At 45.5% G+C, this 57,671-nt stretch carries 58 protein-coding genes and 1 tRNA gene (2 of these 59 cut by a window edge); 45 read left to right on the top strand and 14 right to left on the bottom strand.

The features are described from left to right. Together AC4E8D_RS21330 and AC4E8D_RS21325 are read left to right on the top strand one after the other, a co-directional pair. Positions 1-349, top strand: the 3' portion of a protein-coding gene (locus tag AC4E8D_RS21330; protein WP_339177898.1) for an LOG family protein. The gene continues 236 nt to the left of window position 1, outside the view; only the last 349 of its 585 coding nucleotides appear in the window; its start codon lies off the left edge, out of view; its stop codon occupies positions 347-349. A gap of 120 nt (positions 350-469) precedes the next feature. After that, complete coding sequence (locus tag AC4E8D_RS21325; protein ID WP_255319930.1) at positions 470-598, top strand: hypothetical protein; 129 nt, start codon at positions 470-472, stop codon at positions 596-598. Between the two features lie 219 nt (positions 599-817). On the opposite strand, the gene AC4E8D_RS21320 is transcribed toward AC4E8D_RS21325, so the two are convergent. After that, on the bottom strand, positions 818-1,084 hold the full coding sequence (locus AC4E8D_RS21320) for a hypothetical protein (RefSeq protein ID WP_076211469.1): 267 nt from the start codon (positions 1,082-1,084) through the stop codon (positions 818-820). Positions 1,085-1,314: 230 nt separating this feature from the next. On the opposite strand from AC4E8D_RS21320, the gene AC4E8D_RS21315 reads away from it, so the two are divergent. From AC4E8D_RS21315 to AC4E8D_RS21275, 9 genes are all read left to right on the top strand, one after another. Next, positions 1,315-2,052, top strand: coding sequence for a glycerophosphodiester phosphodiesterase (locus AC4E8D_RS21315; RefSeq protein WP_405118000.1), 738 nt, complete (start codon positions 1,315-1,317; stop codon positions 2,050-2,052). A 278-nt stretch (positions 2,053-2,330) separates the two neighbouring features. Next, on the top strand, positions 2,331-3,386 hold the full coding sequence (locus AC4E8D_RS21310; RefSeq protein ID WP_036614761.1) for a FecCD family ABC transporter permease: 1,056 nt from the start codon (positions 2,331-2,333) through the stop codon (positions 3,384-3,386). 2 nt (positions 3,387-3,388) lie between these two features. Continuing rightward, positions 3,389-4,420 carry a FecCD family ABC transporter permease gene (locus AC4E8D_RS21305; protein WP_074095819.1) on the top strand — a complete coding sequence of 344 codons (1,032 nt, stop codon included), beginning with the start codon at positions 3,389-3,391 and terminating at the stop codon, positions 4,418-4,420. A gap of 44 nt (positions 4,421-4,464) precedes the next feature. Further along, a complete protein-coding gene (locus AC4E8D_RS21300) occupies positions 4,465-6,180 on the top strand; it encodes an ABC transporter ATP-binding protein (RefSeq protein WP_076250814.1) in 1,716 nt (571 codons plus the stop codon). A gap of 235 nt (positions 6,181-6,415) precedes the next feature. Further along, positions 6,416-6,745, top strand: a complete 330-nt coding sequence (locus AC4E8D_RS21295) for a hypothetical protein (RefSeq protein WP_449004867.1) — start codon at positions 6,416-6,418, stop codon at positions 6,743-6,745. A 125-nt stretch (positions 6,746-6,870) separates the two neighbouring features. Beyond that, entirely contained in the window at positions 6,871-7,452 is a 582-nt protein-coding gene (locus AC4E8D_RS21290; protein WP_221825394.1) for a DUF3221 domain-containing protein, read from the top strand. A 178-nt stretch (positions 7,453-7,630) separates the two neighbouring features. Beyond that, positions 7,631-8,716 (top strand): DUF3626 domain-containing protein, encoded by a 1,086-nt coding sequence (locus tag AC4E8D_RS21285; protein WP_221825393.1) that lies wholly within the window; start codon positions 7,631-7,633, stop codon positions 8,714-8,716. A 187-nt stretch (positions 8,717-8,903) separates the two neighbouring features. Beyond that, positions 8,904-9,083: a ribbon-helix-helix protein, CopG family gene (locus AC4E8D_RS21280; RefSeq protein WP_221825390.1), complete on the top strand. Its 180-nt coding sequence runs from the start codon at positions 8,904-8,906 to the stop codon at positions 9,081-9,083. Positions 9,084-9,224: 141 nt separating this feature from the next. Beyond that, positions 9,225-9,527 carry a DUF6809 family protein gene (locus AC4E8D_RS21275; RefSeq protein ID WP_221825388.1) on the top strand — a complete coding sequence of 101 codons (303 nt, stop codon included), beginning with the start codon at positions 9,225-9,227 and terminating at the stop codon, positions 9,525-9,527. Positions 9,528-9,751: 224 nt separating this feature from the next. Here AC4E8D_RS21275 and AC4E8D_RS21270 read toward each other — a convergent pair whose 3' ends face one another. After that, a complete protein-coding gene (locus AC4E8D_RS21270; RefSeq protein WP_036614750.1) occupies positions 9,752-10,654 on the bottom strand; it encodes a manganese catalase family protein in 903 nt (300 codons plus the stop codon). A gap of 260 nt (positions 10,655-10,914) precedes the next feature. On the opposite strand from AC4E8D_RS21270, the gene AC4E8D_RS21265 reads away from it, so the two are divergent. From AC4E8D_RS21265 to AC4E8D_RS21250, 4 genes are all read left to right on the top strand, one after another. Further along, the gene (locus tag AC4E8D_RS21265; protein WP_221825385.1) at positions 10,915-11,223 is read left to right on the top strand and encodes a hypothetical protein; all 309 of its coding nucleotides are present in this window, start codon (positions 10,915-10,917) and stop codon (positions 11,221-11,223) included. Positions 11,224-11,279: 56 nt separating this feature from the next. Beyond that, complete coding sequence (locus AC4E8D_RS21260) at positions 11,280-11,600, top strand: DUF3889 domain-containing protein (RefSeq protein WP_221825383.1); 321 nt, start codon at positions 11,280-11,282, stop codon at positions 11,598-11,600. Between the two features lie 146 nt (positions 11,601-11,746). Further along, complete coding sequence (locus tag AC4E8D_RS21255; protein WP_017687387.1) at positions 11,747-11,968, top strand: hypothetical protein; 222 nt, start codon at positions 11,747-11,749, stop codon at positions 11,966-11,968. Then, positions 11,952-12,233: a hypothetical protein gene (locus AC4E8D_RS21250; RefSeq protein WP_221825380.1), complete on the top strand. Its 282-nt coding sequence runs from the start codon at positions 11,952-11,954 to the stop codon at positions 12,231-12,233. Before AC4E8D_RS21255 ends, AC4E8D_RS21250 begins: the two co-directional genes overlap by 17 nt. Before the next feature lie 419 nt (positions 12,234-12,652). Here the strand turns inward: AC4E8D_RS21250 and AC4E8D_RS21245 are convergent, their stop codons facing one another. The 3 genes from AC4E8D_RS21245 to AC4E8D_RS21235 all read right to left on the bottom strand — a co-directional run bounded on the left by AC4E8D_RS21245 (position 12,653) and on the right by AC4E8D_RS21235 (position 13,942). After that, positions 12,653-12,889 (bottom strand): DUF3892 domain-containing protein, encoded by a 237-nt coding sequence (locus AC4E8D_RS21245; RefSeq protein ID WP_105410271.1) that lies wholly within the window; start codon positions 12,887-12,889, stop codon positions 12,653-12,655. A gap of 113 nt (positions 12,890-13,002) precedes the next feature. Further along, entirely contained in the window at positions 13,003-13,446 is a 444-nt protein-coding gene (locus tag AC4E8D_RS21240) for a GNAT family N-acetyltransferase (protein ID WP_036614958.1), read from the bottom strand. A 238-nt stretch (positions 13,447-13,684) separates the two neighbouring features. Beyond that, positions 13,685-13,942 (bottom strand): hypothetical protein, encoded by a 258-nt coding sequence (locus AC4E8D_RS21235; RefSeq protein ID WP_221825377.1) that lies wholly within the window; start codon positions 13,940-13,942, stop codon positions 13,685-13,687. Between the two features lie 204 nt (positions 13,943-14,146). Here AC4E8D_RS21235 and AC4E8D_RS21230 point away from each other — a divergent pair. The 7 genes from AC4E8D_RS21230 to AC4E8D_RS21200 all read left to right on the top strand — a co-directional run bounded on the left by AC4E8D_RS21230 (position 14,147) and on the right by AC4E8D_RS21200 (position 20,790). Then, positions 14,147-14,218: transfer RNA gene (locus AC4E8D_RS21230), tRNA-Val, on the top strand. 1 nt (position 14,219) lies between these two features. Then, positions 14,220-14,426 (top strand): hypothetical protein, encoded by a 207-nt coding sequence (locus tag AC4E8D_RS21225; RefSeq protein WP_221825375.1) that lies wholly within the window; start codon positions 14,220-14,222, stop codon positions 14,424-14,426. A 4-nt stretch (positions 14,427-14,430) separates the two neighbouring features. Beyond that, positions 14,431-16,065 carry a recombinase family protein gene (locus AC4E8D_RS21220; protein WP_221825372.1) on the top strand — a complete coding sequence of 545 codons (1,635 nt, stop codon included), beginning with the start codon at positions 14,431-14,433 and terminating at the stop codon, positions 16,063-16,065. A gap of 226 nt (positions 16,066-16,291) precedes the next feature. Then, positions 16,292-18,505 (top strand): M1 family metallopeptidase, encoded by a 2,214-nt coding sequence (locus AC4E8D_RS21215; RefSeq protein WP_490205195.1) that lies wholly within the window; start codon positions 16,292-16,294, stop codon positions 18,503-18,505. Positions 18,506-18,843: 338 nt separating this feature from the next. Then, positions 18,844-19,101 (top strand): hypothetical protein, encoded by a 258-nt coding sequence (locus tag AC4E8D_RS21210; protein WP_221825368.1) that lies wholly within the window; start codon positions 18,844-18,846, stop codon positions 19,099-19,101. Position 19,102: 1 nt separating this feature from the next. After that, complete coding sequence (locus AC4E8D_RS21205) at positions 19,103-20,101, top strand: glycoside hydrolase family protein (RefSeq protein WP_237174427.1); 999 nt, start codon at positions 19,103-19,105, stop codon at positions 20,099-20,101. A 2-nt stretch (positions 20,102-20,103) separates the two neighbouring features. Then, positions 20,104-20,790: a hypothetical protein gene (locus AC4E8D_RS21200; protein ID WP_221825365.1), complete on the top strand. Its 687-nt coding sequence runs from the start codon at positions 20,104-20,106 to the stop codon at positions 20,788-20,790. 126 nt (positions 20,791-20,916) lie between these two features. Here AC4E8D_RS21200 and AC4E8D_RS21195 read toward each other — a convergent pair whose 3' ends face one another. Then, positions 20,917-22,128, bottom strand: a complete 1,212-nt coding sequence (locus AC4E8D_RS21195) for a chromate transporter (RefSeq protein ID WP_490205194.1) — start codon at positions 22,126-22,128, stop codon at positions 20,917-20,919. Positions 22,129-22,348: 220 nt separating this feature from the next. On the opposite strand from AC4E8D_RS21195, the gene AC4E8D_RS21190 reads away from it, so the two are divergent. The 4 genes from AC4E8D_RS21190 to AC4E8D_RS21175 all read left to right on the top strand — a co-directional run bounded on the left by AC4E8D_RS21190 (position 22,349) and on the right by AC4E8D_RS21175 (position 24,534). Then, positions 22,349-22,768: an organic hydroperoxide resistance protein gene (locus AC4E8D_RS21190; RefSeq protein ID WP_221825363.1), complete on the top strand. Its 420-nt coding sequence runs from the start codon at positions 22,349-22,351 to the stop codon at positions 22,766-22,768. 142 nt (positions 22,769-22,910) lie between these two features. Further along, complete coding sequence (locus AC4E8D_RS21185) at positions 22,911-23,090, top strand: hypothetical protein (RefSeq protein ID WP_017687398.1); 180 nt, start codon at positions 22,911-22,913, stop codon at positions 23,088-23,090. Between the two features lie 474 nt (positions 23,091-23,564). Further along, a complete protein-coding gene (locus AC4E8D_RS21180; protein ID WP_036614723.1) occupies positions 23,565-24,119 on the top strand; it encodes a stalk domain-containing protein in 555 nt (184 codons plus the stop codon). Between the two features lie 97 nt (positions 24,120-24,216). Further along, complete coding sequence (locus AC4E8D_RS21175; protein WP_036614722.1) at positions 24,217-24,534, top strand: DUF1292 domain-containing protein; 318 nt, start codon at positions 24,217-24,219, stop codon at positions 24,532-24,534. A 208-nt stretch (positions 24,535-24,742) separates the two neighbouring features. Here the strand turns inward: AC4E8D_RS21175 and AC4E8D_RS21170 are convergent, their stop codons facing one another. Further along, a complete protein-coding gene (locus AC4E8D_RS21170) occupies positions 24,743-26,218 on the bottom strand; it encodes an aminotransferase class I/II-fold pyridoxal phosphate-dependent enzyme (RefSeq protein ID WP_047844430.1) in 1,476 nt (491 codons plus the stop codon). A gap of 176 nt (positions 26,219-26,394) precedes the next feature. On the opposite strand from AC4E8D_RS21170, the gene AC4E8D_RS21165 reads away from it, so the two are divergent. The 4 genes from AC4E8D_RS21165 (at position 26,395) to AC4E8D_RS21150 (ending at position 31,223) form a co-directional block, all read left to right on the top strand. After that, a complete protein-coding gene (locus AC4E8D_RS21165; RefSeq protein ID WP_221825362.1) occupies positions 26,395-27,687 on the top strand; it encodes an MFS transporter in 1,293 nt (430 codons plus the stop codon). A 253-nt stretch (positions 27,688-27,940) separates the two neighbouring features. Next, a complete protein-coding gene (locus AC4E8D_RS21160) occupies positions 27,941-28,540 on the top strand; it encodes a hypothetical protein (RefSeq protein ID WP_076211433.1) in 600 nt (199 codons plus the stop codon). Between the two features lie 172 nt (positions 28,541-28,712). Next, positions 28,713-30,122: an NADP-dependent phosphogluconate dehydrogenase gene (gene gndA, locus AC4E8D_RS21155; RefSeq protein WP_221825361.1), complete on the top strand. Its 1,410-nt coding sequence runs from the start codon at positions 28,713-28,715 to the stop codon at positions 30,120-30,122. Between the two features lie 591 nt (positions 30,123-30,713). After that, entirely contained in the window at positions 30,714-31,223 is a 510-nt protein-coding gene (locus tag AC4E8D_RS21150) for a shikimate kinase (protein ID WP_223868845.1), read from the top strand. A gap of 136 nt (positions 31,224-31,359) precedes the next feature. Here AC4E8D_RS21150 and AC4E8D_RS21145 read toward each other — a convergent pair whose 3' ends face one another. Further along, the gene (locus AC4E8D_RS21145) at positions 31,360-31,665 is read right to left on the bottom strand and encodes a rhodanese-like domain-containing protein (RefSeq protein ID WP_017687407.1); all 306 of its coding nucleotides are present in this window, start codon (positions 31,663-31,665) and stop codon (positions 31,360-31,362) included. A 105-nt stretch (positions 31,666-31,770) separates the two neighbouring features. Between AC4E8D_RS21145 and aroA the strand changes: the two genes are divergently transcribed. The 4 genes from aroA (at position 31,771) to ptsP (ending at position 37,395) form a co-directional block, all read left to right on the top strand. Next, positions 31,771-33,066: a 3-phosphoshikimate 1-carboxyvinyltransferase gene (gene aroA / locus AC4E8D_RS21140; protein ID WP_490205193.1), complete on the top strand. Its 1,296-nt coding sequence runs from the start codon at positions 31,771-31,773 to the stop codon at positions 33,064-33,066. Between the two features lie 59 nt (positions 33,067-33,125). Beyond that, positions 33,126-33,560, top strand: coding sequence for a CoA-binding protein (locus tag AC4E8D_RS21135; RefSeq protein WP_221825360.1), 435 nt, complete (start codon positions 33,126-33,128; stop codon positions 33,558-33,560). 197 nt (positions 33,561-33,757) lie between these two features. Further along, on the top strand, positions 33,758-35,638 hold the full coding sequence (locus AC4E8D_RS21130; protein ID WP_221825358.1) for a glucose PTS transporter subunit IIA: 1,881 nt from the start codon (positions 33,758-33,760) through the stop codon (positions 35,636-35,638). Continuing rightward, on the top strand, positions 35,635-37,395 hold the full coding sequence (gene ptsP, locus AC4E8D_RS21125; protein ID WP_490205192.1) for a phosphoenolpyruvate--protein phosphotransferase: 1,761 nt from the start codon (positions 35,635-35,637) through the stop codon (positions 37,393-37,395). Before AC4E8D_RS21130 ends, ptsP begins: the two co-directional genes overlap by 4 nt. Before the next feature lie 120 nt (positions 37,396-37,515). Here the strand turns inward: ptsP and AC4E8D_RS21120 are convergent, their stop codons facing one another. Continuing rightward, positions 37,516-38,040 carry a type 1 glutamine amidotransferase domain-containing protein gene (locus AC4E8D_RS21120; RefSeq protein ID WP_036674874.1) on the bottom strand — a complete coding sequence of 175 codons (525 nt, stop codon included), beginning with the start codon at positions 38,038-38,040 and terminating at the stop codon, positions 37,516-37,518. Positions 38,041-38,316: 276 nt separating this feature from the next. Here AC4E8D_RS21120 and AC4E8D_RS21115 point away from each other — a divergent pair, with 276 nt between their 5' ends. The 4 genes from AC4E8D_RS21115 to AC4E8D_RS21100 all read left to right on the top strand — a co-directional run bounded on the left by AC4E8D_RS21115 (position 38,317) and on the right by AC4E8D_RS21100 (position 41,130). Then, positions 38,317-38,730 carry a hypothetical protein gene (locus AC4E8D_RS21115; protein WP_490205191.1) on the top strand — a complete coding sequence of 138 codons (414 nt, stop codon included), beginning with the start codon at positions 38,317-38,319 and terminating at the stop codon, positions 38,728-38,730. 122 nt (positions 38,731-38,852) lie between these two features. Further along, positions 38,853-39,200 (top strand): bacillithiol system redox-active protein YtxJ, encoded by a 348-nt coding sequence (gene ytxJ, locus AC4E8D_RS21110; protein WP_215078203.1) that lies wholly within the window; start codon positions 38,853-38,855, stop codon positions 39,198-39,200. 92 nt (positions 39,201-39,292) lie between these two features. Further along, positions 39,293-40,306 (top strand): catabolite control protein A, encoded by a 1,014-nt coding sequence (ccpA, locus tag AC4E8D_RS21105; protein ID WP_169481547.1) that lies wholly within the window; start codon positions 39,293-39,295, stop codon positions 40,304-40,306. A gap of 128 nt (positions 40,307-40,434) precedes the next feature. Further along, positions 40,435-41,130 (top strand): 5'-methylthioadenosine/adenosylhomocysteine nucleosidase, encoded by a 696-nt coding sequence (locus AC4E8D_RS21100; RefSeq protein WP_490205190.1) that lies wholly within the window; start codon positions 40,435-40,437, stop codon positions 41,128-41,130. A gap of 137 nt (positions 41,131-41,267) precedes the next feature. Here the strand turns inward: AC4E8D_RS21100 and AC4E8D_RS21095 are convergent, their stop codons facing one another. After that, a complete protein-coding gene (locus AC4E8D_RS21095) occupies positions 41,268-41,900 on the bottom strand; it encodes a GNAT family N-acetyltransferase (protein WP_237174438.1) in 633 nt (210 codons plus the stop codon). Between the two features lie 494 nt (positions 41,901-42,394). Here AC4E8D_RS21095 and acsA point away from each other — a divergent pair, with 494 nt between their 5' ends. Then, positions 42,395-44,119 carry an acetate--CoA ligase gene (acsA, locus tag AC4E8D_RS21090; protein ID WP_237174439.1) on the top strand — a complete coding sequence of 575 codons (1,725 nt, stop codon included), beginning with the start codon at positions 42,395-42,397 and terminating at the stop codon, positions 44,117-44,119. Positions 44,120-44,359: 240 nt separating this feature from the next. Here the strand turns inward: acsA and AC4E8D_RS21085 are convergent, their stop codons facing one another. The 3 genes from AC4E8D_RS21085 to rpsD form a co-directional block, all read right to left on the bottom strand. Next, on the bottom strand, positions 44,360-47,455 hold the full coding sequence (locus AC4E8D_RS21085) for a transglycosylase domain-containing protein (RefSeq protein WP_237174440.1): 3,096 nt from the start codon (positions 47,453-47,455) through the stop codon (positions 44,360-44,362). Positions 47,456-47,684: 229 nt separating this feature from the next. Beyond that, positions 47,685-49,790: a methyl-accepting chemotaxis protein gene (locus AC4E8D_RS21080; protein WP_490205189.1), complete on the bottom strand. Its 2,106-nt coding sequence runs from the start codon at positions 49,788-49,790 to the stop codon at positions 47,685-47,687. A 188-nt stretch (positions 49,791-49,978) separates the two neighbouring features. After that, a complete protein-coding gene (gene rpsD, locus AC4E8D_RS21075) occupies positions 49,979-50,578 on the bottom strand; it encodes a 30S ribosomal protein S4 (RefSeq protein ID WP_062835377.1) in 600 nt (199 codons plus the stop codon). Positions 50,579-51,043: 465 nt separating this feature from the next. On the opposite strand from rpsD, the gene AC4E8D_RS21070 reads away from it, so the two are divergent. The 5 genes from AC4E8D_RS21070 to AC4E8D_RS21050 all read left to right on the top strand — a co-directional run bounded on the left by AC4E8D_RS21070 (position 51,044) and on the right by AC4E8D_RS21050 (position 56,114). Beyond that, complete coding sequence (locus AC4E8D_RS21070) at positions 51,044-53,035, top strand: sensor domain-containing diguanylate cyclase (RefSeq protein ID WP_221825339.1); 1,992 nt, start codon at positions 51,044-51,046, stop codon at positions 53,033-53,035. A gap of 100 nt (positions 53,036-53,135) precedes the next feature. Next, a complete protein-coding gene (locus AC4E8D_RS21065; RefSeq protein ID WP_221825336.1) occupies positions 53,136-54,026 on the top strand; it encodes a hypothetical protein in 891 nt (296 codons plus the stop codon). Between the two features lie 111 nt (positions 54,027-54,137). Continuing rightward, on the top strand, positions 54,138-55,253 hold the full coding sequence (locus tag AC4E8D_RS21060) for an aminopeptidase (protein WP_490205188.1): 1,116 nt from the start codon (positions 54,138-54,140) through the stop codon (positions 55,251-55,253). A gap of 96 nt (positions 55,254-55,349) precedes the next feature. After that, positions 55,350-55,595, top strand: a complete 246-nt coding sequence (locus AC4E8D_RS21055; RefSeq protein WP_036614658.1) for an HPr family phosphocarrier protein — start codon at positions 55,350-55,352, stop codon at positions 55,593-55,595. A gap of 225 nt (positions 55,596-55,820) precedes the next feature. Then, positions 55,821-56,114: an Fpa/YlaN family protein gene (locus AC4E8D_RS21050; protein ID WP_017687426.1), complete on the top strand. Its 294-nt coding sequence runs from the start codon at positions 55,821-55,823 to the stop codon at positions 56,112-56,114. A gap of 234 nt (positions 56,115-56,348) precedes the next feature. Here the strand turns inward: AC4E8D_RS21050 and cax are convergent, their stop codons facing one another. Then, complete coding sequence (cax, locus tag AC4E8D_RS21045) at positions 56,349-57,419, bottom strand: calcium/proton exchanger (RefSeq protein ID WP_036674882.1); 1,071 nt, start codon at positions 57,417-57,419, stop codon at positions 56,349-56,351. 183 nt (positions 57,420-57,602) lie between these two features. On the opposite strand from cax, the gene AC4E8D_RS21040 reads away from it, so the two are divergent. Continuing rightward, positions 57,603-57,671, top strand: the beginning of a protein-coding gene (locus AC4E8D_RS21040) for an Asp23/Gls24 family envelope stress response protein (RefSeq protein WP_017687428.1). It continues 294 nt past the right edge of the window; 69 of the gene's 363 nt are visible here — the first part of the coding sequence; the start codon lies at positions 57,603-57,605; its stop codon lies off the right edge, out of view.

Below are 57,671 nucleotides of genomic sequence, written 5' to 3'. Positions count from 1 at the left end.
ACAACTGATTGAAGTGGGAACCATGCATGAACGGAAGGCTACGATGGCTGAATTATCCGATGGATTCATTGCACTTCCCGGAGGCATGGGTACATTTGAAGAACTATTCGAGGTACTGTGTTGGGCACAGATCGGTATTCATCGTAAGCCTGTTGGCTTATTAAATGTCAATGGATATTATGGACCGCTGATGAAGATGGTAGAACATAGCGTACAGGAAGGGTTCTCCAACAATTCGCATCTCAGTCTGTGGAGTCTGGAATCTGATCCGGCTGAACTGATCAAACAAATGTCATCCTATATTCCTGCAGAGCTGACTCAGAAGTGGTCACAACTCAACGGGAAATGAGTGTATAAGAAGACGGGCCTGTATCCAATCGTTCCTCGGGAGAATTTTCGATCTGCCCAAGCAAGTTGCGCTATTGGACATAGTCTATAGTGTACTTCGATGAAGAGGGGAGTGTCACTGATGAGCGAACTCAAAGGTACAGGTTACGGATATTGCGGAGGCTTCGGTGGTGGAGCATGGACATCAACAGGTGCAATTTTGGTATTGTTCATTCTGTTGGTTATTATCTCTCGCACATTCATTCTGTAATTCGGTCAGTATCCCGGGACGGGGATTAAGCTGCAGAGGCAGCGCCCCAATAACAAATGACCTTTCCAAAGAGACGCCGGTATATGCTGGCGTTTCAGGGGAACGGTTTTTTGACGTTTTCAGCATACGTTGAGTATTTGAAAAAGCAAAAACCTGCCCCTGAATAAGGTCAGAAGCAGGAGAGAGCCTCCTGAGCCATTAGCTGTGCAACAAGCAGCTTTACACCACAACAGCAGTTTGATCCGGATTACTTAACGATTTCCAGGCGATATATAGCCCGATGGCGGCTGCAATTAAGGAGAGTATTGCTGCAACAATAGCCAGCTGATCCAGTGTGTTGGGTGAACTGGAGTTAAGAGAACGCTGATTAGCCGTCTTGCCAGATTTGTTTTTGATATGGACAGATGCTCTAGAATGCCTGGAAGCCGACTGTAACTGGGATGTGTGAGGACGCGTAGGTATCGATTTTTTCTTTGAGGGATTCAATAGTCAACCTCCTTATAACGGAGTTCAGTGCTTCCATCGTTCATACTATGTTATGTCGATTTTCAGATTGAGTTCGCAAAAATGAGTGAATCCCCAGCCCGTTGATGTTCAACCCGGTCGCTAGTATTAGCGAAGCAGGTAACCCATTATACGCTCTGTTAATACAGGTCTAACAAACCGTGTTTATAGTAAGGATCATAGAACGAAGCTTGAACACAGGAGGCGCTGGAATGAGGAACATGGAGATTATTGCCCACCGCGGTGCATCTGCCGTATGCCCGGAGAATACGATGAGCGCTTTTGAACGAAGTCTGGAGCTTGGAGCGACAGGGATCGAAACCGATGTGCAGATGACGAGTGATGGCAGACTGGTACTGATTCATGATGAGACGTTAAGTCGAACTGGTGGCACAGAAGGCTGGGTTAAAGATACGACTTACGATCAATTGCGCACAAGGGATGCCGGCTCCTGGTTCCATGCTGATTTTACCGGGGAACGTATTCCTTCTCTGGAGGAGTTATTCAAGCTGGTACAGGGGAAAGGAACCCTGCTTAATCTGGAATTGAAAAATGGTATTGTGAGCTATAAGGGGATGGAAGAGAAGGTTATACAAGCGATCCGGGACTGGAATCTGGAGCAACAGGTCGTGCTGTCCAGCTTCAATCATACTTCCCTCGTGAGATGTAAACGTCTTGCCCCGGAGATTCGTACAGCACTTCTATATATGGAAAAGTTGTACCGTCCTTATGATTATGCCGCCAAACTCGAAGCTTCCGGCCTTCATCCCTACAAGCTGGCGGTCACACAAGAAGATGTTGCTGCTGCACTGGCACATGGCGTTGTTACCTACCCATTTACGGTGAATGATCCTGCCGAGATGCAGGCCTTGATTGACATGGGTGTGCAAGGGATCATTACTGATGTTCCGGATGTCCTGGCATCCTTACTTACGGTACATGTCCGTTAAACGAGTCTATATTTTACATGTTCTACATATGCAATGATAAGGCTGTGTTCGAGCTTTTTGGCTCCTGCGCAGCCTTTTTGCGTGTAAAATTGTGTGCAAATCTTCATATATGCAATAAACATGTCCTATTTGTCCATTGCCAGAGCCCGTGGATTCACTTACAATGGTCTATGGGAATGAGAATCAATATCAATATCATTAAAGTTCGGTATTTATAGAGAGGTGATTGTTATGTACATAGGTTTGAGCAGCTCCACTCATAACGAGGGTGGGCGCGTATGAGTTCACAAGCTTCACCAGAAAAACATAATCCGGATTCACCCACAGCGAAGATACACACTCGTCCGTGGGCGGCCACACTTATTCTTACAGGGGGAGTTTTGCTACTCGCTCTGGGTATGGCGTTGTCCATTTCTTTTGGCGCTGCTGATATTAAGCTTAGTGTAGTCTGGAAGGCCATCTTTGACTTCAATCCTGAGCTGACTCCACATCAGATCATATGGGAGATTCGGTTGCCACGTATTCTTGGAGGAGCAATGGTAGGTGCATGTTTCGCTGTAGCTGGGGCGATCATGCAGGGCATGACTCGTAACCCGCTGGCCGATTCAGGTCTGCTTGGGTTGAATGCGGGAGCTGGATTTGCACTTGCAGTTTGTTTTGCCTTCTTCCCTGGCTTGCCATTTATGTATATCATCATGTATTCCTTCCTTGGTGCGGGGCTTGGTGTCCTGTTGGTGTATGGTTTTGGTGCAGCTTCCAAATCAGGCCTTACACCACTACGCCTTGTACTTGCAGGTGCGGCTGTATCAGCGATGTTGTCGGCACTCAGTGAAGGGATTGCATTATATTTCAGGATTGGACAAGATCTGGCTTTCTGGACGGCCGGTGGTGTAGCCGGAACGAAGTGGTCTCAACTTGAGGTCATGTTCCCATGGGTACTCGCGGCACTGATCGCAGGTCTTCTCATCTCCCGTTCCATTACTCTGCTTAGTCTCGGAGAAGATATTGCGGTGGGCTTGGGGCAACGTACTGGGCTGATCAAGCTCATAGGCCTAATTGTTGTACTGATTCTCGCGGGTACAGCTGTGTCCGTGGTGGGTGCGGTCGGTTTTGTTGGACTCATTATTCCCCATCTTACGCGTAAGCTGGTTGGGGTCGATTATCGCTGGATTATTCCATGTTCCGCTGTGATGGGCAGTCTGTTGCTTGTATTTGCGGATCTGGCTGCACGTATGATTAACCCGCCGTACGAGACGCCAATTGGCGCATTGGTTGCCCTCATCGGGGTACCATTCTTCCTGTATCTGGCGCGTAAAGAAAGGAGGACTCTGTAACGATGGAATCCTCAACAATAGTTGGAGCAGAGCGCAAGAAGAGAACCAAGAGTACGATTGTCCTCATTGTGCTTGCCCTATTAATTATTACGGCTTTTGTGGTGAGCATGAACACAGGTTTTACCAAGCTTTCGCCGCTTGAGGTGATGCGAACCCTATTTGGTGGAGGCACGGCGAAACAGGAATTGATCCTGTTTGAATTCCGTCTGCCACGTATTGTGATTTCGGTGCTGGTCGGGGCCGGACTTGCGTTATCTGGTTGTATTTTGCAGGGAGTATCTCGGAATGCGTTGGCAGATCCGGGGATCCTCGGGATTAATGCAGGTGCTGGTCTGGTCGTCATGTTATTTGTTTCCTTTTTCCCGACAACGACAGCAGCGCCGGTATTTCTTTTGCCAATTCTGGCCCTGATCGGTTCCGGTTTTGCTGCATTTCTGATCTACATTCTCTCTTACAAAAAAGGAGAGGGCATCCTGCCTACGCGTATGCTGCTTACAGGGATCGGGGTAGCGGCGGGAATCAGTTCTGCCATGATCGTGCTTACGTTACGGCTTAGTCCGGAAAAATATCAATTTGTAGCTACCTGGATGGCAGGCAGCATCTGGGGTTCGAACTGGAAATTTGTAACGGCATTGTTACCGTTTCTTATTATTCTTGTCCCGCTTGTTCTGTATAAGGCACGTGTACTGAACGTGTTGAATCTGGGTGACCAGACAGCAAGTGGACTCGGGACTCCGGTTGAGCGTGAGCGACTGATTTTGCTTGCGGCTGCGGTAGGACTTGCCGGCTCATGTGTATCTGTGAGTGGGGGGATTGGTTTTGTTGGTCTGATCGGACCGCATTTGGCACGTCGTTTGGTGGGTCCAAAACATCAATTCCTGTTACCTGCATCTGCACTGATCGGTTCATTGCTTGTACTGGTTGCAGATACGCTGGGTCGTGTCATCCTGCAGCCTTCGGAGATTCCTGCGGGGATCCTGGTTGCCATTATTGGTGCGCCATACTTCCTGTATCTCTTAAGCAAGACGAAATAGAACGTAATCATCGTTGTGTGATTGCATAAGGAGGACTTCAGTCCATGCTTCGCCGTTTCTTTGCCTATTACAGGCCTTACAAAAAGCTCTTTATTCTTGACTTTAGCTGTGCGATTCTGGTCGCGCTGCTTGAACTGGCTTTTCCACTGGCGGTCAACCGGGTAGTCGATGATCTGCTGCCAGGCGGCCGCTGGGACTGGATTCTATGGGCGTGTCTGGCATTGCTCGGCATCTACCTCCTGAATTCATTCCTGAACTTCGTGGTTACCTATTGGGGACACAAGCTGGGTATTAACATCGAGACGGATATGCGTAAAAGTCTGTTTAATCATGTGCAGAAGTTATCGTTCCGTTTCTTCGATAATACGAAAACAGGACACCTCGTGTCCCGCATGACTAACGATCTGATGGATATCGGTGAGATTGCCCATCATGGTCCAGAGGATGTATTTATCGCGGTCATGACGCTAATTGGTGCATTCAGTATCATGATGAGCATTAATGGAAATCTGGCGGTGTTAACCTTTATCATCGTACCGTTGATTATTTATCTGTCACTCTACTTTGGTAGCAAAATGTCCAAGGCATTCAGCCGAATGTTCGGTGATATTGCGGACTTCAATGCTCGCGTAGAGAACAATATTACAGGTATCCGTGTTGTTCAGGCTTTTGCTAATGAAGAGCATGAAAAAGCACAATTCGCTGTGAACAACGGTCGTTTCCGTCAGACCAAACTAATCGCATACAAAATCATGGCCTGGAACTCTTCTGTCAGTTATATGCTGATGAAGCTGGTATCCCTCTTTGTCTTGGTATGCGGAACATGGTTTGTCATTCAAGGCAGTATGACCTACGGTCAGTTCATTGCATTTATTATGTTATCCAATGTGTTCTTGACACCGATCCAGAAGATCAACTCGGTTATTGAGACGTATCCCAAAGGGATTGCAGGCTTCAAACGTTATACGGAGTTGCTTGATATGGAACCGGATGTGGAAGATCGTCCAGGAGCCGTTACGGTATCCCATTTGCGTGGGGATATCCGTTATGAGCAAGTGACCTTTGGTTATTCCGATCAGGAACCTGTTCTCAAAGGTATCGATCTAAACGTACGTGCAGGTGAAACTGTAGCGCTTGTCGGTCCATCGGGGGCAGGTAAAACAACGCTATGCAGTCTGCTGCCGCGGTTCTATGATGTGCTGGAAGGTCGCATCACGATCGATGGGCAGGAGATACAGGATATGACACTAGACTCGTTGCGTAGTCATATCGGAATTGTACAACAGGACGTGTTCCTCTTCGATGGAAGCATTCGGGAGAACATTGCCTATGGCAAGCTGGATGCATCCGAAGAAGAAATCTGGATGGCCGCCAGACGTGCTCAGATGGAACCTTTGATTCAATCCATGCCGGAAGGATTGGATACGTTAATTGGTGAACGTGGTGTGAAGCTGTCCGGTGGACAGAAACAGCGTTTGTCTATTGCCCGTATGTTCCTGAAAAACCCACCAATTCTGATCCTGGACGAAGCCACATCCGCGCTGGATACAGAAACGGAAGCGGCGATTCAGCAATCCCTTGCTGAGCTGTCCGAGGGTCGGACCACACTGGTTATTGCTCACCGATTGGCTACGATCAAAAATGCAGACCGCATTATTGTCGTTGCTGAACAAGGGATTACGGAGCAGGGACGGCATGAAGAATTACTCGCAGCAGGTGGGGTGTACAGCCGCCTTCACTATGCGCAGTTTGGCGCGTAACCTATTCAATGTGGATGTAACAATGTAAATACGAGAAGTAACGCCATCGTTCTTGACTTGGAAGGAGTCAGGACGGTGGTGTTTTTTCTTTTTCATGATTAGCGTATGGGTTGGTCGGGAGTGCTGCAGCATAGACTGTCTGTGATCATGGATATGGAAACGGGTAATATAGTAAAGAGAACGCTTAACGTGTAAGATATGTTCATCATCTTGCAAGATATAGGAGGTACACGATATGCAGTTGAACGATATGTTGAAAATTCTTATAACCTGTCTATTATTTATTCTGATTTGGTGGCTACTAACTCAAGGGATTCGCAAACTTTCCAGTACTCGTGCGGGGTCCGGTTTCCAACGCTGGGGTGGATGGTCCATTGGACTTTTCATTATTGGTGCTGTGCCACTCGGTTTTTCGCTATACACAGAGATCTTTGATGAGCGCCTGGATGCTAACATCGGGTTGGGGCTTGCCATGCTGTTTGTTTGGGCTTATTGTGTGATCTTGTTGTGTGCGGCGTTGGTGATCTGGGGCAGGTACGTATACAAAAGGGATATGAAGAAGTGAATATTTGGTTTGATCGTGCTGAGCCCGTCAGGAAGTTAAGGGTGAGCTGACAGCTGTATTTGTAACAATAAACTGATATGGAACGTTAAATTTAGAAAGAGGTGTTATTAAAGGGGGATTTACATATGTCCAACCTTCGTCGAGTCCTCATATTGCTCTCAATCCTAATCGTATGCCTTACGGGATGTTCAGGACATATCGAGTGCAACTCTGTGCAGACTCAAGCGAATGCACCAAGTGAAGATGGATTCACTGGTTATGTGGTTGAACGCAAAGACAATTCCATTCTTGTGGTTGATCCCGCATATGAGGATTTCAGTGCAAACGGAGGAGGAAATCGGTATTATCCGGCAAAATGGTTCTCCAATGCGCCTGATCCGCAGATCGGCTCCTATGTTGAAATCTGGACGGATGGAGGCCCGGAAAATCAACCCTATCCTGGGCAGGCCAGAGCAGAAAAGATAGCCGTATCTTGTCCAGTGGCACCGGATGGTGCGCACATGACGGATGCGGATGCGATTCGTAGCGGACTTCTTTCACCTGATGCAGAGAACATCCGTGTTCCAGTCATTGAGGACAAGCGGTTTGATGCAGATTCAGGGACATGGACCCTTCTTATGCGAGATGCGATGACAGCGAATGAAGGGCAAGTAGTTCATGTGACCGTGAAGGATGAGGAGAAAGTTAAGACACAAGGCGGAGAATAAGGGGTTCATAGCTTTATGATGGTGGAGAAGCGCGTGTTGCACAAGATATGATTCAAATTGAAAGAAGTGACACGGATTGATTCATTGTAAGCTATCATGATTTTTGAACCGCCTGTAAGTTCACTTACTGTCCATCATGTATTATGATTCTATAAAAAGGGAAAGGACTCCTCTGCCCATGGAACTATCAAGGTCTCAGCAATTAGCTCAAGAGCATGTAACCCATTATGCAAGAAGCCGCAAAAATGAAGCGGAGCAAACCATTAGGGAAATCCTTCGTATGTCCAACATCGAGCTGAAGACATTTGAAAAAGCTATCAATAAACTAAAATCTCATGCAAGTATTGCGCTACACTTTCACCCAGATCGATTAGATCCGACCATGAAAAGCGTTGCTGAAGCACTACTTGAGCAGGGAGTTTATAAAAGTCAGTTTGAGACTTTCTTATCAAATGGAAGTGTCTCCGCATTTTCAGGCGGTGAACGTGACGTTTGGGAGAATAAAATGTTTGGCGGAGCGTACCAAATAAATGGCTCAACCAATAGCGAACGGCCCAAGTATGGGGCACTCAATGTTATGTTACATCCCGATGGACCTGCTCCGCGTTTTGGATCATGTTACTTCCTTTTATCCACTGAGGTCTCTCAACGTAGCACGTATACATATTTGGATTCTCACCAAGACCCCGAGGAAAAGGGAACGTATGAGGAATTTGACCTCGTTTTGGCTGCTCTTATGAGGGATGTATTTTATAGTGATTTTGCCATTGGTGAAAGAAATCTAACGGTTCAAAAGTTAATCGATCATATGCTCGTCAATCTTGAGAAACCATTCCAAAATCCATCCAACCAAGAGCCAAACCGAAATCTGGACCATTATATCGAAGCTCAGGTTCATGGTGATATTTCCCTTGAAAAAGATGTAAAGATGCTTGTTGCCGACCCATCATTTAAAGGCACCCATACAGGAAGAATCTTAGAGCAGATATGTTTAAAGTATTCAATTGATCTCCACTGGCACATGGGCTTTACACTATTGGTTGATGAAGTTCCTATGGATTTTCGAGGTCCTTCGATGCCTTCACTAGCCAAGAGAATTGCAAAAAGTGATTTGATTGATGCAAATACCATTGGTTCTGCAGCTATGGACTTGAAACGAAACCCAAGCCATTGGAGCGATAGAGAAACCTACAAAGAAGTTCTACAAGAGTTAAAATTACTCTGGCATGTCTTAGTGAGATATGGAAAGCCAATGGAAGAGTGAAATAGTACTCTAACGACCTTAAGCGCCTAGCCGTTCAAGGTTGTTTTTTTATCATTCAAACGGATTACTGACTATAAATTTATCTATGAATCTGCTGTCACAAAAACGAACGTATGTTTTATAATTAAATTGACTTTTTGTCCTGACAATAATATATTATTGTCAGGACAAAAAAAGAGGTGAAGCAATGTCCGTCAAAAAGATGGGGCGGCCTAAATCTGACAAACCCAAAAGCAGAACGATTGAAATACGTGTCGATGAGGAAATTATGAACAAGCTCGATATTTCGGCTGAGAAGCTGAATACGAATCGATCAGACATCGTTCGCAAAGGGATTGAGAAGATTTACGGCGAACTCCAAAAATAAAAAAGGAAGCAGCTTGAGTCCGACGAAGAACACCGCTGCTTCCTATGCCGCAATCACTTAAATGAGCGACTGCATAAATATCCTACCATGTGCAGAACGTTCATTCAAGTGAGGTGCGAATTGATATACAGGAGGATGCACATGAATTCGATATTAGAAGCATTATATAATGGACGACTTCGACCGGATGAGATGATGATGCCGACACATCCTGAATACCAAGCGTTAGGGCGGCAGATTGCAGCTCTGACAGAGCAATGGAAGAATCGATTGAGCGATGAAGAAGATGAAGAATTCCGTGAGCTTGAACAGTTATTTGACTTGTGTGGCAGATGTGAGGGCATGCATACGGAAGCAGCGTTTGCACAAGGTTTTCGTCTGGGTGCCAACATGCTAATTGAAGTCATGAGTCAGCGTGAGGAATCGGTATTGGAGTTTAACTAAGTTTAACGATCTGAGTGGAGATCCGGTTTACTTTTACAGCTAAATTATCAGGAAGTGACGTGCATACAATATACTTATCTTGCACCATAAAATGGTATCATAAATTTAGTAGAACAAAGCCCTCCAATCCTCTCTGCATTCAGCAGCAGGGTTCGAGGGCTTCACTTAAACATAGAGTTAAAAAATCTATATATAGGGAAAGAACCTGTTAAACAAATTGTTCTTTAATCCGCAATATTCCCTGCCATCTTCAGACGGCGTGCAATTTCCTTAAAGTCTTCTTGCGATATGCCCGGTGCAAATTCTTCCTCGACCGCAGGAGCTTCTGGAATCGGGAATCCTTCAGGTATCCCTTGGATGACTTCAAGAGGTTGTCCATCTTCGGGGTGAGTTCCTTTCCAGATCTGTCCAATCGTGTTGAAATCTTTATCACTATAGGTGTACAGTTTGGTGTGTACCCCTTTTTCTTCATATTTGCGAGCCTCGTTGAAGGCTTTGTTGTTCAGTGAAGGGATAGGAACCAGCTTGGTCACATTTACGCCAGTTGCAATCTCAAGTGCTTTCGCATATGCGACAACATGCACGCCGCCACGTACCAGCAGGAAACCAACCACTTCCCGGGCTGCCGGGTGATCCGTCATCTCATATACTTTCATCTTATGGGTACGAGCGCCACATTCTAGGAAGAAGTTATGCAGCAGATCCTCGACTAGGTTGCCACTGTTAAAGACGTTTGCTCCCGTCCATGGATTACCCATAGAGTCAAAAGGCATTGCGCCTTGTGCACCTGCCAGGTAGTGATACGACAGACGAGCATCTTTTACGGAACCTAGTGGTGTATCGTCGGGTTCTTTGTACTCGGTTGAACCTCTGAGGCACTTGTTAATACCATGAGACACGAGCTCAACATGACCCAATTCTTCGGCCGTAATACTCATGACGAGGTCATAGAAGGGCTTCAGCTTTTCTTTGGATCGAAAATTAAACGATTGATAGAGGTAGTTGTTCAACGTTGACATTTCTCCGAATTTGCCGCCGAGTAATTCTTGTATGGCTGCCGCAGCATTCGGATCTGGCTTCTCGACATTGGGAATCTCAATCAGGATTTCATCCAGGCGTTTGAACATTCGGGTGTAACCTCCTCAAATTGGTATTACAGATCGTGTAGGGTTTCAGATCGTGAAGTCACTCTGTCATGGCCTATTACACGTCTATTGGGTTTTTTAAACAAAAAAACAACCAAATGGGACTTAAGCATCGCATAACGCAAGCCGCATATTTTCTACCACTTGTTATTTCCTACTATGGTAAAATTTTTGTATAATAAAACATTCAAACAAGTCTTCGTACAAGAGAAGAGAGCCATTAATCTATAAAGGAGTAAGAGATGAACAAGCGTTGGATACAAATAGTTGGGATTGTGATGTTTCTAATGATTCAGATGTACATAAGCAGCCAGCCTGCCACAGCATATGACGTTACGAACGAGGTTCAGGTGGATGAACAAACGAGGCAAAGGCTTGAAAAGAAATACGGGTTGGATCGTCCTCAGGAGCCGAAGACACAACAACACTTTTTCTCGGGTGACTGGGGAATGAGTTTCCGGACAGAGCCTCCTGATTCGTTTGACCGACTTGTTCATGTGGTTCCTTTTTCCCTGCGGCCACTGGCCTGGATCTTTCGTTTATTCGTGTAAAATGAAACCCGGACGGGCAATATAACAGAAACATATTGTCCCAAGGAGTGAGTGAAATGAGAATGCTCATCGTTACCGTCATGTCGGTAGTCCTGAGTTTGGCTGGAATTACATCAGGATCAGGGACCGCTATCCCTGATTATGCGAAGTGGGGAATTATTGCGGTCAAAGAAACACAGACCAAGTATAATGTGGATATTTTGGACTATAAGCATATCGGTCGCACCTCTCTAACAGCGGATCAATCACGGGAACAGTTCAAGTTATGGGTTCGTGCGAAAGACGGCAAGCAATTCGCAGTTTATGTGAATGTTGATTTTAATCCATCTACACAACAGTTAAAGAAAGTACAATTTTCAGAATCGGATCGACACTGATCCGTTATGAACCAGACTGCCTTAATGATTAAGGTGAAAGTCTGGTTTTTTTATTTTACAAAAACCCTTTTTTTACTATTGAATAAAGAACTTGTGTTCGCATATAATATAAAATACAAACAAACGTTCTTATCGGAGGGATGATTATGCTAGGGAAATATATTGGCCAGATGGTGGAGCTTGTCTACATGGATCGTGCAGGGCAGATTACGCAGCGACAGATTCGAATTAACAGTGTACGTGGCGGGATGATTAGAGCATCAGCGGGAAAAGAAGGCTCACCCCGAACATTTCTGGAGCAAGGTATTCTGGCATGGCGTCCTGTTACCGATCTGAATGGGGAGGTAAAGTATGCTGAACGACTTTGAACGCAAGATTTTGCGTATTATGGTGAACTATGCAGGGCAACGGCGCAGGTTGCCGCGAATAGATGAACTGGAGAACAAGACCGGACGAAGCAAAGCATTCATTCATGAGTCATTGCTGGAGCTTGAACGCACCGGGCATATCGCCTGGGAGAACCGGTCTACTCTGGAAGGGATACAGATATTGCAGGCTTGGGAACAGGTACAACAGCCGATTCGCAAAAGCCAGCCTTCCGGGGACTCCGTAAAATATTTTACGGACTATTAGGGTGTGCTTTCAAACTAAGCAAGCTATACGACGATAATGGATGTCAGCATCTAAACAGCCTGGAAGTCCAAGTTGGCTGATCCTGACGAATGAGCAGATGATTTCTAAGGAACACAGGACGTCTTATTTGGCCTTCCGCTCCTCCTTTTTTAAAATTGTATGGAACATCAGACAAGTTACTTCCCGCAATCCCCTGACAAAAACGCTATAAAAGGCCAAAAATTCTGATATAGCGTGTCTCAGATTCCTTAGATCTCTAAGGTGGCTTCAAATCCTTGAATAAGACGCCTTAGATTCGTCGTGGGTCTGAGTTCGGCTTTCAGTAGGTTTTAAGGCACTTTCTAGGAACATAAGAAAACACCAACCCGGGTAACCGGATCGGTGCTTATTGTGTCACATGTAAGACATGTGCATCTATTTTAGAAATGGGGAAGTTGGTCCAGGTTGTTGGTTGGGTCACCGTCGGCATCGCCGCGAATGTACATTTCGCCATCCTTGCCTTTAAATACATTCACACCGGCAATAGCGCCAGCCTGTACTTCTGTAAGGGCCTGCTGATAATCCAGTACACGTCCTGCTGAAGTCTGAAAGGCTGTCAGGTCACCGTCACCATTTTTTTGCACGGCTGTGAAACTCTCGCGTGTTGTCTGATCCATGATGTCACACTCTCCTTATATGACGAGATAGGAATCTGCTTACCTGATTAGCCTATCCCAATTCATCGGAAGTATGCACCATATGCTAATAAAGACCTGCCAACGCGGAGGTTTTACAGGCTCTTTCTCATACGAACATGCAGAATATCTGCATCATAAAAAGGTTCTTCCGAAATCACTTCATAACCCAGTTTTTCATAGAATTTCTGTGCCTGACACTGCGCATCCAGTACAGAATAGGATAAGCCGAGTTCACGTGCCAGCTCCTCCATCGCGAGCAGAAGCACACGTCCATAACCAAATGAACGATGAGATTCAAGCACCGCGATCCGCTGCATTTTGGCCGTATCCTTGCTGTAATAGATCAGACGTCCTGTGGCTACAGCTTGCCCATCTGTACTTAACAATACATGATGCACATCTGGACTGATGACATCATATTGATCAATCTCAATCTCGGCAGGCACCTGTTGCTCGATCACAAAAACGTGATGGCGAATTCCCAGGGCTTGCTCCAGTTGTTCTTCTGTTGATACATAACTAATCTCAGCTGCCAATTCCATTCCTTCTTTCTGCTCTTGCGCGACATATCAGACTGAATTATACAAAAAAATGTTTTTCCTGTATAGTGAAGTCTGGAACATATTGGGAGAGGAGGGGGTAGTGATGGGCATGACAGGCATCATGGTAATTACATTGCTAATGTCGGCGGGAATGATTACTCTGTTGTATTACGTTACGAAGAAAGCATATTCACGCAAGTGGGATGAAGATGAGTAATTCACCTGTTAACCTTCAGGGCAAGACTTCACTGCTTCCTCGCGGAGAATACACATCTTGAATTACAGATTTGGAGTACACGTCCAGCCAGACGGGCAGAGACTCACCATTTTCATTGGGCTGTTGTAATTGTTGGAATTGTACCGTATGTTCATCCCTCTCCAAGCCGCAACCAGTAACGGTTGTAATGAGAATCACAAGCCCAACGCAGGGGAAGAAGCATTTGGTAAATGTATGTTTATTGGATCTTGACCGTTTTGTTATGTTTCTCATAGGGAATTCACCTCGTTGTAGAAATGGTAATCTTTCCTTTATTGTGCACCATTTTGGGTGAATTATAACCAAATAAATCATTGACAATGAACACGGTTACTTGATATGATACTGTTACTTGATTGGGAAACAATTATATATCATGATCTGTTAGCTCAGTTAAATTTAGTAGTACGACCGCTATTGATACATCTTAATTATTACAGGGCGATAGCTCAGCGGGAGAGCATTATCTTGACAGGGTAAGGGTCGTGGGTTCGATCCCCACTCGTCCTATATGAAAAAATTAAAGGCAACTTCTTTTGAGAATTATATCTCAAGAGGAGTTGTTTTTTTATATAATAATATGGCTACCTCCAATAATAAGTGTAGGTGGTTTTTGTTGATAATATATATACTTAATGGTAAAATTTGGATAAAAATAGCAGTGAAAGTAGTTACAACTATCGATAAAAATAATACAGAAAAAAGATATGGTGGTTGATCGAATGGGACAAATAAAGCGTGTTGCAGCACTATATCGAGTGTCCACAAAAGGACAGATGGACGGGAACGATATTCCAATGCAACAACGAGCATGCAGGAAGATGGTAGAGAAACAAGAGGGATGGAAGCTAGTCAAGGAATATACAGAAAAAGGGGTATCAGGTTTCAAAGTACCTGCCTCGAAGCGTGATGTTATCCAAAAGGCCAAAGAGGATGCAGAGAATGGTTTATTCGATGTCTTATTGGTATTTATGTTTGATAGGCTTGGAAGAAAAGACGATGAGACTCCCTTTGTACTTGAGTGGTTTGTAAACAAAGGTGTTGAAATGTGGTCTGTAATAGAAGGTCAGCAAAAAATTGAAGCATACACCGATCGGATGGTCAACTATTTAAGATTCTGGCAGTCAAGCGATGAAAGTAGGAAGACCTCTGACCGTGTCAACGAAAAACATATACAGATGGTCGAAGATGGTATTTTCAGAGGAGGAGGTATTCCCTACGGGTATAAAAGTGTTGATTCCGGTAATGTAAATAAAAAAGGAAAAGCACTGCAAAAACTGTGCAAGCACGAAGAAGAGTCAAAGATCGTACAAGAAATATTCCGACTAGTGCTTGAAGAAGGTTACGGACAATTAAGAATAGCTAAACTTCTAAACGAAAAAAATGTTCCGACAAGAAAAGCAAAACAATGGGGTGCTCCTACTGTAAACGTTATACTTAAGAATCCAATTTACAAAGGAGTGATGAGATACAGAAAAGAAAAAGGAGACGATATATTTTCAAAACCAATCCCTGAATTAATGATAGTTTCAGAAGAGGATTGGAATAGTGTACAGGATATAAGGGATAAAAAGAACCCTAAGAATCCAAAAAGAAATGAAAATTCCATTCCCATGAGCACTAAAGGAAGTTTACTTTTAACTGGAATAGCCAGATGCGGTTGTTGTAATTCTAGATTGACTACGACTACATTTGTAAATAAATACAAAGCAGCTAATGGAGAAATAGTTAGATACAATCAGAATAAAAGTTATCGTTGTAGTGGAAAATTGCAAGGAAAGACGGATTGTAACGGACAGGCAACATTTTCTTCAAAGAAGGTAGAGAGACAAGTCTTAGAAAGAGTGGATGTATACTTAAGTCAACTCAGAACAATAGATTTCCAATCAGAAATTGAATCAATAAAAAAGAAAGTTTCTAATGAAGAAGAGGAAAAAATTAAAACAATGCAAACTTTACTGGAAGGGCACTATGAGGAGCTTGTGGCATTAAACGCTGAGGTTCCAAAAGCTATAATGGGTAAGAGCGCATTCAAGCCAGAAATGCTCAATGGTCTTATCGAGAAAAAAGAAAACGAAATTGAGAAAACTACTGAAGATATTAAGGGAATAGAGCAATTGTTATCCTCCAAAAAAATGGAGATATCAGAGATGGAGACTCTAAAAGATGATCTCCCAGTTTGGCGGGATGTATTTACAAATGCTTCAACAGAGAAGAAGAAAATGATGTTAAGCACATTGTTAGACGTGGTCTACATTAGCAAAGAAAAAATATTGGTTGAAATCAAGGGTGGAATAAAAGAATTACTCGGTCATCTATACAGAGAGAGTAAGGATAGTAAGAGCTCACTTATTTGACAGGGTAGGGGTCAGTGGTTCGAGCTCACTACAGATCATACAGGAGAAGCCTTACATTGTAAGGCTTCTTTTCTTTTTTTTACATACAAACATGAATGCGATTTGCGATAGCTCCATTTTCTCTCCTCTTTTTAAACAAAACTTAAATAAAACATAAATTCAGCGTAAGGTTCGTCTTCTATACTTGGTTCTGAGGTCAACATAGAACAGGAGAAGGAGAGAACTTATGAATTATTCAAACCCATTTACATCAAAGTTAGCCAGAGTAGGGATCGCGGGTACACTGGCTTTAATACTGGCAACAAGCCCACTTGTCAAAATGGGGGTTGTTGCCGCGGAAGCAGACCTATCGCCTGTATCTACAAAGATACATAACACACAGAAAGACTCTCTTGAGCAGACCCCGATTCAATACCAGATCCAGGCTCGGTTGAATGAGAAGGACATGACAATCCAGGGGAGCGAGATGGTAACGTATCGCAACACAAGCAAGGATGCACTCCAGCAGCTGGTCCTTCATACATATGCTGATGCGAACCTCTCCAAGTCTACACAGGCGAGCATGTACCAACAGCATAATGAGAAGATTAGTGAAGATCATCCGGAGAAGACAGCGGAGGACTTTCTGGGTGGCATCGATATTCAGGCTGTAACCGCAGATAGCCAATCGCTGGGCTTCCATAAGGAAAACCAAGCGTTGACCGTGCAGTTGAAGAAGCCCGTTCAACCAGGCGAATCGGTATCATTCCAACTGGAGTTTCAGTTGAATATACCCTATGGCTCACAGCGAGTGTCCTACTACAAGGACATGATCAATGGTGCACACGGGTTCCCGGTGATGTCTGTATACGACGAGGTTAAGCATCAATGGAACAAGGCACCGTATAGTCGAACATTTGAGAGCGATTATTACACCTCATCGGACTTTGAAGTTCAATTAAATGTTCCTGATGAGTATCAGGTAGCCATGCCGGGCACGATCACCACTCAAGACAGTACAGAACATGATCGTAAGATAGTGTCTGCTGTAGCCGAGAATACGAGGGAGTTTGTTTTCTTTGCAAGTCCTAATCTTCAAGTGGAACGTGCTACCCGTAACGGTCTAACGGTGGAATACTATTATTTTAACGATGATCCATCCAAGAAAAAGATAGTTGACCGGTACATTAATCAGGCATTCAAGGTCATTGATTTTTATAGTGAAAAATATGGCAAGTATCCCTATCCAGAGTTCCGAATTGTCGAAACGTATGTACAAGGCGTTGCCGTGGAGTATGCGAGGCTCATTCAGATGGGACAGATTCAAAATGGTGCTGTTCCAGAAGAAGACACAACATTTGTTCATGAAATAGCGCATCAGTGGTTCCATGCATTGATCGGTAATAACTCGGAGACAGAATCCTTCCTGGATGAAGGCTTTGCTGATTTCTCCATGGTGTATTTTGCCGAGAAACAGGGAGACAAGCTAAATGGGTTCAGATCCATACAGTTTGATACTGCGCCCGTAGATATGGCGATTGCGTCAACAAACGATGAAGCTGGGGATTTGGCAAGTTTGGTATATTATCAGAAGGGGCGACAAGCGATCTATCAGCTTTACCGTTCCGTCGGTGAAGAGAAATTTGACGAGTTCATGAGGACATATTTCAAACGCTACGTGTACCAAAATGCAACGGTAGAGGGGCTGCTCCACACCATTGAAGATGTGCTTGGTAAGGAAGTACGTACAGAAATGCAAATGGCCCTATATCAGCCTAACTTTGTCTTAAAGCCGGAATACCAATTATCACAGGAAGAGACCGCCGCCTATGTACATGACATGTTACAACTACAGTATCAGGCTGTCATGAGAATGATCCCTAATCTGCCTTATGAAGTAATGAATCGATTGATGGACAAAGTCCTTCAAGGCGAGAAATTAACCATTGTGCTTAGCGATCAGGTGAGTAAGCTTGCAACTAAACAGCAGGAAGATATGGTTAATCAGTTGACCGGATTCCTTGATATGACCGGTATGAAATACGACGTTATACGGGATCGCAAGGAACTGAAGCAAAAGATGAAAAAAGAGATCGGCAACAGCAACCTTATTGTCATTGGCAATGCCAAGTCAAACGGTCTGGTGCAGGCTTTAAAATCCGGCATGATCGATCGGGCGAAACAGACAGGTTTTCCTTGGAAAAATACCATGAATGAACCTCTCGCTGCTGGTGCATATGTGATCAAACATCCCTATAACCAGAATCGATTGATGCTTCATTATTTCTGGAATGAGGATCATCTGAGTGATGAGGCATTTGAAGCCTTTAAGCTGAAAATACAAGAGTCTGTCGGATTCACTAACGATTTTTACCAATACTATCTATTGGATCACCAAGGCAAGGAGAAATCCAATAAAAAAATAGCGAATCCCATATCTTCATTTTTTGCGGAGCAATAAGTCATTGGCTTTAGAAAAGTGAAGAAAGCATCCCTTGTAACACCACGAAATAATTGTTTAAGAGAACATCTATATTGCAGTTTCTTCTTCTAATCAGGTTAGCCAATTGTTATTGGTTAGCCTGTTCAGTCATTTTAACAAAAGCAAACCGATGGTTGCACAACTCACTCCCCTCCATAGAAAAAATATAACCTTCAAAAAGTCTAAAAGGAGATAAAATTTTATGTTGTTTTGCAAACCAGTCTTGGAATATTAGGCCTTAAAATGGGCATGATGCTTTAACAGAAAGGTAACTTCATGAATATACTTATCGTGAGAAAACAATAGGAGGGATTAATATGAAGGATCAACATTATCCTGGCATGCCATGGAAAGAGACAGTCACTGATCACAACGGTAAGGAAAGCAAAGGAATTAACAAAATGAAAGCGTATTCATATAATACAGGCATTCGCTCTATCATTCGTGTTATTCAGGGGCCGGCTGCGAATATGGGTAATGTTGTTGATCTCTCAAATCTACTAAAGGGCGCATCGGAATTAGTATACTTCTCTCCATTGGACGTTGTCACCCTGCACGTTAAGGAGGTTGTGTAACATGTCAATGATTGAAAAAAATATCCAGGCAGAACAGACTGCTAATGTCACGGCCAACAGTTTCACTTCACCTTATGATTATTGCGATGCAGAAACCAGACGGATGTACACGCCTCAATTTGATAAAAAAATGGACAATCCTATCTATACCGCTGCAATGGCGGGTCTGCAATCGATCTATTGGTTTCGGGCGATCAAGGTAAAAGGGCTTATCCCTGATGCAAAAGCAGATTATTATGCTACGTATTCTACCAACCATAATCACATCGGAGGAATTGGACTAGCCTATTCGAACAGCCCGACAGGACCATGGACCAAACACGGACAAGTGTATCTCGATACCGTGGTTGGGAATTCGACGGAAACTCCATTTGTGATCTGGAACGATGAAGAACATTTGTTCTTTATGTATTATCAACAAAACGGTCTAGGGATCAATCAATCAACGGCACTTGCGACCTCTGTAGACATGATCAACTGGACAAGAGTGGGTTTGATTTTGGACAAACCTCCCGGGTTCCCTGGTGATGGTCATACCGGTTACTTCTCGTGTTTCAGAAATGGCGGCAAATGGATCGGTTTCTCGGTGATGGGCGGTGGTGACTTTGGTCGTAAATGTATCTGGCATTCACATGACGGACGTAGCTGGTTAGCTGATCCAAGGCCATTAATGGGTGGTAATGATGCCACTTTAAGTGCGGGAGAAAATATTTCGAGACCCAATGCTGGTGTATTTATGTACAAAGGGAGCATGTGGTGGATAGGCATGTTGTCGGCTTATGCTTCCGGTGGGGTTACGACTGTAGCTCGGCCAGCCATTGCCAAGATCAGCGCAGACTTTCGTCAACTGCTGGACAAACCTACGGATATATATTTTCCGGCATTGAATTGGGAAACGACCAACATGCAATCCTTAATGGTGTCCGTTATGGACGGCGTAGTGTACGTGTATTACAATACCGATCATAATATCGGTGTAGCCTATTCGGTGGGGGTGTAGAGATGGTTATACGTGATGCAGCAGGTCAGATCGTGCCCTTTGGAAAGGTTCACAAACAGCTTGTGGCCGATTTTCTTTACGGAACGTTACCGGATTGGGTGGAGGTGGTGGGCACCCCTACGTTTGAGCCTTTGCCCGACAGAGGGACCATAACCGTTACAACACCAACAACGGCAGGAGCCACGGCAGAGTTGAAAATGAAACATCTGATTGACAGCTCGAAAGTAACCGCAATTGCAATCACTTTGGAAGCGCTACAATTAAACGGGAACATTGGAATCTCAGTTCAGGTTGGCATTAAATCGAAGGATAGCAAGGCCGGAATCACCTTTTTTCAAAACGTAAATCAGAAGTATGGTATGGTCCGTGCCTATAAAGCAGATGGAACGTACACGGATTTTAATCAAAACATGGTGTTCTTCACCACACATGGCGTAGCAGGAGATGAAGCACAGAACCGTAAGAATCTCACTGTGCTGCTCTGTACCGGATTACAGTTCTCACCGGGGTTCGAGAGACCGTCCGTATGGCTTGGTGCGGATGATCAGTATGGCGGTGTTGCTGCTGACCTTAGCGGGGGGTTGTTCCAACATGGAGAATTGCAGTGTCTTTTGAAACTGACTACAAGCAAGGCAGAGGCCAAGTATTTCAAATGTGCACAGATGAAAGTGGATATCTGGAGTAACTGAGATTGGAATGACAAAGAGAATAAATAGATTATCTGCATGGATAGGTGAAAGATATACTTGAAGTAATGTGGTACCTAAACACGGACGCTTTGAAAATGAAGTGCAGTGTTTGGGTACCTTTTTTATTTAGAGATGGTTCATGATTGTACCGCCTGCTGCACCAGCAACGACAACGATCCACGGTGGTACTTTCCAAAAAACGAGCATTAGAAACAACATACATACCAGTGCAAAATCAACAGGAGTTAGGATCGCAGTTGTCCAAAGCGGATCGTACAACGATGCCAACAAAATACCTACAACAGCTGCATTAATTCCGATTAATGCTCCTTGGATTTTCGAGCTTTTACATAAAGAATTCCAGAAGGGCAATGCGCCTACGATCAGAAGGAACGCTGGCAAAAAGATAGCAATCGTTGCAACCAAAGCACCGGGAATCCCACGCATCATCGCTCCTAAATAACTGGCAAAGGTGAACAATGGTCCGGGTACAGCTTGTGCTGCTCCATATCCCGCCAAAAAGTCGGACTTGTTCATCAGACCTGTAGGGACAAATTCACGTTCCAGTAACGGAAGTACAACATGCCCTCCACCAAATACAAGTGATCCTGAACGGTAGAAGCTATCAAAGAATAACAGCCATCCCGAACGATCAAATGGTGTGAGTAACGGGAGAAGAATCAGGATTCCAAAGAACGTAGCCAAACAGACTATTGCCAAGTTACGACTCACCGGAACAGACAAGTCTGCTGTCTTAATACCTGTCATTTTTCTAAAATGAATCATGCCTATTATGCCTGCAATAACAATAAAAAGGATTGGAGTGAACGCAGTCGGCCACACAAGAGTCGCCGCTGCAGTAAAGATAGCGATGGTTGCCCTGTAACGGTCAGGAGTTAGTTTTTGCCCCATGCCCAATATCGCCTGAGCGACAATAGCTACAGCAACAATTTTAAGACCATGAATCCAGCCAGTACTGCTGATATCAAATCCTTGAAGAAAGAAAGCGAACAAAACTAACACAATGACAGAAGGAAGTGTGAAACCAAGCCAAGCCATCAGTCCCCCCAACAAACCGCCGCGGATGATGCCAATTCCAATCCCGACTTGACTGCTGGCAGGCCCGGGCAAAAATTGACACAGCGCAACTAAATCTGCATAGTTTCGTTCATCCATCCACTTTCTACGGCGAACATATTCTTCATGAAAGTAGCCGAGATGAGCGATCGGTCCTCCAAATGAAGTCAGGCCAAGTTTGGTTGATACAGCCAACACCTCAGAAAGTGCTCTGACTGTATGTTTGGGCTTGTCCGGGGTTAGAAATGAATTATTCTCCAAAGGTGTTATTCCTCCTTAACGGTTCGATGCAGGCTATCCAATAACTACATTATAATCCTCCTCATCGCTATTCATTTAAACGTAGCATTAAACTATATTATTTTTTTTATATTAGCTATTTACATGCACAATTTAATTGTGTACAATGTAATTGTTAGCGATTGAAGAGAGATCAAAATTTAGTCAAAATAAATCTAATCAACTAAAGGAGTTTTCACAAATGAAAACATTATATGAAACAACAGTAATCAATACAGGCGGACGTCAAGGCATCGTACAATCCCCAGATAACGTGTTTATGCTGGATGTTGCTGCACCGCCTGAACTCGGAGGACAAGTGACGACAGCTACCAATCCGGAGCAGTTGTTTGCAGCAGGGTATAGTGCTTGTTTTAACTCCGCACTGGAGTTTCAATTGAAGAAACACAAAGTTGAGATTGAAAGAAGTACGGTAGCTGCAACCGTAATGTTGGTGACGGACTCTGAGGATAACGGCGTGAAGCTTCAAGTCGATTTGGAAGTTAAAATCCTTGGTCTGGATGAAGAAACAGCACAGAAGTTTGTGAAACTTGCCCATGACTACTGCCCATATTCCAAAGGAATTAAAGGAAACGTGAATGTTAGCGTGGAACTCGCGTAATCACTGATACTATTTGTTGATAAGAAGCCTCCGAGAAATCGGAGGTTTTTTGGTGTTTTATGCATAAAAATCAATTTCGCACTCAATTGTGGGTTATAATGGTAGTAAGTTTACACAAAACTGCTGAAAGGGGAATGTACTTATGATGGATTTTAGCAAACCACCCCATGGCTCTGAGACCGATACTCACCGTCAGCGTCATCAGGAGAATGAACAGAAATACCTGTCCGGAGGCAAGAGCATTTGGTATGAAATCAGCAACTGGCTCATTCTCGGAGGTATCCTCCTTGTCATATTTTTATTATTTAAATACGTTTTCTAAGTAGACACACAACCGGGCGAATCCCCATATGATGGACTACATCAGTAAGCACTTGGGGAAATGGGGAATCCGGGATGGCAAAAGCAAAGGGCAAGAAAGCTCCCGCATTAAAGAGTGATAAAATACGTGTATCCATGAAGTTGGTCACTTCGGATGTATGTGAGAGATGTAAGACACCCTGTACACGAGGAATGGATTATGCTGCACGTATGAGAATTGAAGGGGCTTTAGGCAAGGGCGTTCCCTGTATATTGACCCGCCATACTTCTTCATAACTCTTCGTATAATCCTGTATATATAACAATTATAGATCAGGGGCATCCTTTAATGAGGATCGCCTCTTTTTGTGCATTCCAAGGGGTGGAAAAAATTCTGGATAAAAAATGAAAAATGATGAAAAACAGCGCAACTTTGTGGATGAATCTGCAGTATAAATGTACAACAGCTAGCAGCAGGGGAGGGAATATTGACGGAATGAAATGGAAACGAATATTGCTTTGTGTCACGGTATTCTCCTTGCTCGGCGGGTCTTTATTGTTTGCTGACTCAGTGAACGAGAAGATTCGTGTTCTCATTAACGGCAAGGAAGCAGCTGATGGAGGTTATCTCATTGATGGAACGACCTATGTACCTGTAAGAGAAGCCGGAGGCGTCGTCAAATGGGACAGCAGTAACAAGAGAGTAACGGTGATCAAACCGAATGTACATATTTTTCTCTTCAAGGGAGACACTGTATTTGGCAACGTTAACGTAGGTAAGCTGAAATTCAATGTATTTTCACAAGTGGACAGTCTGACAGCAGATGTAGCTGCGGTGAAAGTAACGATTACCAATCCAAGCGGTCAGGTGAAGGATATCCAGTCACAGGAGCTTACGACACAGAAGGATAACTTCTGGTTCCGCACATATGATTTTACGTATGATTTCAGTCGTGCTGGCAAGTATCAGGTTGGCTTTCATATTAAAGAAAATGCAAACAGCAGCTACGTCCTGGTAGCGGAGAAAATCATTACAGCGCTGAACGATTGAAGCGAAAATAACCCTGTGGGTTAAATTGACCTGGGTCATTGAACATGTTACGATATGCAAGGTTACACAATTTCTATTTATAAAGCGAGGTATTTCAATGAGCGATCACACACATGAACACGGCGATGGCTGCGGATGCGGGCAAGACCACGACCACGACCACGAGCATGAAGAAGTCCTTCTCACATTAACAGACGAGAACGGCCAAGACGTGGAGATGGTTTTGGTGGAGACGTTTGACGTGGAGAAGCATGTTTATGCGCTCCTGCTGGAACGTAACAATCCTGAAGCTGACGGCATCATCCTGCGTATGGAAGAAGAAGACGAGGAAATGGTGCTCTACAATATTGAAGACGAAGAAGAGTGGAACCGCGTTGAAGCGGCTTACAACGAACTCGTTGCATCACAAGAATAGTCATTCTTTTGGAACATAACATGAAGGCTCCTTGATCTCAGGGGGCCTTTTGTTTGTTTTTAAGAGGTATACGAGCATGTACACCACCGGTTTGAACGACGAAATAGACGGGAAAATGCAAACTCGTTTGTCCCATAAAATAAAAAAAGGACCAAGCTTAAGGCTTGGTCCTTCAAGTTTATTCCATTCACAGGGTGATGGAGTTGTTTTAGAAAATGGCATCGGCTTCCACGATCACTTTAACGTTGGTTACGCTGCGATCTTCGGGTCCTTTGACGGGTAATCCAACTTCGACATGATCGATGATGTAGTCGATGTTTTCCTGGGTGATAACCTCACCCGGTAACAGGATTGGAATTCCTGGCGGATAGACATAGATGAATTCCGAGATAATACGTCCCGCGGATTCTTTAAACGGAATCACTTCGGTATCACCGTAGAATGCATCGCGTGGAGTCAGCATCAACTGTGGAATATCCGGTACTTTTACGACCAGTTCATGGGCCGGGTTCACTTGATAATAGGTACGGGAGAGATCCTGCAAAGCGTTCAGCAAGATATCCACACTGTCATCCGTATCTCCTGGCGTGATGAGACACAGAATATTGTACATATCACTAAGTTCGACCTCGATGTTGTAATGTTCACGCAGCCAGTTCTCTGTCTCATATCCTGTAATACCCAGATGGCGAACATGGATCGTTACTTTGGTTGGATCATAGTTGAAGGTCGCTTCTGTACCCAGCAACTCTCTACCGAAGCAATACAGGCCATCCATATCGTTAATTGAACGTCTGGCAAACTCAGCCAGTTCAATCGCCTTCTGTGCAATCTCACGACCGTGGAGTGCCAGGTTACGTCTTGATGTATCGAGTGAAGCAAGCAAAATGTATGAAGTTGATGTTGAGGTGAGCAGACTCAGGATCGTCTGTACACGCTGCGGGTTCACGAACCCATTCTTCGTGTTCAGGTTGAGTACGGAACTCTGTGTCATGGAGCCACCAAGCTTGTGAACACTGGTTGCAGCCATATCGGCACCTGCTGCCATTGCAGACAACGGCAGATCCTCATGGAAATGAATGAGTACGCCATGTGCTTCATCAACAAGTACAGGGACTTGGTAGCTGTGTGCAAGCTCAACAATCTCTTTCAGATCGGTAACCACGCCGTAATAGGTCGGGTTAATTACAAGCAATGCCTTGGCATCTGGATGACGCTCAAGTGCGCGACGGATAGACTGTGTAGTCACTCCATGGTCAATGCCCAGATTGGCATCTTGTGAAGGAGAAACAAATACGGGTTTGGCGCCTGAGAAAATAATCGCGGACAAAACCGATTTATGCACATTACGGGGCACAATAATTTTGTCACCAGGTGAACATACAGACAGAATCATGGTCATAATGGCACTGCTTGTGCCTTGTACACTAAAATAGGTATAATCGGCTCCGAAGGCATCTGCTGCCAAAATCTGTGCTTCCTGAATGACACCGGTTGGCTGATGCAGGTCATCCAACGGTGCGATGTTAATCAAATCTATGGAGAAGGCATTATCGCCAATAAATTCACGGAATTCGGTATCCGCTCCCAATCCTTTTTTATGGCCCGGAATATGAAACTGTACCGGATTGAGTGCCGCATGATTTTTTAAAGCGGTAAACAGCGGCGTACGGTGGTGATTCATCAGTGCTGTCACAACCCTTCCTAATAAAATTGGTAAACAAAGATGAGTATAGCAAATTAAGAACCGAATGCAACAGTATAATCGACAATTTTTTAAATTGCCGAGATTTGGGCACATTCCCCACGGTTACACTAAGGATAGGGAATAGGCAAATGAACACCGAAAGGGGAAAAAGAATGCAAACCGACACAAAACCAGCCAAAATTTTGCGATCACCATTTTTTATCGCGATGTGGCTGACACTTTTTCTAGTTGAAATTATCAAAGGAGCCCTGTTGGTAGCTGTTTTGCCCGTGTATATGGACAATATACTGGGTCTGTCTGCAGGCGTCATTGGTGTGGCATTTGCTCTTCAATATCTGGGTGATAATCTGTTCCGGGCGCCTTCCGGCTGGGCAGCAGAACGGATCGGGTTCCGCGCAACGATGGTTACAGCACTAATCTGTACCTTAATCGCTGTTATTATGATCCTTTTTCTCAAAAGTGCCTTTGGACTGGCCATGGCCTGTCTCATTCTTGGCATTGGTACGTCACCACTATGGCCTTGCGCCATGACAGGCGTGACTGCGATGTCAGGCCCACAGAACAAGAATGGTACAGCAATGGGGGCGCTGGAGATGGCTGCTCTCGGGGGAACGGGGCTTGGACCTATAGGCATGAACTGGCTGCTGGAGCGCACGCATCATGATTATCGAACGATATTCCTCGTGCTGATGGGTTGTGCCATTCTCGTTATTCTGGTGGCCATGATTCTTCCTGGACGTGTCATTGTTGAAGGGGAGCATGCCGAGCAAGCAGCGAAGAATAGTGATGTGAAATATCCAGCCAAACCGAATCTGCTCACGCCGTTCATCCGGCTGCAAAAGAGTGTGAAGGGCACACTGCAAAGGGTACGCAGCACACTTAATGTTAATCCGCTCGTGTATCCTGCCTTGTTTATGCAATCGTTTGTCATTGGGCTGCTTAGTCCAGTAATCACGCTATATACACGCACAGACCTGCACATCTCACCGAACCTTTACAGTTTGTTGCTGATTGCGGGAGGTGGAATAACCGTTATTGCCTTGCTGCCTGTAGGTAAAATGGTAGACAGGTTTGGTACTAAACCGTTCCTGAATATTGGTTTTTTGATGGCGGCGGCGAGTCTGTTCGCATTCTCCTCCATAACATCCATTCCGGTGGTGTTTGGTATTGTCATGCTGGTGGGCATCAGTTATGCCATGATTTTGCCCGCCTGGAATGCTTTTGTAGCCACTCTGATTCCCAAAGGAGAGCGGGGAGCAATCTGGGGATTCTTCCTTACATTGCAGGGATCAGGCATGGTTGTAGGCCCCATTGTTTCCGGACTGCTGTGGGACCACGTGAGCCATCCGGCCCCATTCATTGGCAGTGCCATCGTCATGGCAGGACTTGCCGTTGTGCACTTTGTGTTATCCCGCAATCCGTTTCGCACCGCTCCAGCCAAATAAGCAAAAGAAAAGGGAGTTCCACCAACCGTCTTGGTTGTGGAGCTCCCTTTTTCGCGTCCAATATATCACGATAATCGGGGGCTTGCCCCTGTGCGTCTGCGGAAAGCTGCAATCCGGTGGTCCTTTCGGTGAAAAATAGTCAAATAACCAAGTACCCTTACATAAAATGAAGTATAAAATAGGGTAAGCCGATTGAGTAGAAGCGATTGAAGACGAGGGCCGGAGTTGATCCGGTACAGATGGAGGGAGTGCCGTGAATAAGAGTTATGAAGTTGAATATTGCAATCTGGAGCTGCGGTTCAACCGTCGGCATATCCAAAATTTGATCAGAGACCTTATTCGTGAGGGATATTCACTATATTGGAGCGAGGACGAATCCTTTTTTATCCTGTCAGTCCGGACCGGCCGCAAGCTGGTAAAGCTCCGCTTTCAACAGACACGCACGGGGAACTACAAGATGACTGGAGATTATATCATTAAGGATGCAAAACTTGCAGAGTGGCTGGAGAAGCTGATTGGAGATACACGCGGGCATGCAGTTGTGAAGCGGTTCAAGGATCAGCAGATGACCGTGGAGAACATTTTATTCGGTGAAGTCATTCGTCTCGTGGAAGTGTCTGGGTTCAAACAGCGTGTCATTTTTCAAAAGGAACCTGCGCCGACGGCGGAAGAGATGGAAGAGATGTTCCTCTCGCGTGAAGGTGAGGAAAGGCTCATGTTGTTGCGCATGGAAGTGGATGATGAACTGGAACGCCTCTACACGGCCATGCAGATGGATAATATCGAAAAAGCAAATGCTTGCCGCGAAGTCTTAAAACAGTTGTCTGGGCATCTGTTAATGTTGGAAGGATGACAAGATAAGGCCGTATTTATGAAAATACGATGAACACCTCAGCAGATTGGGGTGTTTTCTCGTTGCGTAGCTGTGCCACGGGGTTCACTTCTATACATAAAACCGTTAAAATGGGAGTATTGTTGAGAATTTATTTCAATAAAATTAATTGGAGCAAAGGATGGAGGACCAGATGACAAAACAACAAATTGGCGTAATTGGCCTGGCTGTCATGGGCAAAAATTTGGCCCTTAACATTGAAAGCAAAGGTTTCTCAGTATCGGTATATAACCGTTCCCCGGAGAAAACCAATGATCTTCTGAAAGAAGCTGAAGGTAAAAACCTGACAGGCTCATTCTCCATTGAAGAGTTCGTAGCATCCCTGGAATCCCCGCGCAAAATTTTGATCATGGTACAAGCCGGTAAAGCGACCGACGCTACCATTGAACAACTTCTTCCTCACCTGGATGAGGGCGACATCATCATTGACGGAGGGAACGCATACTTCCCTGACACGCAACGTCGCAGCAAAGAGTTGGAAGACAAAGGCATTCGTTTCATCGGTACAGGTGTATCCGGTGGTGAAGAAGGCGCACTGAAAGGCCCTTCCATCATGCCAGGTGGACAGGAAAGTGCTTATAAACTGGTTGAACCGATCCTGACGGCGATCTCGGCCAAAGTCGGTGACGATCCATGTTGTACATATATTGGACCAGACGGTGCCGGACACTATGTGAAAATGGTGCATAACGGTATCGAGTACGGAGATATGCAGTTGATTGGTGAAGCATACCACTTGCTCAAATCCGTATTGAACGTTTCTGTTGAAGAGCTTCATGCAATCTTTACGGAATGGAATCAAGGAGAGCTGGATAGCTACCTGATCGAAATCACAGCAGATATCTTCTCCAAATACGATCCAGAAACAGGGAAACCAATGGTTGACGTCATTCTGGACGCGGCTGGACAAAAAGGAACAGGGAAATGGACAAGCCAAAGCGCGCTGGATCTCGGCGTACCATTGTCCATGATTACGGAATCCGTATTCTCCCGTTTCCTGTCTGCCATGAAGGACGAGCGTGTAGCAGCTAGCAAAATCCTGAATGGACCAGCGACTGAAGCATTCTCTGGCGACAAAAAAGCGTTCATTGAGAGCGTGCGTAAAGCCCTCTTCGCAAGTAAAATCGTATCCTACGCACAAGGATTTGCACAAATGCGTGCAGCTTCCGACGAGTATGGCTGGGATCTGAAATACGGCAACATTGCCATGATCTTCCGTGGCGGTTGCATCATCCGTTCGCAGTTCCTGCAAAACATCAAGGAAGCTTATGATAAAGACGCAGCTCTGAAAAACTTGCTCTTGGATCCGTACTTCCAAAACATTGTTGAGTCTTATCAAGACGCATGGCGTGAAGTTGTAGCGGCTGCTGTAAAACAAGGTGTTCCGGTACCTGGCTTCTCCAGCGCTCTTTCTTACTACGACAGCTACCGTACAGAGCGTCTGCCAGCCAACTTGCTGCAAGCTCAACGAGACTACTTCGGTGCTCACACGTTCAAACGTGTGGACAAAGAAGGCAGCTTCCACCACAACTGGATGGAGTAGTACCACATATACAAGTCTATTAGATTTGGCCAAAGCGTCCTTAAGTAGGAGCTTTGGCCTGCTAAGGGGCTCAAAAGAGGTTTGGCGTTCCGGTGATTGCCGGTCAACGCTGGGCCTCTTTTTTTACTGTGTTATACAGTAATAATGTTGATAAAGAAGATATGTAGCTGATTCTAGACCTAATGAACAGGAGACACTCTATTTTGGCAAAATGAGCCGGTTCTATTTTTTAACGAACTCAGAAGGCACTATTTCGATAATTCATAGCGAGATGTCGAGGTTTTGACGGTGATTTTTGGAAATAAGTTTACTCAGATTCTTAAGAAGTTTAACTGCGCCTATTTACCGTAAATAAGCTCATTGGAGTTCGTTAGGTTAATAGTTGGTCACTGATTGAGACGTTTGGGGGCTCAAAACTGCTTGAGGGTGATCTGACGTAGGCTTAGATGCCGGAAGTTACTTGATCTGTCTTGGAAGGTTGCGGAAGGTCGAAAAGAAGTCGGTCAGGAGATGGTCTTTCCCAGTCCGCAGGGCTGTGTTATGATAGGACAAAAGTGCTCACGAATTGCTTGAATTAAAGGAGTGTACACCTTGAGCAAGTCTAACAATATTATTCTCATCGGCATGATGGGAACCGGCAAATCAACCGTCGCTGACATGCTTGCACGTGAGCTTGGTTATCGATTGATTGATGTAGACGCCGCGGTGGAAAAAGAGGAAGGCTGTACGATTCCAGAATTGTTCACTGGCAAGGGAGAGACGTATTTCCGTGATGCCGAGAGCCGCATGTTGTGCTCGATGCTGGAGAAGAAGTCACAGGTCATAGCGACCGGAGGTGGCGTGGTGCTGCGTTCGGATAATTGTGACGTGATGCTGAAGAATGGTTGGGTTGTTGCCTTGACTGCTGATCCGGCAGTGATTGTAGAGCGTGTTAGTGGCTGTGACAACCGTCCACTTCTCGCAGGCAATGCAGAGGAACGCATTCAGGCAATTATGGAAGAACGGAAAGACGCATATCGGTTCGCACATTATACGGTGGATACAACCGAGTTATCCGCTGCCGAAGTGACTCGTTTAATTTTAGCGCATTACCGCGTCTAAGCTTGTTATCATCGAAGTTTGATGGTTGATAGGTGGTGGCAGATATAACAAAACGGGCCATATAGGCCCGTTTCTAGGAGTGGAGCAGAACAGAAGTCACAAGGTTACAAATGACTTCGCTTCTCTCCGGGTTTCTCTAGTCTTCCTGTTGCCACTGAAGCATACCGCCGACCATGTTTGTACAGCCTTCATATCCCAGTTGTTGCAGATATTCACAGGCACGCTCACTGCGGTAACCGCTACGACAGATAATCACGATCTCGCCTGATTTCTCAATCTCAGACAGTCGGTCCGGAATCTGTCCAAGCGGAATATGCTTGGCTCCTTCGATCATGCCTTGCGCGACTTCATCGTCCTCGCGGACGTCTATCATCTGCAGCTTCTCTCCCGCCTGTAAACGGCGGCGCAGCTCAGACGTTTCAATTTCAGCTATTTGTGTCATATTCAGGTCCTCTTTTCTGTATGGACTTAACGCTATAATGATACCCAAGCGATGCACGGAATGTCAATTTGGCCACAATATAATCAACGAAGGAGAATTTCATCCATGGACGTTATTGTTAAACCAACCCCCACTCTGAACGGGGAAATCGGGGTTCTGTCCTCCAAAAACTACACTACCCGCTATTTGCTGGCTGCTGCACTGGCAGAAGGCACAAGTACCATTCATTTCCCGGCACACAGTGAAGACAGTGACGCCATGCGCAGATGTATTCGCGATCTGGGGGCAGTACTTGAAGAAGACGACAGCAAGATTGTGATCCAGGGCTTTGGCAGTCATCCCCGTGATGTGCGTGAATTGAATGTTGGGAATGCGGGTGCTGTACTTCGTTTCCTGATGGGCGTTACAGCGCTCTGCCCTGAAGTTACTTTTGTGAATACGTACCCGGATTCACTGGGCAAACGCCCCCATGATGACCTGATCGATGCGCTTGGTCAATTGGGTGTAGAAGTACAACATGAACAAGGACGCCTGCCGATTACAATCAAGGGTGGCAATGCCAAGGGTGGACACATTCGTGTATCCGGCTCCGTCAGCTCCCAATATCTGAGTGCATTGTTGTTTGTAACTCCGTTGCTTGCAGAAGACAGCACCATTGAAGTACTGAATGACCTGAAGTCCAAGGTCGTTATCGGACAGACGCTGGAAGTGTTGGAGCAGGCAGGCATCGTTATCCATGCAAGTGATGATTACATGTCCTTCCGTGTACCAGGTGGACAGGCTTACCAGCCGACGACCTACACGGTTCAAGGGGACTACCCGGGCTCGGCAGCCGTTCTTGCCGCAGCTGCGGTTACACAGTCTGATGTGAAAATTCTGCGACTGATGGAGCAGAGCAAACAGGGTGAACGTGCCATCGTTGACGTTCTGCGCATGATGGAAGTGCCTTTGACACATGAGAACGATGTCGTACACGTTCAAGGTAATGGCAGACTGAAAGCGATTGAATTCGATGGGGATGCCGCGACGGATGCCGTTTTGGCTATGGTAGCCGCAGCTGTGTTTGCGGAAGGCACGTCACGGTTCTATAATGTAGAGAACCTGCGTTACAAGGAATGTGACCGAATCACCGATTACTTGAACGAACTGCGGAAGGCAGGAGCGAACGTTGAAGAGCGTCAAGCTGAGATTATTGTACACGGACGTCCGGAAGGCGTTGAAGGCGGCGTGGAGATTAATGCTCACTACGATCATCGTGTAATTATGGCGCTAACTGTCGTTGGTCTGCGTTCCAAGGAGCCGCTTCGTATTCGGGATGCACACCATGTAGCCAAGTCTTATCCGCAATATTTCGATCATTTGCAGGCGCTTGGCGCCTCGGTTCAATGGGTAAAAGAGTAAAATAACTGAAACCTGTCTTTTGAACACGCACTTTAATCAGAAAAGGATGGTGCTTGAACATGGAATTTAACAACCCTACTCGTGAAGAAATTGGGCAACTTTTGCGCAAGGCAGGCAACATCGCAGTCGTCGGCTTATCAGACAAATCAGATCGCACTTCCTATATGGTGGCAGAAGCCATGCAGAGCAGAGGTTATCGCATTATCCCGGTTAATCCACAGGCGCAAGGTGAAATCCTAGGCGAGACGGTATATGCCACACTCGCGGATATTCCAGAGCCGGTAGACATTGTCAATGTGTTTCGTCGCGAAGAGTTTTGCGCGGAAGTCGCTCGTGACGCCGCTGCCATCAAAGCTAATGTGCTGTGGCTGCAGCTTGGCATCCATAGTGATGAAGCGGTCCAGATTGCTGCAGAGAACGGCATGACAGCGGTAACGAATCGTTGTATCAAGGTAGAAGATTCCATCGTTCTGCGCGGCGCTGGACGCGGCTGAGAGGCTCGTTCACCTAAGATCGGTTGATCTCCTGATCTGACCCAATTGAATGAACATAGGATGAATCCCGTTAACTTGAAGTTGACGGGATTTTTTCTGTTCTATTTTTGCCATTATTAATTACCAATTGGTTACTGTTTTGCTTTGACAAAACGTTGCGTAAAGCTTACCATCTAGGATAGAAAGGAGAGGTCGCCATGAATTGGCTCGGATCCTTGCAGCAGCTCGGACGAGCGGTAATGCTGCCTACAATGGTCCTGCCCGCCGCCGCAATTTTGCTCAGTGTTGGCAGTCTGCCTTGGGACGCCTGGGGATTGGATATTGTCGGTGAAGTGTCTACCGTGGCCGGACACGGTATTTTTTATTTCTTACCGTATTTGTTCGCTGTCGGTGTAGCACTGGGACTCTCCAACCAGGCCGGACAAGCGGGACTTGCTGCTCTGGCTGGTATCGTGATATATGATCAGGTGACTCGGAACTTCGGGGATGGCACCGTTCAGCCCGCTTCCTTAATCGGAATCATACTCGGCGCGCTTGCCGGTGGGATGCATAATCGGTTTAAAAGCATTAAACTGCCTGAAATTTTACAGTTTTTTGGAGGTTCAAGGTTTGTTTTGCTCATCGTCGGACTTTGTTCGGCATTGTTTTCCTGTTTTATGTTATGGCTCGCTCCGATCCTACAGCATGGATTGAACGGCATTGCCACTTGGGAATACAGTCTCGGGGGTTTTGGACTGTTCATTTACGGGGTGTTATACAGGGTGCTGGTCGCTTTTGGGCTTCATCACCTGCTTAACAATGTGTTTTGGTTCCAGTTAGGGACGTTTGAAACGCCTGATGGTAACATTGTGCAAGGGGATTTGCCCCGATTTTTTGCAGGTGACCCAACAGCAGGATTCTTTATGGCAGGTTTGTTTCCCATCATGATGTTTGCCATTCCGGCGATAGCCTTTGCTATTATTCAGGAAGCCAGGGAAGATCTGAAACCGAAAATCAAGAAAACTTTTCTGACATCGGCACTCGTTTGTTTTCTAACCGGGGTATCGGAACAGATTGAGTTTGCTTTTTTGTTCGCGGCTCCTTATCTGTTCATCGTGCATGCAGTGATGTCCGGCGTTGCCATGTGGATTAGTTACTGGCTGGATATCCGGCATGGATTCTCTTACTCCGCAGGTATTATTGATTACATACTCAATTTCCATCTATCGGAGAATGCGTGGAAGCTCATTCCGATTGGCATACTATATGGGCTGCTTTACTACTTCCTGTTCCGATGGGCGATTCGTACGTTCAAGATTCCAACACCAGGACGTGAAGAGGGCTCCATGCTGGAAGATTGGGTAGGTAACATTCCTTATCAGGCACCTTTAATCCTCGAAGCATTGGGTGGGAAGAGTAACATTGTACAGGTTGAAGCATGTATTACACGTCTTCGCCTTACTGTGCATGATGACCGGCTGATCGACACGGGTGCCATGAAGAGTATGGGGTCCGCAGGACTGATCAAGCTGGGTGGCGGTAACGTACAGGTGGTATTCGGGACCTACTCGGAATTGATTCGGGAAGAAATCGCGAAGTTGCTGGAAAGAGATCTGCAACAGGTTCTGTTCTGTGCCCCCGTTCAGGGCAAAATGCTCCCGATTGAAGAGGTACCGGATCAGATCTTTGCAGCCAAGCTTGTCGGTGATGGTGTAGCCTTTGTTCCGGAAAAGGGAGAGCTGGTCTCACCCGTGTACGGAACGATTATGCACTTGTACCCGACCATGCATGCCTTGGGTATTTCTACCCGTGAGGGGCTTGAGGTATTACTGCATATCGGCATCGATACCTCTCAGTTGAAAGGCCATTTTGAAGCTTTTGTTCAGGAGGGCGATACGGTGGAGCCAGGGCAGTTGTTGATCAAGTTTGATCTGGCAGTACTCCGCGAGCAAGCGGCATCACTAACAACACCCATGGTAATTACGAATCCGGATCGTGTAAAATCATGGAGTTTTGCTCCATTTAAGCAAGTTAAGAAAGGTCAGGCATCCGTTATGTCCGTGGTGCTCTATGACAGGAACGTTGGAGGGGTAGAATGAAGATACAAGGCATCAACGGAGCTGCAGGCATAGCCATCGGCAAAGCATTTGTCCTGCCCAGTTGGGAATGGGATCTGCCGGATCAGAAGATGGATTCGGTGGATCTTGCCCAAGAGTTCGAACGGCTGTATGAGGGCATACGGACATCTAAGGATGAGATCGAATATATCAAAAATGAGTTCAAGGAAGTTGTTGGTCCAGAGGAGTCCAGTATCTTTGATGCACATCTGGCCATCCTGGAAGATCCGGTATTCATGAACGAAATTCGCGGCATTATCGAGCGTCAATATAAGGCAGCAGAAGTGGCGGTCAAAGAAGCCATTGACCACTTTGTTACGATGTTTGACTTGCTGGAAGACGAGTATATGAAGGAGCGGGCCATTGACATCAAGGATGTGGGTAACCGTCTGCTCAAGCATTTGCTTGGTGCACCGGAGATTACACTTCCTTCGGATACCCAGCCATATGTGCTCGTTGCCAAAGAATTATCGCCATCTCAACTGGCACATCTGAATCCGACCCATGTGCTAGGTATTGTAACCTTGATTGGCGGGAAAACATCACATTCTGCGATTATGGCTCGTGCCCTTGGCATTCCTCTCGTTTCCGGTCTGGAAGCGAGTCTTGGCATGCCGGTAGAGACAGGGGATATGCTTGTGGTGGATGGTGACAATGGCTTGGTATTTACAGACCCGGATCGTAAGACGATTGAACGGTATACCATGCTTCGCAGCAAACAACTGAAGAAAAAGGAACAACTTCAAGTCCTTGCTACCGTGGATGCTGTAACCAAAGATGGGGCCGTTCTGCACTTGGCTTCCAATATCAGTTCGGTGAAGGAATTAGACCTTGCTTTGAAACAAGGAGCCAAAGGTGTGGGCTTGTTCCGAACAGAATTCTTGTACATGGACCGTGCGACTTTCCCGGGTGAGCAAGAACAGTATGAGGTGTACCGTCTTGTGGCAGAGAAAACAGCAGGACAATCCGTTGTTATTCGTACACTGGATATCGGTGGTGACAAGCAACTCGATTACTTTGAACTGCCGGAGGAAGACAATCCGTTTCTGGGTTACCGAGCTATTCGGATTAGTCTCGATCGCAAGGATCTGTTCAAAACACAGCTTACAGCCATTCTCCGTGCCAGCGCTGCCGGAAATGTCAAAATCATGTACCCGATGATCTCTTCGGTGGAAGAACTTCAGCAGGCCAATGAGATTCTCCGTGAGGCGATGTCCGATCTGGACGAGCGCGGATTAGCATACGACCCTCACATTCAGGTGGGAATTATGATTGAAGTTCCTGCAGCGGTGATGATTGCTGATCTGCTCGCAGAGGAAGCTGATTTCTTCAGTATTGGTACGAACGACCTGGTTCAATATGTACTGGCAGTAGATCGAATGAATGAGCAGATTGCTCATATGTATCACCCCTATCATCCGGCTGTTCTGCGGATGCTTCGTGCGACAGCAGATGCGGCTCATACGGCTGGAATTGATGTCAGTGTGTGCGGAGAGATGGCAGGGGACGAACGTGCCATTCCGCTTTGGTTGGAGCTTGGCATTCGTCACTTGAGTATGTCTCCGCAATCCCTGTTACGTGTGAAGCACAGAGTGCTGAACACAACAGCATCGGCCGCCAAAGAAGAAGCGCGAAAGTGCTTCGCCTTACGGACCAGCGGAGCTATTGAGGAGCGACTGCAAGTCTTTAATGACTCCACGGGAAGTCCGGATGAACAAAGTGGATCGAACGCATCATAATTGGGGAAAATGGATATAAATACCTTTAAGTTAATATATTTACATTTGTGATAATTATGTATTGGACACCTTGTTATATAAAATAACCCCACTGTGCATGAGAGCACAATGGGGTTGTTTTTATTTGTCAGCGAGTGCATCACAGAATGCCTTGCCATAAGGGGGAAGGTCAGGCGGACGACGTGCTGAGATGATATGTCCATCAACAACAACGGCTTCATCTTTCCAGATCGCACCTGCATTTTCCATGTCATCGCGAATGCCTGGTGTAGAGGTTACTGTAACCCCGTCCAGAATTTTGGCAGAAATCAGCACCCAGCCCGCATGACAGATCTGTCCAATCGGTTTCCGGTCTGCATTCATTTCCTTCACAAGCTCCAGTACTTTCGGATAACGACGCAGCTTGTCTGGCGCCCAGCCGCCTGGCACGAGAATGCCATCGTAATCTGAACTGTCGAGTTCATCGAAACTGTATTCGGCTTCAGCAGGCACACCATATTTACCAATATAGGTTTTTCCTTTTTTCTCTCCAGCAAGATGTACTTCTGCACCTTCTTCACGAACCCGATGTACAGGGTACCACAATTCCAAATCCTCGAATTCTTCATCGACCAGAGCGATGACTTTTTTGCCGGTTAATCTCATGTCCATCTCTCCTTTTTGCGGTGATTAGGTCTGTTGCGTCTTTAATTGTAACAGATTCTCCAAGGGACTTCATGGAAGTGCTTATTCAGTTTGGAGGAAGCGATTACAAGTCAGTAACTGCCTGCATTCGACAACCTTCATCTGGTGGGAGTGGTAATTTGTGCAACCTTTTGTTTATAGCAGGATTTGAGCCGAAATAGGTCGAATGGTACTTATATAGAGTATAGAACGAATGAGGTGATGGTGGTGCGCAAGTCGTGCAGATGTGGACATGTAATGGAGTTGGAATTAAGAACAGTGGTATACGCCAAAAAAGTGGAGATTCGAAACGTACCCGTATTTGCGTGTACATACTGTGTATCATACGAAGTGCTTCCGCCGGTCAAGCCGGACTTAACAGCATGCATAAGCACATTGGGTGAACAGCCCGTGAAGCAAGACGTATCTTTTGGTGAACGTAATGAACTGGCAGACCTGTTTCATGAGCTACTGCTGGCCTGGCCGGATGCGACCGATCGGGAGATGGAATATCGAATGCAACAAGCAGTGGAGGAGCGTATCAATCTGCTGCTGGACATTATGGGTTACGCAACGAAGTCTGGTGATGCAGCGTGGATTGAGACAACGGAGCGCAGATTAAGTCAATTATCCGGATTTGTGTGGCAGGAGTACTTCTCAAATGCTGTCTAATTTTGACGTGTAAAATGCTTGTTTTCATGAAAATTGGCTTTTTCGCGCACTTTTTGTTAAGATATCGAAGAGTGAAAACGCTCAACATAGCGGTATTCCTGGTAAAGGGGGATGTATATCTAATGGCTGACATGACTAAAATGACAAGTATTGAACAGCTAAACTCCGCAGTGGAGGCTACCAAGGATCAACCCTTGCTTCTGTTTAAGCATAGCACGCGCTGTCCGATCAGCTCGAATGCTTATCAGGAGATGAACGATTATTTGCTTAACAATGCTAATGAACAAGTGAAATATGGCATCATCTATGTTGTGGAAGATCGCCCGGTATCAAATGAAGCAGCAGACAAGCTGGGTGTTAAGCACGAATCTCCACAGGCAATCCTGATCAAAAAGGGAATTCCTGTATGGCATACTTCCCATTCAGATATTACTAGAACCACACTTGCGAATGTTTTGAGTGAGTCCTAAAGCCTATTTTAATTGATTAATGCAAAAATTTGTCGTAATATAAATCTTAATGAAAATGGTATGAAAATTTACTGGTAATGGAGAGAAGTACTGTGACGGTAACCATTTATGATGTGGCACGTGAAGCTGGAGTGTCTATGGCAACGGTATCACGGGTAGTTAATAATAACCCTAATGTCAAACCGCAAACGCGGAAAAAAGTATATGAAGCCATCGAACGGTTGGGATATCGTCCGAATGCGGTAGCCAGAGGTCTGGCAAGCAAGAAGACAACCACGGTCGGGGTTGTTATTCCAGATATTTCGAACTCCACCTTCGCGGAGATTGCCCGCGGAATTGAAGATATTGCGAATATGTATCACTACAATATTATTTTGTGTAACGCAGATAAGAAGAAAGAAAAAGAAATTCGTGTTATTAACACGTTGCTCGAAAAACAAGTAGACGGACTGCTCTTCATGGGCGGAACAGTAACGGATGAACACATTCAGGCGTTCCAGTCTGCGGCTGTGCCGATCGTACTTTGTGCAACGAGTGATGAGAAGGGCTCATTCCCTTCAGTGGATATTGATCATGAGGCTGCTGCGTTTGACGCGGTAAACACCCTGATTCGTCATGGACACAAGGAAATTGCGATGATCAGTGGTACGCTGCAAGATCCAGCGAATGGATATGCACGTTTCCAAGGTTACAAGAAAGCACTGGAAGCAGCAGGCATGGAATACCAGGAGGATCTGGTACGTATCGGTAACTATCGTTATGAATCCGGTGTGGAAGCAATGAAATATTTCCTCGGACTGAAGAAGAAGCCGTCGGCGATTTTTGCTGCAACAGATGAAATGGCGATTGGTGCCATTCACAGCATTCAGGATGAAGGCCTGAAAGTACCGGATGATTTCTCCATTATTAGTGTGGATAACATCCGTATGGCTTCCATGGTGCGTCCTCAGTTGACAACAGTGGCTCAGCCAATGTACGATCTTGGCGCAGTAGCGATGCGTTTGCTGACCAAGTTGATGAAAAAAGAAAATGTGGAGAACCCACGGGTTATTTTGCCGCATGAAACAATTCTTCGTCTGTCTGTAAGTCACGCAGATGTAGTTTAATCGGGATTATATACAGATATATTAAGGGAGAAGTCATTATTCTCTCTACATAGTGGACATGCGAAAGCTCCGGAGACGGAGCTTTTGTGCTGAATGAGGCTAAAAGTGAAAATAGGAGGTATCAGAAGATGCGTGAAACGATTGGTATCATCGGAGCGATGGATGAGGAAGTTGAGCTTTTGCTGGCAGGTATGAAGCAGCTTGAGACGGTCAAACAAACCGGTATAACATACGTTGCCGGGGAGTGGCTGGGCAAGCAAATTGTCGTGTGCAAATCCGGCGTAGGTAAAGTAAATGCAGCGGTTACAACGCAGATCTTGATTGATCGTTTTCAGGTTAATCGGATTATCTTCACAGGTGTTGCGGGTGCAGTTAACCCCGAACTGAACATCGGAGATATGGTTATATCGTCTGTATGTGTTCAGCACGACATGGATGTAACGCCACTGGGGTTCGCACGCGGGGTTATTCCTTACCAGGAGACATCTGCATTCCCTGCCGAGGCTTCGCTTATTACATTGGCTGAAGAAGCATGTAAAGCTCAGGGAGCCAATTACCTGATCGGTAAAGTGTTATCTGGAGACCAATTTATTGCGAATAAAGATACGGTTAACATGTTATATACCGAAATGGACGGTGCATGTGCCGAGATGGAAGGGGCAGCCGTTGCTCAGGTCTGTTACATGAATCGTGTACCATTTGTTGTCCTGCGTGGGATGTCAGATAAAGCGGATGGTTCAGCGCATGTTAACTTTGCTGAATTTACCGTGGAATCTTCGAAGCGTTCACACCGTATTGTGGAGCACATGTTAGAAAATATGTAATGGCATAAATTACGATTGTAATGCCAACCCAAAATCAATGAAAAACCGCTCTTCGATTAGCTGTTCCATGAAGTATGGAGCAACGCTGCGAGAGGCGGTTTTTGTTATGTATATCGTTTGTCGAACAGATCATTGACTTAGTACATGAACCGATGGCGAAAGCGTACACGATCAAACTGTTCTTCTGATGTGATGGGCACCTGACTTCCGATTCGCACCATCAAACAGTTCGCAGGATGTGAACAGATTTCGGGGTCGTCTGTTGCATACCAGGTCATATCGATCGTTTCCATCAGCTTCTCCATCATTTTGCGATAATCCCATACGTTTAGTCCGCTGCCCTTCAGATCCCAATGCCAATAATATTCTGTGGTGAAAATAATGTAATTCTCCATGTATTTATCTTCCAAAGCGGTAAGCAACATCTCACGTCCAATGCCAAGCGAGCGATAGTCGTCCGCAACCTCGATTGCCCCAAGCTCAATCAGATCAGTCATATTACCCTCAGACCAGCGTTCACAATCATCCGCATAGTGAAAGGTTACATAGCCGATAATCGTTTCATTTTCGTGTGCAATGATAATTCGCCCTTCAGGCAACGCTGCGATCTCGGCCAGAGCTTCCTGCTGCTCCGTTGGGCGCCGAAAGGCATCCAGATCCGGATGAAAGCCAAGACGGGTTACCTCCTCGGCCTGCACAGGGCCTTCAACAGTAATTCGGTGGCCGGACTTGAAGATGGAACGCATATGATATTTTTTGATATGTTCCATGGTTCATGCTCCTCTCTCTCCTACTTATAGAGGTTGTTCCAAAAGGAACGCTTTTGATTACGAAGGATGCCTAGTGGCATCATCAGCATCGAATATGGCATTCACCCGAAATAAGCGGGAGGCTTACGAAGTATGTTTCCAAAGGAAACATTTTAGTTGCTCACGTAGTTTCCCCTACGCTCCGCTACTCCATTTCTAGCTTCATCCCATCTTCTTGGTACTGAAAACCGTTCTTCTTGAACACATATTTATAGCAAAAATCCAAAAAATTGAAAAGCCATAGACGACAATTGATAAGATTTGCTATAATTGCGTAGACAAAAAATGTTCACAATTCAATACAGTATAGTTAACATCTGTTTGGCCGAGCAAGTACATGATGAGAAGTTCTCTCTACTAATGTAAGCGCTAACTGGAAGTTCAGTCAACACAAAGGCAATGAGGATTGACCCCTAACGGGAATCGAAATGTCGAGTTGAAGGAGGCTGGCAAGCATGAGTCAAGCACATGGTGAGATGCTGCAAACGGTTGTGTCTGAATCTAATCTGGGCGATTACACGGAGGCGAGAAGCCGGTTCGATTGGGAATCGGTGGAAAGGCACTTTACGTGGCACGCCAGCGGAAAAGTAAACATGGCGCATGAAGCGATTGATCGTCATGTACTGGAAGGAAGGGGCGGGAAAACCGCTTTATTGTATAGCGATGCTTCACGTGAAGAGGCCTATACTTTTGCTGATCTGAGCGAACAGTCGAGTCGGTTCGGGAACGTTCTCCGCAAATATGGCATAGCCAAAGGGGAACGGGTGTTTATTTTTATGCCTCGAAGTCCTGAGCTGTATTTTAGTCTTCTGGGCATATTGAAAGCTGGAGCCATCGCGGGTCCGTTGTTCGAAGCTTTTATGGAAACGGCAGTGAAGGATCGGCTGGAGGATAGCGGAGCAGTAGCACTCGTCACCACTCCGGAATTGCTAAAACGCATCAAACGTTCCGAATTGCCCGAACTCAAACATATATTTATTGTGGGTGGGGGCGTGCAGACTGAAGAAGGACTCATCGATTTTGATGCAGAGATGTCTGCCGCTTCGGATGAGATGGAAGTAGAGTGGCTGAATCGTGAGGATGGTTTGCTTATTCATTATACCTCAGGCTCTACGGGTAAACCCAAAGGGGTGTACCATGTTCAAAATGCCATGATTCAGCACTATTATACAGGTAAGGTTGTTCTGGATTTACGTGAGGATGATGTGTACTGGTGTACTGCTGACCCTGGTTGGGTGACAGGCACCTCTTACGGTATCTTTGCTCCATGGCTCAACGGAGTAGCCAATGTGATACGAGGCGGTCGTTTCAGTCCTCAAGATTGGTACAGCACCATCCAGAAGAACAAGGTCACGATCTGGTACAGTGCACCAACGGCCTTCCGTATGCTGATGGGAGCGGGAGAAGAGACCATCGCACAGTTTGATCTGAGCAGTCTGCGTCATGTCATGTCTGTCGGTGAACCGCTCAATCCCGAGGTTGTTCGTTGGGGATGGAAAGCCTATGGTCAGCGAATTCATGATACATGGTGGATGACGGAAACAGGTGCACAGCTGATCTGTAACTATCCCGGAATGCCAATCAAGCCTGGCTCCATGGGACGTCCGTTGCCTGGAATCGAAGCAGCCATTATTGATGATCGCGGGCAGGAATTGCCGCCGTACAGTATGGGTAATCTGGCCATACGGACACCTTGGCCATCCATGATGGCGAAGATCTGGAATAACCCTGCGAAATACGAGGAGTATTTCAGGCTTACGGGTTGGTATGTATCCGGTGACTCCGCTTATATGGATGAAGAAGGGTATTTCTGGTTCCAGGGACGGATTGATGATGTGATTAATTCGTCAGGGGAGCGTATCGGCCCCTTTGAAGTGGAGAGCAAGCTCGTGGAGCATCCTGCGGTAGCAGAGGCGGGCGTAATCGGTAAGCCGGATGTGACACGTGGGGAGATCATCAAGGCCTTTGTAGCGCTTCGTGAAGGATATGAGGCGACACCGGAGCTGAAAGAAGAGATCTATCGTTTTGTCAAAGAGGGCCTGTCTGCCCACGCTGCTCCGCGTGAGATTGAGTTTAAGGATAAACTGCCCAAGACACGTTCCGGCAAGATCATGCGCCGTGTCCTGAAAGCCTGGGAGCTTGATCTGCCAACAGGAGATCTATCCACCATTGAAGACTAACGCGACAGTGCTAGGATCATCAATGTGGCGCTATCGATACCGATACATTGAGTAGTGGGGAAGAAGTTAATATTCTGCGGTTCCAAATACAGTGACTCTACCCATTAAAATGGATTATAAAAGCCTGTTTTATGCCAATGGCATGAAGCAGGCTTTTTGGCTTACTGTAAATACAAATAAAAAGCCGCACACTCAGATACAGTCTGAGGATGCGGCTTGTTTTGGAACGTTATGCCTGAATCAGGGTTGAAAATGTATGGCTGCAGAAGGTTCGGATTCACCCGCACTGTTGCTGGCAGATACCTTGAACCATCCACTGGTCGACGCGGGTACTCCATAATCCATGGTATTTCCCGATGTTGTTCCAATTTTGGTGTAAGGAGCTGAGCCTGTTTCACTGTAATATACAGCATAACTATCTGCGTTTGGACTGGACGCCCATTGAATACGCAGTCCTTGAGAGAGGGCAGATACGCTGACTTGACCAGGTGTGCCTGGGGCTGTCGTTGTTGTATTATCGGTCTGCGTTTCTCCTGGTGTAATGACTGTACCTGGAACTTCAATTGGCTCATTAATCTCTTCTTCCACAGGAGGAGCTACACCAGCACTATTTACTGTAGCGCTAGGAGCAGACTCTCTACCGGCAACATCCACTGCCGTTACATAGAAGGCGAAGTTACCGCCTTGCGCAGCATATGCAGAGAATGATCTGGATTCACCGGCCAAGACAACCTGACCCTGGTTCTGGAACCCTCCACCGTTTACCGAACGGTACAGACGATAACCCACGACATCATTTTCAGGTGTGGCATTAAATGTAATGACTGCTCTGTCACCCGAGGTTGAGATCCGTACGTTGCCTGGTGCATCAGGAGCTTTGCCGTTATCTGTTCTTGGATCAATCTGTGTTGGCATGTCTGCATCCGCATCTTCAGGAAGATAATAAGCGAGTGATTCATGTCGACTCATACGTGAGAATGCATTTTGCAATTCTTTGATGAGATCCGAGATTGGTTTTTTACGCTTGATTACTGTTTTTTCCTTCAACATGTCCGAAGGTGTTCCGTCACGCGGAATATAATTTACGCCATTGTAAGTGATGTACCTGGCTTTGGCTACACCGTCATCGCTGTCCTTCGGAACAAACTTGCTGTTGAAAATATCCGTAACAAATTTGTCAGTCATGGATGTTGGCAACTTGCCACTGTATGCAGACACCGTGCGCGTTTCGATGCCAGATGGTTTTTTGAACGAATCCGTGACGAACAGATCTTTTTGCGTATCGATCACTTCGTTCAGGATTTTCGACCACAGTTGCTGCGCACGTTTTCTCTGTGATTTACTTTCCAGCGTATTCACCGGCTGTTTGTATCCAACCCATACGCCAAGTGTGACATCTGGTGTATAACCTTCAAACCAGACATCTGCGTAGTTTTGAGTGGAACCCGTTTTACCTACGATTGGCACACTCTTGGAATATTTATAATTTTCACGTACTTTATCTGCCGTTCCTTCTGTAATAACGGTCCGCAGCATATCGGTCATCAGGTATGCTGTCTGCTCCGAGAAGGCTTGGACAGGTTCAGTATCATGCTTATAAACGATGTTGCCTTTGGAATCTACAATTTTGCTAATCATGTAAGAATCGTTATATACACCCTTATTGGCGATAGCACCATAGGCACTGGTTAATTCTTCAACGGTTACACCGTATTGGAGACCTCCGAGAACACCTGTCTGAGCCTGATAGTCTTCCTTCTGGATGGTGGTAATCCCCAGTTTCTTGGCGAAGGTCCAAGCTTTCTCGATCCCTACTTCTTCATTAAACAACTTCAGAGCCGGTATATTAAGAGAATAATTCAGTGCTCTGCGGGCAGTGACCAGTCCCTGATACCGATTGTTGGCATTCTTGGCGATGTGGTAGCCGCTCGGACCATTTTTGAGAATGATCGGTGAGTCATCAATAATAGAAGCAGGTTGGACAAGACCCTCATCCAGAGCTGGCAGATAAGCTGCAATAGGTTTCATCGTTGAACCTGGCTGACGTATCATCTGCGTTGCGTAGTTCATCTGTTCGTCCTGGAAATCCCGGCCCTCAATCATTCCAAGAATAGCACCGGTTTTGTGATTAATCAGCATGGCAGCAGTTTGTTCTTTTCCTTTGACAGGATCATCTGCTGAGAAATTGCTGTCATCTTCCGCAATGGTACGCATCGTTTTGTAGATACTTTTGTTGATGGTCGTGTATATCCGATATCCACCTGTCCGCAGTTGCGTCTGAGCTTCCTCTAATAATGCACTGCTTTCCTTCTGAGGTGTGTCTGCATCCGTAGCTTTGTCCGTAGATTCAGCTGTGTCGGAATTCAACTGTTTCATCAAAATCTGTGCAGCTTGTCGTTCCGTTTCCATCATAAGATATGGATAAGTGTTGTAAGCCTTGATGGTCTTCGGAGCGAGTGCGCTTTTGATATCAAAAGCAAGAGCTTTGTCATACTCGGTCTGATTGATTTTGCCCAGTTCAAGCATACGGCGCAGTACCAGATGCTGACGGTTGATTGCGCGGTCAAAATTCTCCTCTACAAAATCACCTTTACCGTTAAAAGCGGAGTAAGAGGAGGGGAGTTGTGGCAATCCAGCAAGATAAGCAGCTTGAGCGATGTTGATTTTTTCTAGATCATTAATATTGAACAATCCTTTGGCGGCCGCTTTAATTCCGTAAACGTTGTATCCGCTGGAACCATTACCAAAAGGAACTTTGTTCAGATAGGCTGTCATGATCTCGTCTTTGGTCAGGAAACGTTCGAGTCGGAGTGAGAGCAAAATTTCTTTCACTTTCCGATCTTCCGTGCGATCCAGATTCAAAAACACACGACGCGCCAATTGCTGAGTCAGTGTACTACCGCCGGTTTGTACTGATTCTTTCAGCACTTTCTGTTTCACGGCACGTAGTGTTCCGCTCATGTCTACACCTTTATGTTCGTAAAAATGATTGTCTTCAATCGAAATGACAGCATCAATAACCTTCTGTGGGATCTGGTCCGTAGTGACCGGACGCCTGTCTTCTTCCGTACGTAATTGACCGATCGGACTGCCGTCGGCAAAGTAAGCAAAGCCTGTGATGGAGTTTTCGCTGACTTTTTGTTCAATCAGGGCCCTTGAACGGACAGGCTCGTCTTTCACAATGGAACTGACGTATCCCATCAAAGCACCGCCTACAAATAGTGCCCCCATAAATCCTAGGACAACCATCCATTTGACGAAACTTCCCAGTCTGCGGGCAAAACTGCGTTTGCGTACAGGCTGTTCATCGGGCTTTTTCTTATTAACATCAACCATTCAGTGTCTTCCTCCTTTTAACAGCACTTATTATAGCATAAAAAGGCGGGTTTGCATGCCTGAGAAATACAAGTAATGGTCGAAATTTGCCATTCTGCCATGCATTATGCTATATATCATGCGATATTGAAGCACATTTCATGAGTTGTAAGCCAAAATAAGCAGGCCACCTCCATGCTGAGGTGCATAGGGTGACCTGAATGATTTGTCGTATTGGAGGTCTTCTACATTAGGTTTTGAAGCGTTGAATCAGCTCTAATAGTTCCTGGGTAAGATTAGCCAGTGAGGCAGATGCCGCCGTAATCTCTTCCATGGATGCGAGTTGTTCTTCAGAGGCAGAGGCAACACGAGTTGCGTGATCTGCCGTCTCATGACCAATGGTTTTGAGTTGCACTAACGTGGCATCCACCTGCTGTGATCCAGCTGACATCTGCTGCGCAATGGCTGATACATGCTCAATCTGCTCATTAACATCTGTGATCTGTGATGAAATGGAGAGGAATAGTTCACCACTTTCATTAATCACTTCCGCTATATGGCTAACCTCGGCATTCCCCTGTTCCATATTTTCAACGAGAGAAAGGACCTCTTGTTGAACACTATGAATTAACGCTGCAATCTGCGCTGCCGATATTCTGGATTGTTCAGCCAGATTACGAATCTCGGAAGCAACAACACCAAAGCCGCGCCCATGTTCACCTGCTCGTGATGCTTCAATGGAAGCGTTAAGGGCAAGAAGATTGGTTTGTCGGCTAACTTCTGTGATCATGCCTGTAATATGGCCAATCTCTTCCGAACGTTGACGGAAATTCTCCAGTGCGGTCATGGACGTCTGCACAGAAGAGGTGGCACTATCGACCATACGCATGGCGGACTGAATCTTATCGGTTCCGACAGTTGTTCGCTCAGCCACAGCACGCGATGAATCCGATACATCGGAGGCGGCCTTTGCAATTCTTCCGATCCCTGCAGATATTTCATTCATGGAACGGGAGGACTCTTGCAGCTCCTGCACCTGTTTACCTGCTTTATCTGCAACTTCGACTCCTGTTAATGCAATCAGTTCGGCTGCTTTACCTGTTTCTTCGGCACCTGCGGTCAATTGTTGAGAAGTGGAGCCTACAGATAGAGCATGTTCGGATATAACCGATATGGTATGACGTAGGGTATCCATCATCTGATTCATATGACCCGCCATGATGCCAAATTCATCTTTGGATCGTACAGGTAACTTTTGTGTCAAATCTCCGCCAGCCAGCTGTCCAGCGACGATATTAACTTGATTCAACTGTCTAACAATGGAGATGATGGTGTAGGTAACCACACCTGCAAGCAGAAGTACTGCCAGTGCGGCAATCAGTATGGACCAGTTCAAGCTGTCATAGAAGGGTTGAAGGATTCGGCTCTTGGGCAGCGCCGATACAAGGTACCAGTTTGAATCCGTTCCTTGTAACCTGGCGGGCTCTGCAATAAATAGTTCTTCCCCTACTTCAGGGTCAGTGGCGTAAAACTGAGACTCGCCAGATTGTATACGCTGAATAATTGTCTTCATTTCAGATGGAATTACGGCTCCTTCATTAGCCAGTTCCGGTTTGGAGCCGTGTGCAGCAATCTGTCCTCCACTAGTAATCAGCATGGCATAACCCTGATCCGGATTAAGTGATGCTATATTTTGCTGAAAACGATCAATGGTAAAGTCGGCCCCAACAATGCCCAGAAAAGTTTTGTTTTCATCTAATAGAGGGAGGACAATCGAAACGAGTAGTGTTTCTTTTCCGCCAACTGTATAGGTAACTGGCTCGGACCAATAGATGGATTTGGTTTTCTTCGGCTGTTGATAGTATGTACTGGTTTCACTGTTTCCCTCATAGGTAGTCAGAGGCTCAAAATGCAGGGAGTTACCGTCCCGTATGGCGTAGGGGATGAAGCGGCCTGTAGCATCATCATAGTCATTTTTATTCACGTGATCCGCATCGTTTCCATCAAAGGCATTTGGTTCCCAGCCCGTATAAAAGCCAAAAACTTTCTCGTCCTTTTTCAGATACTGTTCAAGGAGTCTAACGACTTCTTCGCGGTTGAGAGACCCGTTCTGAGCGGCATCCAATAACGTGGTGCTCATGGTGTCCAATGTGTTTTTGACCTGATTAATGTCTGTCATAAACTCATTCGTAGCCCGGTTTGCTGCTTGTCCAGCAACAGTTTCGCCGTACTGGAGGCTTTTGTCGTAAATGGATTTGGTATTAAATGCAATCAGGGCTCCAATACAACAGAGTAATACGATCCCGAGTAAAAGTCCAAGCTTAACAGCGAGCTTGCGATTGCGAAAAAAATGCATGTTTTAATCCCCCTCGATGTCATTCTTGTGATGTATATATGGATGTGTGCTTCTCCTGAAGGGAGTCTATATTTTATATCGTTATTTACGTTCCTATAATGAAGATAATTAAAAAAAAGCATAGAAAAACAGCTGCCGAGAAAATCTCGACAGCTGTTTGGATTGAAACTTTAATGTTATTGCAACGATTAACGGTTGTAGAACTCGACGATTTGTTTTTCATCGATGTCTTGGGACAATTCAGCACGCTCAGGCAAGCGGATGAATTTACCTTCTACAGCTGCTTCGTTGTATTCAACGTATGCTGGAAGATGCGAACGGCCTTCCAAAGCTTCTTTAACGGAAGAAAGAGCGCGGCTCTTCTCACGCAAGCCGATTACATCACCAGTGCTTACTTGGTAAGAAGCGATATCGACTTTTTTACCGTTTACAGTTACGTGACCGTGTGCTACCAACTGACGCGCTCCAGCGCGGGAGTTAGCGAACCCAAGGCGGTAAACGAGGTTGTCAAGGCGGCACTCAAGCAAGAACATGAAGTTCTCACCGGCAATACCTTGCATTTTTTGAGCTTTAGAGAACAGTGTGCGGAATTGCTTCTCGCCCAAACCGTACATGTGGCGCAATTTTTGTTTTTCTTGCAATTGCATACCGTAGTTGCTCATTTTTCTGCGTTGGTTAGCTCCGTGCTGACCTGGAGGGAAAGGGCGTTTCAATTCTTTGCCTGTTCCGCTAAGGGAAATGCCGAGGCGACGGCTCAATTTAAATTTAGGACCAGTGTAACGTGCCATGTTTAAAGTAGCTCCTTTTTAGTTAAAGTTCATATTAGGGCTCTGTTTGCGCTCCAATTTGTTGATGCGGGCTTGGCCTCGCATAGAACGATCAGGAAAGTTCAGCCGCTGTCCTGAAAGCAACAAAAAGAATGAGGGTGACACAACCGGTAATGCCCAAATTTAAAGACCCATTAGTAGTCTTCATCAACAATTTATATTACAGTTTAAGAGAAACAAAGTCAAGCATAGAATAAAAGCAAAAAAACGTCTAAATTTGTCGATAGGTCATTGGGCCTAAAATAATGGGACAATTTTCTGAAATATGGATGCAAAAAAGCTATAAACAGAGTAAAATAGATTGTATCTTAACTTTAAATCATCTCTATGTAACAAGGTTATCGCAACGAATTTGCAGGTTTGCGATAACGTCTGCAGATTAATGCATCCTGGTGGATGCAAAAACGGTGCAAAGGAGCGCCTGACATGTTAGAACATCTAAGAAGTTTACCTGCCAGCTTGAATTCACGAAGTTCGGGCGATTCCGCATCTTTTGCCGCTCCTCGTTCTCATGAAGAGCATGTGTTGTGGATGCAAAAAATGGATATCACACCTTTTGATTTTTCATATTTGGGCAGCTTGCTAGAGCAGGCATACAGTGACTGGAACTCCAGAGTGGGTTCAAGGCTGACCAGAACATCAACCTTTTACAGCGTGTGGAACACGGAAGGCGATTGCATAGGATACGATAGCGATCATGAAGCTGATCCGGGTGTAAATGCACGCAGGCTGGTATTGGAATGTTTGGATAAGAGACAGGTCCTGTCCCTTAAAGGGACAAGCGAACACGGAGAATATCTTATAATAACACATCCCTTATTCTCCAGAACAAACAAGGATATGTTTGCCGTATTTACTGCTGTGATCTATGAATCCAATGGATATGAAACGTCTGAAGCTGTGGTTCAATCTGAGGCATTGCATTATCGCACCTGCTTTTACCGAAGATTTGAATACATATTTATGACGGACCTGTTACATGCTCATGAACAAACAGCCCGTGAGGAACACCGGAGGTCCATCCTCTTTCAGATTGTTCAGCGAATGCATGACAAAATGGATGTCGAGGCCATATTGGATGAGGTATTTGACAGTATGGACTACTTGTACCCGGCCACTTATATCAAATTGTATATGTCTCAGGATCAGAGCAATTCTGATCCACGGATTAAACCGTTGCTTGTCCACGAGCGAGGAGAAGATATTTGTGTGCGTTCATTTATGGAAGGTAAGCTGATCGTTGCTCGCTCAGATGATGCAGAGAACCGCATTGTAGATATAGGGATTCCGCTCAAAGGCAAACAAGGCATATACGGTGTGTTCCATATCGAAATGAATGAAGAGATTATGGAAGAATCGGACTTGCAATTGATTACGATGATGGTAGACACTGCAGGAACGGCCTTTGAGAACGCCAAGCTACATGAACAATCCAATATGTTAATTCAGGAACTTCGTTTAATTAATGATCTTACACAGCGGTTGAACAAAAGCCTGCATCTTTCGGAGATCTATCAATTATCCGAGCAAGAGTTAAAGGAAATATTCCAGGCTGAAACGTGTTGCATTCTTCAACTCAATGACAGTACAAATGACTTCGAAGTCATGTCATCTAACGTGAAAGATGTTTTTCACCAATCCTTTTCTGTAGACTACGGTATCGCAGGTTTGGTGTACCGAACAGAGGAACCACTTATTATAGTCAATTATGCACAGTATGATAAAGTGTCCTCCTTTTTCATGGAAGATACGGGATCCATGTCACTGATTGCATCACCGATCAGAGTTAATGGTGAAGTGAAGGGTGCCATTTTGCTGGGACACAGTAGAGAGCACTACTTTTCATATGATAACTATCGACTCTTGCAGATGTTATCCATTCATATCGGGCTTGCCCTGTCAAATGCCACGCTGCATGCTGAGGTTCGGCGCTTGGCTAATCTGGATATGTTGACAGGTCTGTACGTGAGGCATTATCTGGATAGTGTGATTCACGAGCGACAGGCTCATGAATTCTGTGGCTCCCTCATTGTGGTGGATATTGATCAGTTCAAACAGGTGAATGACACATTCGGACACCAGACGGGGGATCAAGTATTGAAGCAAGTGAGTGAGATCGTCACCAGCTCTGTTCGCTCAGAGGATGTCTGTGCCAGATGGGGTGGAGAAGAACTGGCGATCTATATGCCACAGGTGAGTGTAAGGCAGGCGTTAGATTATGCGGAAGTGATTCGTAAGAGAGTCGAAGAAGAGACCAGACCGCCCGTTACAGTATCCAGTGGCATCGCAGAGTGGAATTGGATGGATGAAAAGGTCAGTGTAGAGTCCTTGTTTTATCGGGCTGATATGGCTTTGTACAGCGCCAAGAATGGTGGTCGGAACAGAATCGTTGTAGAGGAACAGAATGTAACACGTTAAGAGAACAATTCCAATTGCGGAGTCGTTCTCTTTTTTTTGTGCATGGGAGAATCAAGTTGTGTATAGAAGGAAGTATAAGCATATACGGGCGGGGCAATCTATGGAGAAAGTTCACGGAAGGGTGAAGATAGACATGTTTAACCGCCATTCGGTACGTACATTATGGTTATTTGTGAGCATCGTGATTATTGGTGTTCCGGGTTGTGGATTAATCCAGCGAGATCAAACGCCTGAAGAGGTTTTTTCCTTGGCTTTATCGGGGATAGCGGGAAAAGAAACGTTGAGTTTTGAAGGAGAGGCAGGACTTCGACGGGAGAACAGTGGGCTGTTCGAGAATCAGTTTAAATTTGAAGGCAAGTTGGAGAATCATGATCGTCTGACCCTTCAGACCCGGTTACCTGGAGAAGTGACCGCTGTGGGCACAGGCATTCAAACAACTGCCGTAAAAAATAATGGACAGCCCAGTGGGTTTAGCGCCTCTTTCGAGCGGAAACAAGGGCAATGGATGGCATTGTCAGCGCAGCATGAGCCACTCCGTGGGTCTCTTTCTCGTTTTAATCCAATTGCCCAATTGGAGAAGATCGATGGGATGCACAAAACCATTCAATCCGAGTATGGTGCCGGTCGTCGAACCAGAACATTACGGATTGAACTTGCACCGGAAGACGCCAAATCATGGGCTGTAACCCAGCTAAACGACGAGATGAACGCCATTCGGTCAGAATATATGCATAAGGCAGCTTCGGTGAAAGGGGCGCGTAAGGAGAAGCTTGAGAAGGATCTGGAGAAAGTTTGGAAACAGGGTGAAACAACAATGCAACAGATGATGAAACAAGCGAGCGTGCAGACGGTATATCATCTCACGGTAGATCGGAAGAGCAGTCTGCCTCTTCGCTTATCCTCTGAAAGTCAGATGAGTTATACGGACAACAACCGTAAAAGTAACAAAGAAGCCCTTGTCACCGATGTTAACTTCAAGTCATATCAATAAACGAAGTGAGGGACTGCCTGCTGACGGGATGACTGTTCGCGTGCTACAATAGTATCGTAATTTACCGTTGTTCAATTCAAGTATGGCAGATGACAGGAGGATTTTACCAAGATGAAAGACCCAAGAATTCAAAAGCTTGCAGCAAACCTGGTGGGCTATTCAGTAGATGTACAGCCTGGTGAAAATGTATTGGTTGAGATGATTGGATCGGAACGTGATCTGATTAACGCCATTATTGAAGAGGTAGGCAAAAAAGGTGGTAACGTCTTTGTACAGTTGACTGATAAAACCGTACAGCGTGCGATGCTGAAAAATGCCACAGAAGAAATGATGAAAACATGGGCAGAGATTGATCTGAACCGTATGAAACAGATGGATTGTTATATCGGTATTCGTGCGGGAGAAAATGTGAATGATCTGTCCGATGTGCCGGAAGAAAAAATGAAAATGTACAATTCATTGTACTCCCACCCGGTACATAGCGAACAACGTGTCAAACATACGAAATGGGTTGTACTTCGTTACCCTAACACAAGTATGGCGCAACTTGCCAATACAAGTACAGAAGCGTTCGAAGATTTCTACTTTGACGTATGTAACCTGGATTACGCCAAAATGGACAAAGCGCAGGACTCGCTCGCTAACCTGATGAAGCGGACGGACAAAGTTCGTATCACCGGACCAGGAACAGAACTGAGCTTCTCCATTAAAGATATCGGTGCAGAGAAATGTTCTGGCCAAAAAAATATCCCGGATGGCGAAGTGTACAGTGCCCCTGTGCGTAATTCCGTGAACGGAACGATTAGTTATAACACACCAACGCTGTATAACGGAGTGACATTTGAAAATATCAAGTTCACTTTCGAGAATGGAAAAATCATTGAAGCGACAAGTAACGATACAGAGCGTTTGAATGAAATCCTGAATTCGGATGAGGGTGCTCGTCATATCGGTGAATTCGCGATTGGATTTAACCCGCATATTCTGCATCCGATGAAAGATATCCTGTTCGATGAGAAAATCGCAGGCAGCTTGCACTTTACACCGGGTCAGGCCTACGAAGAAACGGACAATGGCAACCGCTCGTCCATCCACTGGGATCTGGTATTGATCCAGCGTCCGGATTACGGCGGCGGGGAGATTTATTTTGACGATGTGCTGATTCGCAAAGACGGTATCTTTGTTATTCCTGAGCTGGAATGCCTGAATCCGGACCGTTTGAAGTAGGAGCAGGATTTTGCTGTTGCTAGGAAAGCGGATTCACGGTATCATGTAGTGGTAATTAATAGATGATACCAATAGTAAAAAGACGGAGGGATTCCTATGTCGAGTAATAACGCGGCTGTAGTGGAAATTGCTCAAACAGCAGGCAAGTTTACTTCTTCAATCGTGCTTCATTCGGAGAACAAGTATATCGATGTAAAAAGTATTCTCGGATTGTTTACAACGCTGATCAGCACGCACAGCTATGAACTGCATGTTCATGGTCCAGATGCAGTTGAAGCAAAAGCAGCCATGTCAGAAGTATTTGCCAAGCATGGACTGAATGTAAGCATCGCATCTGAGTAATAGCTCTCAAGAAGCACCTTTGCCTTTTTAGGCAGGGGTGTTTTTTGGCATGAAATGATCTGAATACTCGTCTGGACGTGACTGGAACAGGTGGATTAAGCTTCAACAAAAGGCTTAACTTTGCGGGCTTATTTTGGTCAGGTTCTTGTATTAGCTCTTCATTTCGTCTAATATTAGAGGTAGAACGTCTTTACGCGATTTTTGGGACATAGGGGGGAAAAATGCATGACTTCATCTGATCTGCAGGACCAGCTGAATTTGAAAGCGATCAGTCTTCTTCAAGAAGATGCAGATAAAATACAGAAGCTTATTGAAGTACAGATGGAGAATCTGGCTACCCGCTACTGCCCTCTCTATGAGGAAGTATTGGATACACAGATGTATGGGTTCTCCAAGGAAGTTGATTTTGCTGTTCGTGCAGGGCTCCTTCCAGAAGGTGCAGGTAAGCAGCTGGTTAGCGCGCTTGAGCGGAATTTGGCAATTCTATATGAAGCCTTGAACAAGAAGAATGAGCAATAGCCTGCAAATGCGCGGGTCAGAATAGAAGGCATGCAGACGTCTATGCATGCTTTTTTTGTGCATCTGAACGGGGATGGAGATATGGCCAGCCAGAAGGCGTATACAAGCAAAGAGACAGCACCGAATATATATTCGGGCTGCCTCTTATAGTTTAGATCGGAAGGTTGTTCTGTCATCGGAGTGTCCAGTGTAAATATTCTTTAGTTCAACTTATATCGCTACGTGAAGGCCTGGTTACACCAAGAAGAAGGATACACCGAGTATGATATATACCACGAGCAGGAGTAAACCTTCGTACCAATTCGTTGAACCATCTTGGGTAATGGACTTCGCAATAAATACGGATACGCCGATGGCGACCAGTTCAATCGTTGTAAATACGATATCCATGGTTCTACCTGTGAAGTAGCTGACAAAAATCAGTACAGGAGCGACGAAGAGCGCGATCTGCAAGCTGCTGCCAACCGCAATCTCGACGGCTGCTCCGATTTTATTTTTCATGGCAAGCATGATGGCTGCACTGTGTTCGGCCGCATTACCGATGATGGCCACAAGGAATGCACCGACAAACAGTTCGCTAAGTCCAAATTCCGAAGTGAAGACTTCGAGCGTGCCTACCAGCCATTCACTGACAAAGGCAACCATGACTGTTGCGAGCACCAGATAGAGAATAGATTTTTTCTTGGACCATGCCGGAGCATGCTCATGAGGTAGCTCTTCATCGCGATCCTCAGTGACGTCTGCAAGGTAGTTCTTATGCGTCACCATGGAGAATAACAACCAAGCAATATACGCGAGAATGAGCAATCCGGCCACGATGAGACTAAGTGTATTGGTGTCTTTCTGTGTAATGGAATGTGTATTGAGAAAGACTGCTGGAATAAACAGGGCAATGATGGCAACAATCATCAGAGAACCATTCAGACCTGCGAGTGAAACATTATAATTCTGAATTTTAAACTTGAGTCCTCCGGCAAAAATACTTAACCCGAGCACTAACAGCAGATTTCCGATGATGGAACCTGTCAGACTTGCTTTGACCATGTCGAACAGTCCCTCTTTGACGAGGAAAATGGCGATGATCAATTCGGCGGCATTGCCGAAGGTGGCATTCAAGAATCCACCCAGCCGCTGTCCGGCATAGTGGGCCACATTTTCGGTGGCTTTGCCTAAAAAACCGGCCACAAAAATAACCGAAATGGCTGATATCACGAACTGTAGAATCGAATCCCATTTCAAGTAGTGGGCGATGGCACTGAGTGCAAAGAATGCAATCAGCAAAATGGATGAAATCCGGTTTCTCACAACAAACACCTCGGTTATAAATTATTTTGTTTTGAATTACACTGTAAATCGCTTATGAGATTATTTTCATATTTCAATATAACCAAATGGTGGTAGGTTGTAAACGCATCTTTTTGAGTTTAATTTGCTTTTTGGGGTGGAAAGGATTTAAAATACGAGTAACGAAGTGAAGGAGGATGTGGCATGGCAGAACAACTTCAACTGGAGAGCGGAAACATCCGGATTGCCGATGACGTGGTTGCAAAAATTGCC

The organism is Paenibacillus sp. SRL342, assembly GCF_984798905.1.
This window is presented reverse-complemented; position numbering and strand designations above follow the sequence as displayed.

Coding starts and splice junctions, on each gene's coding strand:
- AC4E8D_RS21050 (WP_017687426.1), top strand. CDS start 55,821: ATGACTTCATCTGATCTGCAGGACCAGCTGAATTTGAAAGCGATCAGT.
- AC4E8D_RS21210 (WP_221825368.1), top strand. CDS start 18,844: ATGAAGGATCAACATTATCCTGGCATGCCATGGAAAGAGACAGTCACT.
- AC4E8D_RS21310 (WP_036614761.1), top strand. CDS start 2,331: ATGAGTTCACAAGCTTCACCAGAAAAACATAATCCGGATTCACCCACA.
- AC4E8D_RS21275 (WP_221825388.1), top strand. CDS start 9,225: ATGAATTCGATATTAGAAGCATTATATAATGGACGACTTCGACCGGAT.
- AC4E8D_RS21295 (WP_449004867.1), top strand. CDS start 6,416: ATGCAGTTGAACGATATGTTGAAAATTCTTATAACCTGTCTATTATTT.
- AC4E8D_RS21055 (WP_036614658.1), top strand. CDS start 55,350: ATGTCGAGTAATAACGCGGCTGTAGTGGAAATTGCTCAAACAGCAGGC.
- AC4E8D_RS21290 (WP_221825394.1), top strand. CDS start 6,871: ATGTCCAACCTTCGTCGAGTCCTCATATTGCTCTCAATCCTAATCGTA.
- AC4E8D_RS21135 (WP_221825360.1), top strand. CDS start 33,126: ATGGAATTTAACAACCCTACTCGTGAAGAAATTGGGCAACTTTTGCGC.
- AC4E8D_RS21130 (WP_221825358.1), top strand. CDS start 33,758: ATGAATTGGCTCGGATCCTTGCAGCAGCTCGGACGAGCGGTAATGCTG.
- AC4E8D_RS21280 (WP_221825390.1), top strand. CDS start 8,904: ATGTCCGTCAAAAAGATGGGGCGGCCTAAATCTGACAAACCCAAAAGC.
- AC4E8D_RS21070 (WP_221825339.1), top strand. CDS start 51,044: ATGTTAGAACATCTAAGAAGTTTACCTGCCAGCTTGAATTCACGAAGT.
- AC4E8D_RS21120 (WP_036674874.1), bottom strand. CDS start 38,040: ATGAGATTAACCGGCAAAAAAGTCATCGCTCTGGTCGATGAAGAATTC.
- AC4E8D_RS21260 (WP_221825383.1), top strand. CDS start 11,280: ATGAGAATGCTCATCGTTACCGTCATGTCGGTAGTCCTGAGTTTGGCT.
- AC4E8D_RS21085 (WP_237174440.1), bottom strand. CDS start 47,455: ATGGTTGATGTTAATAAGAAAAAGCCCGATGAACAGCCTGTACGCAAA.
- AC4E8D_RS21305 (WP_074095819.1), top strand. CDS start 3,389: ATGGAATCCTCAACAATAGTTGGAGCAGAGCGCAAGAAGAGAACCAAG.
- AC4E8D_RS21270 (WP_036614750.1), bottom strand. CDS start 10,654: ATGTTCAAACGCCTGGATGAAATCCTGATTGAGATTCCCAATGTCGAG.
- AC4E8D_RS21190 (WP_221825363.1), top strand. CDS start 22,349: ATGAAAACATTATATGAAACAACAGTAATCAATACAGGCGGACGTCAA.
- AC4E8D_RS21115 (WP_490205191.1), top strand. CDS start 38,317: ATGGAGTTGGAATTAAGAACAGTGGTATACGCCAAAAAAGTGGAGATT.
- AC4E8D_RS21265 (WP_221825385.1), top strand. CDS start 10,915: ATGAACAAGCGTTGGATACAAATAGTTGGGATTGTGATGTTTCTAATG.
- acsA (WP_237174439.1), top strand. CDS start 42,395: ATGAGTCAAGCACATGGTGAGATGCTGCAAACGGTTGTGTCTGAATCT.
- rpsD (WP_062835377.1), bottom strand. CDS start 50,578: ATGGCACGTTACACTGGTCCTAAATTTAAATTGAGCCGTCGCCTCGGC.
- AC4E8D_RS21200 (WP_221825365.1), top strand. CDS start 20,104: ATGGTTATACGTGATGCAGCAGGTCAGATCGTGCCCTTTGGAAAGGTT.
- AC4E8D_RS21095 (WP_237174438.1), bottom strand. CDS start 41,900: ATGGAACATATCAAAAAATATCATATGCGTTCCATCTTCAAGTCCGGC.
- gndA (WP_221825361.1), top strand. CDS start 28,713: ATGACAAAACAACAAATTGGCGTAATTGGCCTGGCTGTCATGGGCAAA.
- ytxJ (WP_215078203.1), top strand. CDS start 38,853: ATGGCTGACATGACTAAAATGACAAGTATTGAACAGCTAAACTCCGCA.
- AC4E8D_RS21285 (WP_221825393.1), top strand. CDS start 7,631: ATGGAACTATCAAGGTCTCAGCAATTAGCTCAAGAGCATGTAACCCAT.
- AC4E8D_RS21300 (WP_076250814.1), top strand. CDS start 4,465: ATGCTTCGCCGTTTCTTTGCCTATTACAGGCCTTACAAAAAGCTCTTT.
- AC4E8D_RS21185 (WP_017687398.1), top strand. CDS start 22,911: ATGATGGATTTTAGCAAACCACCCCATGGCTCTGAGACCGATACTCAC.
- AC4E8D_RS21255 (WP_017687387.1), top strand. CDS start 11,747: ATGCTAGGGAAATATATTGGCCAGATGGTGGAGCTTGTCTACATGGAT.
- AC4E8D_RS21245 (WP_105410271.1), bottom strand. CDS start 12,889: ATGGATCAGACAACACGCGAGAGTTTCACAGCCGTGCAAAAAAATGGT.
- AC4E8D_RS21250 (WP_221825380.1), top strand. CDS start 11,952: ATGCTGAACGACTTTGAACGCAAGATTTTGCGTATTATGGTGAACTAT.
- AC4E8D_RS21065 (WP_221825336.1), top strand. CDS start 53,136: ATGGAGAAAGTTCACGGAAGGGTGAAGATAGACATGTTTAACCGCCAT.
- ptsP (WP_490205192.1), top strand. CDS start 35,635: ATGAAGATACAAGGCATCAACGGAGCTGCAGGCATAGCCATCGGCAAA.
- AC4E8D_RS21145 (WP_017687407.1), bottom strand. CDS start 31,665: ATGACACAAATAGCTGAAATTGAAACGTCTGAGCTGCGCCGCCGTTTA.
- AC4E8D_RS21215 (WP_490205195.1), top strand. CDS start 16,292: ATGAATTATTCAAACCCATTTACATCAAAGTTAGCCAGAGTAGGGATC.
- AC4E8D_RS21220 (WP_221825372.1), top strand. CDS start 14,431: ATGGGACAAATAAAGCGTGTTGCAGCACTATATCGAGTGTCCACAAAA.
- AC4E8D_RS21235 (WP_221825377.1), bottom strand. CDS start 13,942: ATGAGAAACATAACAAAACGGTCAAGATCCAATAAACATACATTTACC.
- AC4E8D_RS21080 (WP_490205189.1), bottom strand. CDS start 49,790: ATGCATTTTTTTCGCAATCGCAAGCTCGCTGTTAAGCTTGGACTTTTA.
- AC4E8D_RS21315 (WP_405118000.1), top strand. CDS start 1,315: ATGAGGAACATGGAGATTATTGCCCACCGCGGTGCATCTGCCGTATGC.
- AC4E8D_RS21180 (WP_036614723.1), top strand. CDS start 23,565: ATGAAATGGAAACGAATATTGCTTTGTGTCACGGTATTCTCCTTGCTC.
- AC4E8D_RS21225 (WP_221825375.1), top strand. CDS start 14,220: ATGAAAAAATTAAAGGCAACTTCTTTTGAGAATTATATCTCAAGAGGA.
- AC4E8D_RS21170 (WP_047844430.1), bottom strand. CDS start 26,218: ATGAATCACCACCGTACGCCGCTGTTTACCGCTTTAAAAAATCATGCG.
- AC4E8D_RS21060 (WP_490205188.1), top strand. CDS start 54,138: ATGAAAGACCCAAGAATTCAAAAGCTTGCAGCAAACCTGGTGGGCTAT.
- AC4E8D_RS21100 (WP_490205190.1), top strand. CDS start 40,435: ATGCGTGAAACGATTGGTATCATCGGAGCGATGGATGAGGAAGTTGAG.
- AC4E8D_RS21325 (WP_255319930.1), top strand. CDS start 470: ATGAGCGAACTCAAAGGTACAGGTTACGGATATTGCGGAGGCTTCGGT.
- AC4E8D_RS21205 (WP_237174427.1), top strand. CDS start 19,103: ATGTCAATGATTGAAAAAAATATCCAGGCAGAACAGACTGCTAATGTC.
- AC4E8D_RS21175 (WP_036614722.1), top strand. CDS start 24,217: ATGAGCGATCACACACATGAACACGGCGATGGCTGCGGATGCGGGCAA.
- aroA (WP_490205193.1), top strand. CDS start 31,771: ATGGACGTTATTGTTAAACCAACCCCCACTCTGAACGGGGAAATCGGG.
- AC4E8D_RS21165 (WP_221825362.1), top strand. CDS start 26,395: ATGCAAACCGACACAAAACCAGCCAAAATTTTGCGATCACCATTTTTT.